The 53,496-nt window shown below is 67.8% G+C and carries 60 protein-coding genes (1 of these 60 only partly in view); 31 read left to right on the top strand and 29 right to left on the bottom strand.

What is annotated here, in order from left to right:
* From ABL840_RS09835 to ABL840_RS09795, 9 genes are all read left to right on the top strand, one after another.
* Positions 1-293 carry the 3' portion of an MFS transporter gene (locus ABL840_RS09835; RefSeq protein ID WP_176947578.1) on the top strand. 1,036 nt of this gene lie to the left of the window's left edge, so 293 of the gene's 1,329 nt are visible here — the last part of the coding sequence; the start codon falls outside the window, past its left edge; the stop codon is at positions 291-293.
* 3 nt (positions 294-296) lie between these two features.
* Positions 297-1,040: a DUF2848 domain-containing protein gene (locus tag ABL840_RS09830; protein ID WP_093305716.1), complete on the top strand. Its 744-nt coding sequence runs from the start codon at positions 297-299 to the stop codon at positions 1,038-1,040.
* Positions 1,037-2,389 (top strand): amidase, encoded by a 1,353-nt coding sequence (locus ABL840_RS09825; protein ID WP_093305718.1) that lies wholly within the window; start codon positions 1,037-1,039, stop codon positions 2,387-2,389. The genes ABL840_RS09830 and ABL840_RS09825 overlap by 4 nt, the downstream gene beginning before the upstream one ends.
* A 48-nt stretch (positions 2,390-2,437) precedes the next feature.
* A complete protein-coding gene (locus ABL840_RS09820) occupies positions 2,438-3,049 on the top strand; it encodes a GNAT family N-acetyltransferase (RefSeq protein WP_093305720.1) in 612 nt (203 codons plus the stop codon).
* A complete protein-coding gene (locus ABL840_RS09815) occupies positions 3,046-3,537 on the top strand; it encodes a GNAT family N-acetyltransferase (RefSeq protein ID WP_093305721.1) in 492 nt (163 codons plus the stop codon). Before ABL840_RS09820 ends, ABL840_RS09815 begins: the two co-directional genes overlap by 4 nt.
* Before the next feature lie 31 nt (positions 3,538-3,568).
* Positions 3,569-3,850 (top strand): DUF2277 domain-containing protein, encoded by a 282-nt coding sequence (locus ABL840_RS09810; protein ID WP_093205177.1) that lies wholly within the window; start codon positions 3,569-3,571, stop codon positions 3,848-3,850.
* A 55-nt stretch (positions 3,851-3,905) separates the two neighbouring features.
* Positions 3,906-4,595, top strand: a complete 690-nt coding sequence (locus ABL840_RS09805; RefSeq protein ID WP_093205179.1) for a class I SAM-dependent methyltransferase — start codon at positions 3,906-3,908, stop codon at positions 4,593-4,595.
* 77 nt (positions 4,596-4,672) lie between these two features.
* Positions 4,673-5,074 carry a GFA family protein gene (locus ABL840_RS09800; RefSeq protein ID WP_093305723.1) on the top strand — a complete coding sequence of 134 codons (402 nt, stop codon included), beginning with the start codon at positions 4,673-4,675 and terminating at the stop codon, positions 5,072-5,074.
* A gap of 55 nt (positions 5,075-5,129) precedes the next feature.
* Positions 5,130-5,756 carry a LysE family translocator gene (locus ABL840_RS09795; RefSeq protein WP_093205184.1) on the top strand — a complete coding sequence of 209 codons (627 nt, stop codon included), beginning with the start codon at positions 5,130-5,132 and terminating at the stop codon, positions 5,754-5,756.
* A gap of 101 nt (positions 5,757-5,857) precedes the next feature.
* Here the strand turns inward: ABL840_RS09795 and ABL840_RS09790 are convergent, their stop codons facing one another.
* Complete coding sequence (locus tag ABL840_RS09790; RefSeq protein WP_093305725.1) at positions 5,858-6,067, bottom strand: thrombospondin type 3 repeat-containing protein; 210 nt, start codon at positions 6,065-6,067, stop codon at positions 5,858-5,860.
* 279 nt (positions 6,068-6,346) lie between these two features.
* Here ABL840_RS09790 and pbpC point away from each other — a divergent pair, with 279 nt between their 5' ends.
* Positions 6,347-8,605, top strand: a complete 2,259-nt coding sequence (gene pbpC, locus ABL840_RS09785; protein ID WP_093305727.1) for a penicillin-binding protein 1C — start codon at positions 6,347-6,349, stop codon at positions 8,603-8,605.
* Between the two features lie 15 nt (positions 8,606-8,620).
* Here pbpC and ABL840_RS09780 read toward each other — a convergent pair whose 3' ends face one another.
* Complete coding sequence (locus ABL840_RS09780; protein ID WP_093305729.1) at positions 8,621-9,514, bottom strand: LysR family transcriptional regulator; 894 nt, start codon at positions 9,512-9,514, stop codon at positions 8,621-8,623.
* A 349-nt stretch (positions 9,515-9,863) separates the two neighbouring features.
* Here ABL840_RS09780 and ABL840_RS09775 point away from each other — a divergent pair, with 349 nt between their 5' ends.
* Positions 9,864-10,544, top strand: coding sequence for a FadR/GntR family transcriptional regulator (locus tag ABL840_RS09775; protein ID WP_093205194.1), 681 nt, complete (start codon positions 9,864-9,866; stop codon positions 10,542-10,544).
* Complete coding sequence (locus tag ABL840_RS09770; protein WP_093205196.1) at positions 10,544-11,836, top strand: CynX/NimT family MFS transporter; 1,293 nt, start codon at positions 10,544-10,546, stop codon at positions 11,834-11,836. The genes ABL840_RS09775 and ABL840_RS09770 overlap by 1 nt, the downstream gene beginning before the upstream one ends.
* 16 nt (positions 11,837-11,852) lie before the next feature.
* On the opposite strand, the gene ABL840_RS09765 is transcribed toward ABL840_RS09770, so the two are convergent.
* Positions 11,853-12,644, bottom strand: coding sequence for a hypothetical protein (locus ABL840_RS09765; protein WP_093305731.1), 792 nt, complete (start codon positions 12,642-12,644; stop codon positions 11,853-11,855).
* Positions 12,645-12,699: 55 nt separating this feature from the next.
* Between ABL840_RS09765 and ABL840_RS09760 the strand changes: the two genes are divergently transcribed.
* Positions 12,700-13,338, top strand: coding sequence for an ABC transporter ATP-binding protein (locus ABL840_RS09760; protein ID WP_093305733.1), 639 nt, complete (start codon positions 12,700-12,702; stop codon positions 13,336-13,338).
* A 13-nt stretch (positions 13,339-13,351) separates the two neighbouring features.
* Here the strand turns inward: ABL840_RS09760 and ABL840_RS09755 are convergent, their stop codons facing one another.
* The gene (locus tag ABL840_RS09755; RefSeq protein WP_093305735.1) at positions 13,352-14,221 is read right to left on the bottom strand and encodes an oxidoreductase; all 870 of its coding nucleotides are present in this window, start codon (positions 14,219-14,221) and stop codon (positions 13,352-13,354) included.
* A gap of 117 nt (positions 14,222-14,338) precedes the next feature.
* Here ABL840_RS09755 and ABL840_RS09750 point away from each other — a divergent pair, with 117 nt between their 5' ends.
* The 3 genes from ABL840_RS09750 (at position 14,339) to ABL840_RS09740 (ending at position 18,031) form a co-directional block, all read left to right on the top strand.
* The gene (locus ABL840_RS09750) at positions 14,339-15,268 is read left to right on the top strand and encodes a LysR family transcriptional regulator (RefSeq protein ID WP_093305737.1); all 930 of its coding nucleotides are present in this window, start codon (positions 14,339-14,341) and stop codon (positions 15,266-15,268) included.
* A 148-nt stretch (positions 15,269-15,416) separates the two neighbouring features.
* The gene (locus ABL840_RS09745; RefSeq protein WP_093205221.1) at positions 15,417-17,648 is read left to right on the top strand and encodes an NADP-dependent isocitrate dehydrogenase; all 2,232 of its coding nucleotides are present in this window, start codon (positions 15,417-15,419) and stop codon (positions 17,646-17,648) included.
* 35 nt (positions 17,649-17,683) lie between these two features.
* Positions 17,684-18,031: a DUF1161 domain-containing protein gene (locus tag ABL840_RS09740; protein ID WP_093305739.1), complete on the top strand. Its 348-nt coding sequence runs from the start codon at positions 17,684-17,686 to the stop codon at positions 18,029-18,031.
* A gap of 46 nt (positions 18,032-18,077) precedes the next feature.
* Here the strand turns inward: ABL840_RS09740 and ABL840_RS09735 are convergent, their stop codons facing one another.
* The 4 genes from ABL840_RS09735 to ABL840_RS09720 form a co-directional block, all read right to left on the bottom strand.
* Positions 18,078-18,956 carry an alpha/beta hydrolase gene (locus ABL840_RS09735; RefSeq protein WP_093305741.1) on the bottom strand — a complete coding sequence of 293 codons (879 nt, stop codon included), beginning with the start codon at positions 18,954-18,956 and terminating at the stop codon, positions 18,078-18,080.
* A gap of 181 nt (positions 18,957-19,137) precedes the next feature.
* On the bottom strand, positions 19,138-19,374 hold the full coding sequence (locus tag ABL840_RS09730; protein WP_093205230.1) for a hypothetical protein: 237 nt from the start codon (positions 19,372-19,374) through the stop codon (positions 19,138-19,140).
* Positions 19,375-19,431: 57 nt separating this feature from the next.
* Positions 19,432-20,466 carry a DUF4034 domain-containing protein gene (locus tag ABL840_RS09725; RefSeq protein WP_143042982.1) on the bottom strand — a complete coding sequence of 345 codons (1,035 nt, stop codon included), beginning with the start codon at positions 20,464-20,466 and terminating at the stop codon, positions 19,432-19,434.
* A 149-nt stretch (positions 20,467-20,615) separates the two neighbouring features.
* On the bottom strand, positions 20,616-21,164 hold the full coding sequence (locus tag ABL840_RS09720; RefSeq protein ID WP_093305745.1) for a nucleoside 2-deoxyribosyltransferase: 549 nt from the start codon (positions 21,162-21,164) through the stop codon (positions 20,616-20,618).
* Positions 21,165-21,362: 198 nt separating this feature from the next.
* Between ABL840_RS09720 and ABL840_RS09715 the strand changes: the two genes are divergently transcribed.
* Positions 21,363-21,716 (top strand): Atu4866 domain-containing protein, encoded by a 354-nt coding sequence (locus ABL840_RS09715; RefSeq protein ID WP_418116237.1) that lies wholly within the window; start codon positions 21,363-21,365, stop codon positions 21,714-21,716.
* 163 nt (positions 21,717-21,879) lie between these two features.
* Positions 21,880-22,641 carry an SDR family oxidoreductase gene (locus ABL840_RS09710; protein WP_093305747.1) on the top strand — a complete coding sequence of 254 codons (762 nt, stop codon included), beginning with the start codon at positions 21,880-21,882 and terminating at the stop codon, positions 22,639-22,641.
* Here ABL840_RS09710 and cynS read toward each other — a convergent pair.
* The 7 genes from cynS to ABL840_RS09675 all read right to left on the bottom strand — a co-directional run bounded on the left by cynS (position 22,635) and on the right by ABL840_RS09675 (position 28,823).
* Positions 22,635-23,078 carry a cyanase gene (cynS, locus tag ABL840_RS09705; protein WP_093305749.1) on the bottom strand — a complete coding sequence of 148 codons (444 nt, stop codon included), beginning with the start codon at positions 23,076-23,078 and terminating at the stop codon, positions 22,635-22,637. The two genes, ABL840_RS09710 and cynS, sit on opposite strands and share 7 nt — an antisense overlap.
* 50 nt (positions 23,079-23,128) lie before the next feature.
* Positions 23,129-23,968 carry an ABC transporter ATP-binding protein gene (locus tag ABL840_RS09700; RefSeq protein ID WP_093305751.1) on the bottom strand — a complete coding sequence of 280 codons (840 nt, stop codon included), beginning with the start codon at positions 23,966-23,968 and terminating at the stop codon, positions 23,129-23,131.
* Between the two features lie 31 nt (positions 23,969-23,999).
* Entirely contained in the window at positions 24,000-24,869 is an 870-nt protein-coding gene (ntrB, locus tag ABL840_RS09695) for a nitrate ABC transporter permease (RefSeq protein ID WP_093305753.1), read from the bottom strand.
* 3 nt (positions 24,870-24,872) lie between these two features.
* Complete coding sequence (locus ABL840_RS09690; protein ID WP_418116352.1) at positions 24,873-26,156, bottom strand: CmpA/NrtA family ABC transporter substrate-binding protein; 1,284 nt, start codon at positions 26,154-26,156, stop codon at positions 24,873-24,875.
* 227 nt (positions 26,157-26,383) lie between these two features.
* Positions 26,384-27,052 (bottom strand): response regulator transcription factor, encoded by a 669-nt coding sequence (locus ABL840_RS09685; RefSeq protein WP_093305757.1) that lies wholly within the window; start codon positions 27,050-27,052, stop codon positions 26,384-26,386.
* 1 nt (position 27,053) lies between these two features.
* The gene (locus ABL840_RS09680) at positions 27,054-28,241 is read right to left on the bottom strand and encodes a PAS domain-containing sensor histidine kinase (RefSeq protein ID WP_093305759.1); all 1,188 of its coding nucleotides are present in this window, start codon (positions 28,239-28,241) and stop codon (positions 27,054-27,056) included.
* A 159-nt stretch (positions 28,242-28,400) separates the two neighbouring features.
* A complete protein-coding gene (locus ABL840_RS09675) occupies positions 28,401-28,823 on the bottom strand; it encodes a DUF1348 family protein (protein ID WP_093305761.1) in 423 nt (140 codons plus the stop codon).
* Positions 28,824-28,909: 86 nt separating this feature from the next.
* Between ABL840_RS09675 and ABL840_RS09670 the strand changes: the two genes are divergently transcribed.
* Positions 28,910-29,536, top strand: a complete 627-nt coding sequence (locus ABL840_RS09670) for a TetR/AcrR family transcriptional regulator (protein ID WP_093305763.1) — start codon at positions 28,910-28,912, stop codon at positions 29,534-29,536.
* On the opposite strand, the gene ABL840_RS09665 is transcribed toward ABL840_RS09670, so the two are convergent.
* The gene (locus ABL840_RS09665; protein ID WP_093205258.1) at positions 29,514-31,175 is read right to left on the bottom strand and encodes an L-lactate permease; all 1,662 of its coding nucleotides are present in this window, start codon (positions 31,173-31,175) and stop codon (positions 29,514-29,516) included. The genes ABL840_RS09670 and ABL840_RS09665 overlap by 23 nt on opposite strands.
* A 118-nt stretch (positions 31,176-31,293) precedes the next feature.
* Here ABL840_RS09665 and ABL840_RS09660 point away from each other — a divergent pair, with 118 nt between their 5' ends.
* From ABL840_RS09660 to ABL840_RS09650, 3 genes are all read left to right on the top strand, one after another.
* Positions 31,294-32,178 (top strand): LysR substrate-binding domain-containing protein, encoded by an 885-nt coding sequence (locus ABL840_RS09660; RefSeq protein ID WP_093305765.1) that lies wholly within the window; start codon positions 31,294-31,296, stop codon positions 32,176-32,178.
* A 151-nt stretch (positions 32,179-32,329) separates the two neighbouring features.
* Positions 32,330-33,487 carry an alpha-hydroxy acid oxidase gene (locus tag ABL840_RS09655; protein WP_093205263.1) on the top strand — a complete coding sequence of 386 codons (1,158 nt, stop codon included), beginning with the start codon at positions 32,330-32,332 and terminating at the stop codon, positions 33,485-33,487.
* 132 nt (positions 33,488-33,619) lie between these two features.
* Positions 33,620-34,957, top strand: coding sequence for an MFS family transporter (locus ABL840_RS09650; RefSeq protein ID WP_093205266.1), 1,338 nt, complete (start codon positions 33,620-33,622; stop codon positions 34,955-34,957).
* A gap of 35 nt (positions 34,958-34,992) precedes the next feature.
* Here the strand turns inward: ABL840_RS09650 and ABL840_RS09645 are convergent, their stop codons facing one another.
* The 8 genes from ABL840_RS09645 to ABL840_RS09610 all read right to left on the bottom strand — a co-directional run bounded on the left by ABL840_RS09645 (position 34,993) and on the right by ABL840_RS09610 (position 42,446).
* Positions 34,993-35,433, bottom strand: a complete 441-nt coding sequence (locus tag ABL840_RS09645; RefSeq protein WP_093205269.1) for a helix-turn-helix domain-containing protein — start codon at positions 35,431-35,433, stop codon at positions 34,993-34,995.
* Positions 35,434-35,505: 72 nt separating this feature from the next.
* Positions 35,506-35,835, bottom strand: coding sequence for an L-rhamnose mutarotase (locus ABL840_RS09640; RefSeq protein WP_093305767.1), 330 nt, complete (start codon positions 35,833-35,835; stop codon positions 35,506-35,508).
* A gap of 29 nt (positions 35,836-35,864) precedes the next feature.
* A complete protein-coding gene (locus tag ABL840_RS09635) occupies positions 35,865-36,641 on the bottom strand; it encodes an SDR family oxidoreductase (RefSeq protein ID WP_093305769.1) in 777 nt (258 codons plus the stop codon).
* Positions 36,642-36,667: 26 nt separating this feature from the next.
* Entirely contained in the window at positions 36,668-37,945 is a 1,278-nt protein-coding gene (locus tag ABL840_RS09630) for an L-fuconate dehydratase (RefSeq protein WP_093305771.1), read from the bottom strand.
* Between the two features lie 26 nt (positions 37,946-37,971).
* On the bottom strand, positions 37,972-38,928 hold the full coding sequence (locus ABL840_RS09625; RefSeq protein WP_093205279.1) for an ABC transporter substrate-binding protein: 957 nt from the start codon (positions 38,926-38,928) through the stop codon (positions 37,972-37,974).
* A gap of 47 nt (positions 38,929-38,975) precedes the next feature.
* Positions 38,976-40,013 (bottom strand): ABC transporter permease, encoded by a 1,038-nt coding sequence (locus tag ABL840_RS09620; protein WP_093305773.1) that lies wholly within the window; start codon positions 40,011-40,013, stop codon positions 38,976-38,978.
* 19 nt (positions 40,014-40,032) lie between these two features.
* Positions 40,033-41,550: a sugar ABC transporter ATP-binding protein gene (locus tag ABL840_RS09615; RefSeq protein WP_093305775.1), complete on the bottom strand. Its 1,518-nt coding sequence runs from the start codon at positions 41,548-41,550 to the stop codon at positions 40,033-40,035.
* Complete coding sequence (locus tag ABL840_RS09610; protein WP_093305777.1) at positions 41,547-42,446, bottom strand: amidohydrolase family protein; 900 nt, start codon at positions 42,444-42,446, stop codon at positions 41,547-41,549. The genes ABL840_RS09615 and ABL840_RS09610 overlap by 4 nt, the downstream gene beginning before the upstream one ends.
* A 162-nt stretch (positions 42,447-42,608) precedes the next feature.
* Here ABL840_RS09610 and ABL840_RS09605 point away from each other — a divergent pair, with 162 nt between their 5' ends.
* Entirely contained in the window at positions 42,609-43,424 is an 816-nt protein-coding gene (locus ABL840_RS09605) for an IclR family transcriptional regulator (RefSeq protein ID WP_240652125.1), read from the top strand.
* On the opposite strand, the gene ABL840_RS09600 is transcribed toward ABL840_RS09605, so the two are convergent.
* Entirely contained in the window at positions 43,421-43,861 is a 441-nt protein-coding gene (locus ABL840_RS09600; protein WP_093205289.1) for a helix-turn-helix domain-containing protein, read from the bottom strand. The two genes, ABL840_RS09605 and ABL840_RS09600, sit on opposite strands and share 4 nt — an antisense overlap.
* 75 nt (positions 43,862-43,936) lie before the next feature.
* Between ABL840_RS09600 and ABL840_RS09595 the strand changes: the two genes are divergently transcribed.
* The gene (locus ABL840_RS09595) at positions 43,937-44,809 is read left to right on the top strand and encodes a class I SAM-dependent methyltransferase (RefSeq protein ID WP_093305779.1); all 873 of its coding nucleotides are present in this window, start codon (positions 43,937-43,939) and stop codon (positions 44,807-44,809) included.
* The gene (locus tag ABL840_RS09590) at positions 44,802-45,305 is read left to right on the top strand and encodes a DUF2938 domain-containing protein (protein ID WP_093305781.1); all 504 of its coding nucleotides are present in this window, start codon (positions 44,802-44,804) and stop codon (positions 45,303-45,305) included. Before ABL840_RS09595 ends, ABL840_RS09590 begins: the two co-directional genes overlap by 8 nt.
* Before the next feature lie 9 nt (positions 45,306-45,314).
* On the opposite strand, the gene ABL840_RS09585 is transcribed toward ABL840_RS09590, so the two are convergent.
* Positions 45,315-46,310: an SLAC1 anion channel family protein gene (locus ABL840_RS09585; RefSeq protein ID WP_093205296.1), complete on the bottom strand. Its 996-nt coding sequence runs from the start codon at positions 46,308-46,310 to the stop codon at positions 45,315-45,317.
* 109 nt (positions 46,311-46,419) lie between these two features.
* Here ABL840_RS09585 and ABL840_RS09580 point away from each other — a divergent pair, with 109 nt between their 5' ends.
* Positions 46,420-47,373 (top strand): GlxA family transcriptional regulator, encoded by a 954-nt coding sequence (locus tag ABL840_RS09580; protein ID WP_093305783.1) that lies wholly within the window; start codon positions 46,420-46,422, stop codon positions 47,371-47,373.
* 20 nt (positions 47,374-47,393) lie between these two features.
* Here the strand turns inward: ABL840_RS09580 and ABL840_RS09575 are convergent, their stop codons facing one another.
* Entirely contained in the window at positions 47,394-47,822 is a 429-nt protein-coding gene (locus ABL840_RS09575) for an SgcJ/EcaC family oxidoreductase (RefSeq protein WP_418116236.1), read from the bottom strand.
* A gap of 85 nt (positions 47,823-47,907) precedes the next feature.
* Positions 47,908-48,879, bottom strand: a complete 972-nt coding sequence (locus tag ABL840_RS09570) for a LysR substrate-binding domain-containing protein (RefSeq protein WP_093305785.1) — start codon at positions 48,877-48,879, stop codon at positions 47,908-47,910.
* Between the two features lie 182 nt (positions 48,880-49,061).
* On the opposite strand from ABL840_RS09570, the gene ABL840_RS09565 reads away from it, so the two are divergent.
* The 5 genes from ABL840_RS09565 (at position 49,062) to ABL840_RS09545 (ending at position 52,478) form a co-directional block, all read left to right on the top strand.
* The gene (locus ABL840_RS09565; RefSeq protein WP_093305787.1) at positions 49,062-50,405 is read left to right on the top strand and encodes an MFS transporter; all 1,344 of its coding nucleotides are present in this window, start codon (positions 49,062-49,064) and stop codon (positions 50,403-50,405) included.
* 35 nt (positions 50,406-50,440) lie between these two features.
* The gene (gene uraD, locus ABL840_RS09560; RefSeq protein WP_093305789.1) at positions 50,441-50,968 is read left to right on the top strand and encodes a 2-oxo-4-hydroxy-4-carboxy-5-ureidoimidazoline decarboxylase; all 528 of its coding nucleotides are present in this window, start codon (positions 50,441-50,443) and stop codon (positions 50,966-50,968) included.
* A 122-nt stretch (positions 50,969-51,090) separates the two neighbouring features.
* Complete coding sequence (locus ABL840_RS09555) at positions 51,091-51,612, top strand: hydroxyisourate hydrolase (protein WP_093305791.1); 522 nt, start codon at positions 51,091-51,093, stop codon at positions 51,610-51,612.
* A gap of 30 nt (positions 51,613-51,642) precedes the next feature.
* Complete coding sequence (gene uraH / locus ABL840_RS09550; protein ID WP_093205314.1) at positions 51,643-51,978, top strand: hydroxyisourate hydrolase; 336 nt, start codon at positions 51,643-51,645, stop codon at positions 51,976-51,978.
* Between the two features lie 56 nt (positions 51,979-52,034).
* Complete coding sequence (locus ABL840_RS09545; RefSeq protein WP_093305793.1) at positions 52,035-52,478, top strand: nucleoside deaminase; 444 nt, start codon at positions 52,035-52,037, stop codon at positions 52,476-52,478.
* Positions 52,479-52,501: 23 nt separating this feature from the next.
* Here the strand turns inward: ABL840_RS09545 and ABL840_RS09540 are convergent, their stop codons facing one another.
* On the bottom strand, positions 52,502-53,479 hold the full coding sequence (locus tag ABL840_RS09540) for a tripartite tricarboxylate transporter substrate-binding protein (RefSeq protein WP_093305795.1): 978 nt from the start codon (positions 53,477-53,479) through the stop codon (positions 52,502-52,504).
* Positions 53,480-53,496 lie beyond the last annotated feature (17 nt).

Here is a 53,496-nt window from a genome sequence, read left to right as displayed (position 1 = left end):
CGATCTGCGCTGCGGTGGTGGTCGGCCTTCTTATCCACGCGATGATGTACGGCCCGCAGGCCGCCTTCGTCACCGAGCAGTTCCCCGGCCGCGTGCGCTACGCCGGCGCCTCGCTGGCCTACACGCTGGCGGGCATCGTGGGCGGCGGCTTCGCGCCGCTGATCATCGCGAGCCTGTTCAAGTCCTGGGGCAGCACGGTGGCCGTGTCGTTCTACGTGGTGGCCGCGCTGGGCGTGACGCTGATCGCCCTCGCGGTGGCCCGCGAAACCGCCAAGCGCCCGCTGGAGAGCTGATCGATGGCAAGCACGAGCAACACGAACACCAATTCCCGCCTTCGCTTCGCCTGCGAGAGCATCGCCGACGACGGCACCCGTTCCACGGCCCTGCACCTCCTCGCACCCCGCGCGCTGGTGGTGGCGGGCTGGACCGGCCGCGACATCGCGGCCATCGAGCACCACATCGAGGAACTGGCCGCGCTCGGCGTGCCGCGTCCTTCGAGCGTGCCGCTGTACTACCGCGTGGCGGCCCAGCTGCTGACCCAATCGCCCGCCATCGAGGCGCTGGGCGACCAGAGCTCCGGCGAGGCCGAGCCAGTGCTCTTCTTCTCGCAGGGCGAGTGGTGGCTGAGCGTGGCCTCTGACCACACCGACCGCCACGTAGAGAGCTACTCGGTAGCCGTGTCGAAGCAGATGTGTGCCAAGCCCGTGGCCGAGACCGCATGGCGCTGGAGCGACGTGCAGGCGCACCAGGACACGCTCGAGCTGCGCTCGCGCATCCTGGAGGACGGCTGCTGGATCGACTACCAGCGCGGCACGCTCGCATCGATCCGCCCGCTGGCCGGACTGCGCGACGGCATGCCCGGCGCCGGCTCCGCGCCCGAAGGCCTCTTCATGACCTGCGGCACGCTGGGCGCGCTGCCCAACGCGAAGGGCGAAGGCATCCGGCCCGCCGCGCAGATGGAAATCGAACTGCACGACCCGAAGCTTCGGCGCCGCATCGTGCATCGCTATGCGGTGGAAGCACTGCCGGTGGTGGCATGACGATGAAGAACGGCAACACCATCAAGGCACTGCGCGATCGCATTGCGCGCGGCGAGCTCTCGCACGAGGCGCTGATCGACGAAGTGCTCGAAGCGGCCGAACAGCCTGCTGCGCAGCATGTCTTCACGCGCCTCTACGCCGACGCGGCCCGCGCCGCCGCGCGCCATGCCGATGCCGCGCGGAAGGCCGGCATCGAACTCGGCCCGCTCGCCGGCCTGCCCGTTTCGGTGAAGGACCTGTACGACGTGGCCGGCGAAACCACCATGGCAGGCTCCGCCGTCTGCGCGGGCGAACCGCCTGCCGCGCACGATGCGGTTGCCGTGGCGCGGCTGCGCGCGCAGGGCGCGGCCATCGTCGGCAAGACCAACATGACGGAGTTCGCGTTCTCGGGCGTGGGCATCAACCCGCACTACGGCACGCCGCGCAATCCGGCCGATGTGGAGACGGCGCGCATTCCGGGCGGCTCTTCGTCCGGCGCGGCGGTGTCGGTGGCGCTGGGCCTCGCCGTGGCGGGGCTGGGCTCGGACACGGGTGGCTCCATCCGCATTCCCGCCGCGCTGTGCGGGCTGGTCGGCTTCAAGAGCACGCAGTCGCGGGTGCCGCGCACGGGCGCCTTCGAACTCGCGCGCTCGCTCGACACGGTGTGCGCCATGGCGCGCAGCGTGGAAGACTGCCTGATCGCCGATGCGGCCATTGCCGACTCGCCGCTCACGGTGCGCCGCCGCCCGCTGCAGGGCATGCGCCTGGCCGTGCCGCGCACGCTGATGTTCGACGACATCGAACCCGCTGTCGCGAAAGCCTTCGACCGCGCGCTGCAAGCTCTGTCGGCAGCGGGCGCGCAGATCGTCGACATCACCCTGGCCGAGCTCGCCGAGATCTCGACCGTCAACGCGCCCGGCGGCTTCTCGCCGGTGGAAGCTGCGACCGTGCACCGCGAACGCTTCGCCGCGAAGCGCGACGGTTTCGACTCGCGCGTGGCCGCCCGCATCGCGCTCGGTACCGAGGTGCGCGCCGCCGACTACATCGCCATGCAGGACCGCCGGCGCGACTGGATCGGCCGCATCGAACGCGCCATCGAAGGCTTCGACGCGCTCGTGTGCCCGACCGTGCCGATCGTCGCGCCGCCCATCGCGGCGCTGGCGGAAGACGCGGCCTTCTTCAGGGCCAACGGCCTGCTGCTGCGCAACACCTTCGCGATCAACCTGCTCGACGGCTGCGCCTTCAGCCTGCCGTGCCAAGCGCCGGGCGAACTGCCGGTAGGGCTGATGCTGGCGTCGGTGCGCGGCGACGACGCGCGGCTGGCCGCGGTGGCGCTGGCCGCCGAACCCGTGCTTCAGCGCGCGGGTTGAACGACAGCCGATGACGCCGCGCTGGCGTCATCGGCTATCGTGCGGCCCATGTCGCTCGTGCAACCGCAACCATCGCTCACCGGTCCCCATCTACTGCTTCGCCCGCTGCTGGCTTCCGACGCCGCGGCACTCGTGGAGGCCGCCTCCGACGGCGAACTCTGGAAGCTGCCGTTCACCGTCGTGCCTTCCGCCGAAACCGTCGAGGCCTACATCGGGAACGCCCTCGCGGGGCGTGAAGCCGGCACGGTGATGCCCTTTGCCACGGTGCTGCGCGAGACCGACAAGGTCATCGGCTCCACGCGCTTCTGGAAGATCGACCGCGTCAACCGCAAGCTGGAAATCGGCAGCACCTGGATCTCGGCCTCGTGGCAGAAGACCTTCGTGAACACCGAGGCCAAGCTGCTGATGCTGCGCTACGCCTTCGAGGAGCTGCAATGCGTGCGCGTGCAGCTCACCACCGACGAGATCAATGCCAGGTCGCGTGCCGCCATATTGCGGCTGGGCGCGAAGCAGGAAGGCGTCGTGCGAAACGAACGCATCATGCCGGACGGCCGCAAGCGCAATTCGGTGCGCTTCAGCATCATCGACGACGAGTGGCCCGAGGTGAGGCGGAACCTCGAGGCACGGCTGGCCACGACAGCGCAGGGATCCACGGAATGAACTGCACCGTAGAGCCCACGGCCGAGCCCCACTTCGAAAGCCTGCACCGGGCTCTCGACGTCGTCGCGCGCGAGCAGAAGTACCTCGCGCTGACGCAGGCGCCGCCCCTGGCGCAGTCGATCGACTTCTACCGCGGCCTGATCGCCGGCGGCTTTCCGCACTTCGTGGCGCTCGACGGCGACCGGGTGGTCGGATGGTGCGACGTGTCGCCGGTGTTCGGCCACTCGCGCGCCCATGTCGGCGTCCTGGGCATCGCGCTGCTGCCCGAGGCGCGCGGCCGGGGCCTGGGCAGGCGGCTGCTGCAGGCGGCCATCGACAAGTCGTGGGAACGCGGGCTGACGCGCATCGAGCTTTCGGTGCGCACCGACAACGCCAATGCCAGGGCGCTCTACGAGCGGCTCGGCTTCGAGCACGAGGGCCTGCTGCGCCGCACCACGCTCATCGACGGCAACTACCACGACTCCTACGCGATGGCCCTGCTTCGCTAGACTGGGCGGCGTCGTCGACTGGAGAGCGCCCATGTGCCGCAGCATCAAGACCCTCTACAACTTCGAGCCGCCCGCCACCGAACAGGAAATCCGCGCCGCCGCGCTGCAGTTCGTGCGCAAGCTCAGCGGTTTCAGCGTGCCGTCGAAGGCCAATGAAGAAGCCTTCGGCCTAGCGGTCGACGAAGTGGCCGCCACCGCCGCGCGGCTGATCGACTCGCTGGTCACCACGGCCGAGCCGCGCGACCGCGCCGTGGAAGCGGAGCGCGCAAAAGCCCGCGCCGCCATACGCTTCGGCAGCGACAGGGCCGCATGACACGGGCTTGACCCCTGGTGCCGACGGCACCCGACTCGCGTGCCATCATCTTCGGATGAGCAACAACACTCCACATAGCGCATTCAGCACCTCGGACGCAGTCGCCAAATACGCCGAAGGCCCCAAGCGCAACGTGCCCGGATACAGCGGCCTGTTGCCGATGACGCGCATCCTGCTAGCCGAACACGTGCCCCGCGAAGGCCGGGTGCTGGTGGTCGGCGCCGGCGGCGGCCTGGAAGTCGAGGACCTCGCGCAGGCCAACCCAGCATGGACGATCGACGGTGTCGATCCGAGCGGGCCGATGCTGGAACTCGCGGCGCAGAGGCTGGGCCCGCTGATGTCGCGCGTGGCATTGCACGAAGGCTATGTGCAGGACGCTCCAGCGGGCCCTTTCGATGGCGCCACCTGCCTGCTGACCTTCCATTTCGTGCCGCGCGACCAGCGGCTGCCGACGGCGAAGGAAATCCACCGCCGCCTGAAGCCGGGAGCGCCCTTCGTCATGGCGCATCTCAGCGTGGAAGACGGTCCGGGCGAGCGCGAAACATGGATGTCGCGGTACGCGGCCTTTCTCGTCGCATCGGGTTCCGATCCGCGCCAGGCGGCGGCAACCCGCGAGAAGGTCGAGAAGGAGCTGACGATCCTGTCGCCGGCGCAGGACGAGGCCATGCTGCGCGACGCGGGCTTCAGCGACATCCGCCTCTTCTTCACGGGATTCACGTTCAGGGGCTGGGTCGCCCGCGCATGACGCATGACCACAGCGCAGCGCTGCCGCGCGGCCTTTGATATGGTGCTTTCCAGCACCACCATGCGAATTCCGAGCGTATGAAAAAGACCTATACAGGAGGCTGCCACTGCGGCGCCGTGAGATTCGAGGCCGACATCGACCTGAGCCTGGGCACCCTGCGCTGCAACTGCTCGATCTGCACCCGGACCCGCTTCTGGCCCGCCATCGTCGCGACCGATGCCTTCCGGCTGATCGAAGGAGAATCCGAACTCAGCGAGCAGATGCTCGACACCCGCAACAGCCACTACATCGTCTGCAGGCATTGCAGCGTGCGCTCCTTCGGCGTGGGTCACTCGCCCGAGACCGGCGCGAGCGCCTATGGCGTGAACGTGACCTGCCTGGACGACGTGGACCTCGACGACCTTGCCCGCTCGCCGATCAGCTACGTGGACGGACACCGCGGCACCTGGCACATCGCGCGCACGGCCATCGGCATCTGACGACGAGAATCGCTTTCCGCAACAACCACCATCCGACCATCTGGAGACAAAGCACATGCCCATCGAACTCTGGCTCGCCTTCGTCGCGGCCTCCGCCGTCATGCTGATCATTCCGGGGCCGACCATCCTCACGGTGATCAGCTACTCGATGTCGCACGGGCGCCGCGCCAACCTGCCGCTGGTGGCCGCGGTCGCGCTGGGCGACTCGACGGCGCTGGTGGTGTCGCTGCTGGGGCTGGGCGCGCTGCTCGCCACCTCGGCCTTCTGGTTCACGGTGGTGAAGTGGGTGGGCGGGCTGTACCTGCTGTACCTCGGCATCAAGCTGCTGCGCGCGGGCATCTCGTCGGCCGAGATCGCCACGCCGGCCGCGCCCGCCTCGCGGCTGCGCCTGTTCGCCAACACCTACCTGGTGACTGCGCTGAACCCCAAGGGCATCGTGTTCTTCGTGGCCTTCCTGCCGCAGTTCATCAGCCCGGCCGCCGACGTGACGCGCCAGCTCTGGGTGCTGGCCGTGACCTTCGTGGTGCTGGCCGCGACCAACGCCACGCTGTACGCGGTGTTCGCGGGATCGGCGCGCAGGCTGCTGTCGTCGCCGCGCGCGCAGCGGCGCTTCAACTTCGCGGGCGGCTCGCTGCTGAGCGCGGCCGGCGTCTGGGCGCTGATGGCGCGCCGGCCGGGCTGAAGAACACCCGAACACCCGCGCCGCCTCGTCAAGAAGGAAAAAGGGCCGCGAAGCGCAATGCTTCGCGGCCCTTTTTCTGTTGTGCCACTGATCAAGCGCGATCAGTAGCGGTACGGGTTGTTGGGGCTGCGGTCGTAGCGGTTGGGAACGCCGTCGTTGTCGCGGTCCCTGTCGTAACGGTTCGGCACGCCGTCGCGGTCGCGATCGCCGTAGCCATAGTGCGGGCGCGGCGGCGGGCGGTCGTAGGGTGCGACCACGCAGCCGGCCAGGATGGCCGATGCGGCCAGCAGGATCGCCAGTGTCTTCGTCATGCGAGTTCTCCTTGGAGTGTTTGTGAAACCGGGGTTCGCCTCCTGCGAGCCGGTAGTGCATTGAAGTCCACGCCGGTACGCGTCGGGTTTCCACATTGAAGCCCTCGCGTGAAGTTCGTTACCGGATGTGGTTCCAGCCTGAACTCTGACCCGTGGCCGCGCCGCGGCAAGGCGGCCGGCGGCGCATTGCGCGGTAGGCGAGGTTCCCGTGGTGCGTCGCCGAGGGAGAATGCCGACACCCGAGCTTTTGCTTTTGGATACCGGTTTTATTTTCTTCCGATGCAGTCCGCGCCCTTCTTTTTCTCCCGCAAGACCCTCGCAGCCCTGCTGATCGTCGCGGCATGGGCGCACCCGGCCCGGGCCGTGGTGAGCTTCGAGGAAGTGAAGCGCGACTTCCGCTCCTCCGACACCGCCGTGCTCGACCGCAACGGCGAGCTGCTGCAGCGCGTGCGCACCGACCCCACCGTGCGGCGCGGCCAGTGGACCGCGCTGGCCGACGTGTCACCCGCGCTGCGCACGGCCATGGTGCTGAGCGAGGACAAGCGCTTCTACGAGCACAGCGGCATCGACTGGCGCGCGGTCTCGGCCGCCGCATGGGGCAACCTCTGGAACACGCGCACGCGAGGCGCATCGACCATCACGATGCAGCTGTCGGGCCTGCTCGACGAGGACCTGCGCCGCAACTCGGGCGGGCGCAGCTTCACGCAGAAGATCGGGCAGACGGTGGCGGCCGCGCAGCTGGAGCGCAACTGGCGCAAGGACCAGATCCTGGAGGCGTACCTCAACACCGTGCCGTTCCGCGGCGAGATCGTCGGCATCGACGCGCTCTCGCGCACGCTCTTCGGCAAGGCCCCCAGCGGCCTCGATGCGCGCGAGGCCAGCGTGGCGGCGGCGCTGGTGCGCGCGCCGAACGCCAAGCCCGCGGTGGTGGCCCAGCGCGCCTGCGAGGTGCTGCGCACGATGGAGCCGCAGCAGAAGACAGACTGCGACGCGCTCGACATGTTCACCAGCGCGGCCGTGCAGCGCCGGGCCTTCGAGCCGAACGAGGGCATCGCGCCGCATGCTGCGCGCCGGGTGCTGCGCGAGATCCGGGACGCGAACGCGGCTGCTCCCGTTGCAACCGTCGCCGGCCCCCCGTCGAAAGGCAAGGAGAAGGAATCCGGCGTGCGCACCACGCTGCGCGCGTCGCTGCAGCGCTTTTCGCTCGACACCCTGCAGCGCCACCTGCGCGAGCTGCGCGACCGCCATGTGGAAGACGGCGCACTCGTCGTGCTCGACAACGCGACGGGCGAGGTGCTCGCCTGGGTCGGCTCCTCCGGCCCGCTGAGCCAGGCGGCCGAGGTCGACGGCGTCACCGCGCTGCGCCAGCCCGGCTCCACGCTCAAGCCGCTGCTCTACGCGCAGGCGATCGCCGAGCGGCGCATCACTGCGGCTTCGCTCATCGAGGACTCGTCGGCGCAGATCAGCACCGCCAGCGGCCTCTACATTCCGCAGAACTACGACCGGCGCTTCAAGGGCCCGGTATCGGCGCGCACGGCGCTGGCCGCATCGCTCAACGTGCCCGCTGTGCGCACGCTGGTGATGGTGTCGCCCGAGGCCTTCGCGCGCGAGCTGCGCGCCGCTGGCCTGCCGCTGCGCGAAAGCGGCGACTACTACGGCTACAGCCTCGCGCTCGGCAGCGCGGAGGTGTCGCTGCTGTCGCTCACCAACGCCTACCGCATGCTGGCCAACGGCGGGCGCTACGGCCCGACGACGCTGACGGCGCTGCCACTCGCCAAGCCGGCGGACAGGAACAAGACGCCCGCCCCGCCGCTGCTCGATCCGCGCGCCGCCTTCATCGTCGGCGACATCCTCTCCGACCCCAACGCGCGCACGCGCACATTCGGGCTCGACAGCATTCTTTCCACCCGCTTCTGGACGGCCGTGAAGACCGGCACCAGCAAGGACATGCGCGACAACTGGGCCGTGGGCTGGTCGCAGCGCTACACGGTGGGCGTGTGGGTGGGCAACGCCAGCGGCGAATCGATGTGGGACGTGAGCGGCACCAGCGGCGCCGCGCCGGTGTGGGCCGAGGTGATGCGCTTCCTGCACTCGCGCGAGCCGAGCCGCGCGCCCGCGCCGCCGCCGGGCCTTGTCGAGACGCGCGTGAGCTTCGGGCCGGGCGCAGACGGCAACCCGCTCGAAGCGGCGCGCAGCGAATGGTTCCTGCAGGGCACCGAGCAGCCGCTCTTCGCGCTCGACACCGGCATGGCGACCGACGCCGCCCCGGCGCGCATCACCGCGCCGGCCGACGGCACCATCATCGCGCTCGACCCCGACATCCCGCCGCAGCGCCAGCGCGTGCGCTTCGACTCGGAAGGCCGCGGCGTGCAGTGGCGCGTCGACGGCAAGCCGCTGGCGCGCGGCAACACCGTGCAATGGTTTCCCTGGCCGGGGCGGCATGTGATCGAACTGGTGGACGCGAGTGGCAAGGTGGTCGACCAGCGCAGGCTGGAGGTGCGCGGCGCGGGCGTGGTGGCGAAGAACACCCGGCGCTGAGGCCGTCGGCGGGTTTCAGGCCGACCTGAAGACGGCCAGGAAGTAGTCGACGAAGGTCTTGATCTTCGGCGTGTTGCGACGCGCGGGCAGGTAGCTCAGGTCGATGTCGTGCGGCTTCAGCGCCAGCGACGGCAGCACCGGCACCAGCGTCGCGCCGTCGATCTGCGGCCGCGCCAGCGACACCGGCAGCAGCGCGATGCCACGAGCCGACAGCGCCAGCCGCAGGACCATCTCGGGGTCGTCGGAGCGGAACACGCTTTCCACGCGCATCTGGTGCGTCTTCTCGACGGTCGCGAGGCTGATCTCGCGCTTGCGCCCACCGGCATCGGTGGTCAGGAAGCGATGCGCGGCCAGGTCGGGCAGGCCCTGCACAGGGGCGTGCCGCGCGAGGTACGCCGGCGCGGCGCACAGCATGAGCGGCTCCTGCTTCAGGTGGCGCACCACCAGCTCGTCGCTGCCCTCGCGCCCGCAGCGGATGGCCACGTCGGCTCCGTCGTGGAACAGGTCCGCGCGGTCCCTGCCGGTCTCGACCGTCACTTCGAGCCGCGGGTAGGCGGTCATGAAGGCCGGGAGATGGTTCATCAGCAGCTCCCTGCCGTAGTAGTGCGGCACGGCGATGCGCAGCCGCCCGGTGACGGCATCCCCTTCCGACGACAGGTCGAGCATGACGTCGTCGAGGATGGTCAGCGCGTGCTGGGCCGCCGCGAGGAACTCGCGGCCCTCCTCGGTCAGCGCGAAGCGGGTGGCGCCGCGATGCAGCAGCAGGTGCCCGACGGTGGCTTCGAGTCTCTGGAGCTGGCGCGACGCGGAAGCCTTGGGGACGTTCAGCACCTCGGCTGCCGGAGTCAAGCCTCCGAGCTGCGCGGCCTTGGTGAAGAGCCGCACGTCCGACAAAGAAAAGTCCTTCATTTCGCTTCGACGGGGGTCCGTTTTTTCTTGCTCTCCCTGAACGCTCCGTCCAGCGGTCGGGGAAGGGAGTGCCGAACCACGGAGCAGGACAACTTGCGGATTCACAAGCTACCTTTAGTTTCATTCTCTGACAGGACGCCTCGGGCAGGCAACACTTTGGGTAACACCTGCCGAATGCAGGGAAAAATTCACCTTATCGGCAGAAATCCGCGATATCGCCTTGCAAACCGCCTCGTAGAGGGGTTGCGGTTTTTTGTAAGAGCACTGCCCGAATCGGCCGCCGGATGTACAGTCCGGGCTCTGTTTGGCGACAAAATTCGTCCAATCATTGAATGACCAGGCTCACCCGATGCTCGCCCAAGCTCCCCGCACTTCCCTCGCAGACACCGCCGCCGACAGCATCCGCGCCGAAATCTCCGCCGGCCGCTGGGCCGTCGGCTCCCGCATTCCGATCGAGCCGCAACTCGCGCAGCTGCTGGGCGTGAGCCGGGGCACGGTGCGCGAGGCGGTCAAGACGCTGGTGTCGCGCGGCCTGCTCGAAGTGCGCCAGGGCTCGGGCACCTATGTCCGCTCCGGCTTCGATCCTTCGTCCAGCCTGCAGAAGATGCGGCTGGCCAGCCTGCGCGACCAGTTCGAGGTGCGCCAGGCGCTCGAAGTGGAAGCCGCCCGCCTCGCGGCGGTGCGCCACACGGCGCGCGACCTGCGCCGCCTGCACACCCTGCTCGACAGGCGCGGCGTGCCCGACGAGGCCGACAATGGCGCGGCCTTCATCGAACGCGACCTCGCGTTCCATCTGGCCATCGTCGACGTATCGGGCAATCTCGCGCTGGCCGAGACCTGCCGCTTCGTCACCGGCTACATCAAGGAAACCATCGCCAGCTCGATGACGGGCAACACCCTGCCCGAGCCCGACGAGGCCGCGCACCGCGCCATCGTCGAAGGCATTGCCAGCCGCAACCCCGAGACGGCCGCCGCCGCCGTGCGCGCCTTCATGGCACCGATGATCAGCGCGCTGGCGCTGGGCACGTGATGAGCACGGCCACCGCCGCCACGGCGCGTCATTCCGGCGACGAACTGCTGATCGACGCCGAAGCCGACACCCTGCCCGTTCCGCGCCCCACGCCTGCCCCCACGCTCGCGCGCCGCATCCTGCTCGGCGCCAGCGTGGTGCTGATCGCCTTCAACCTGCGCCCGGTGTTCGCCAGCCTCTCGGTGGTGCTGCCGGAAATCATCAAGGCCACGGGCCTTTCCGCCACCGCGGCGAGCCTGCTGACCACGCTGCCGATCGTCTGCCTCGGCGTTTTCGCGCCGCTCGCGCCGGGCCTTGGCCGCCGCTTCGGCACCGAGCGCACGCTGCTCGGCTGCATGGTGCTGATCCTGGTCGGCACGGTGCTGCGCGGCACCGGCAACATTCCGCTGCTGTTTCTGGCCTCGGCCATCGCGGGCAGCGGCATCGCGGTGTCGAACGTGCTGCTGTCGGGCCTGGTGAAGCGCGACTTCGCCTCGCAGGCGGCGCTGATGATGGGCCTGTACACCATGGCCGTGTGCGGCGGCGCGGCCAGTGCGGCGGGCCTCACGGTGCCGATCGAGCACGCGCTGGGCGGCGGCTGGACCATGGCGCTCGCGATGTGGGCGCTGCCGGCCGCGCTGGTCACGCTGATCTGGGCACCGCAGGCGCTGCCGCTGAAGCCGGTGCCGAGCGAGTCGGGCTTCACCGTGCGCGGCCTGTGGCGCGACCGGCTGGCCTGGCAGGTCACCTTCTTCATGGGCCTGCAGTCCGCCCTCGCCTACATCGTGATGGGATGGCTCGCGCCGATCCTGCGCGAGCGCGGTCTGGGCAGCGAAACCGCGGGCTACGTGGTGTCGCTGTCGGTCATGACACAGGTGGTCACCTGCCTCGTGGTGCCGGCGCTGGCGGTGAAGCTGCGCAACCAGCGCGGCCTCGCCGTCGCGCTGGCGATGCTCACGGTGGGCGCGATGCTGGCGATGCTGTTCGCGCCGCTGGATGGCGTGTTCGGCGTGTGGGCCTGGGCCGTGCTGCTGGGTATCGCGCAGGGCGGCACCTTCGCGCTGGCGCTCACGATGATCGTGCTGCGCTCGCCCGATTCGCACGTGGCCGCGCATCTCTCGGGCATGGCGCAGGGCGTGGGCTACATGGTGGCGGCCTTCGGCCCGCTGGTGGCCGGCCTGCTGCACGGCTGGACGGGGAGCTTCCGCGCCTCGTCGTGGCTCTTCATCGGGCTGGGCGTGGCGCTCGTGATCGCGGGGCTGGGCGCGGGCCGCACGATGCACGTTGGCACGACGACGGTGCCGCGGCACTGAAGCGCAGGACGTCTGCCTACTGCGGCCCGCCGCAGAAACCCGCGCGCTCGGTGGTCTTCGCGGTGAACAGCACGCGCGTGGTGGTCGCGGCGCTGCGCGGCTCGTTCTGCGGCCACTCGGTCTGCACCCAGGTGTATTGCCAGTCGTAGGGCGCGCCGGACTTGAATGTCTCGCCGTAGGCGATGCGCAGGCTGCCGAAGCTCTCGTCGTGGCAGTGCTTCGAGGTCTTGTATTCCTTCTCGCTGAAACAGGCGCGGATCATCTTGGAGCACGAGAACGGGATGTCCTCCTGTACCGCCTTGCCGCCTTCGAGCGGCACGAAGTCCGCGGTGTCGAACGAGGCGCCGCCGCCGGAGTAGCCCTCCGACACGGTATGCAGCACCGCAGCCGCCCACTTGCCTTCGGCCAGCGGATAGAGCGCCGGCGCGAGCGAGAGGCGCGCCTCGGACCGGCTGGCGTCGTTGTCTTTCTTCAGGGCCTGCGCATAGTCGGAGAAATCATGGAGACGATCGAGCTGCCAGCCCTTCGCGTCGCCGGCATCCCGCCTGACGCGCGCCATGGCCAGCGGCTCGGTGGAGAGCACCACGTAGTTGCCGGGCGCGGCGTTGCGCGGACGGTAAAGGCCCAGCTGCTGCGCGTTGCAGGGCTGCGGCAACAACGCGCACAGGCGCGTGCGCCATTGCGCGTCGAGCGAATCGGGCTTCTTCACCGCATCGAACACCTGCGCCGACGGCGCGGAAAGATCGGGAGCGGCAAGCACCGGGGCGGCGAACGACAGCAGGGCGAGCAGGCACGGCAGTTTTCTCATGGAGCCGGATGGTAGCCACCGGCGGGGCGCCTGGTTGATAAAGTCGCACGCGACCATGAATCCTTCTTCTCCCGCCCTTCTCCGGATCGACGCGCTGAGCTTCGCCTACCCCGACCAACCGCCGCTGGTGTCTGGCTGGAATGCATCCATCGGCCCGGGCGTCACGCTGCTCTACGGAGATACCGGCACCGGCAAGTCGGCGCTGCTCCAGGTGATCGCCGGCATGCTGCCCGCTTCTTCCGGCCGGTTGACGGTGGCGGGAGCGACCCTCGACACCGCGCCCGAGGCATACCGCCGCCAGGTGTTCTTCGTCGACCCCGTGACCGACCGCTTCGACCAGCTCACGGCCCGCGAATGCACCGCCTCGCTCGCCGAGGGTGACGGGGGTTTCGACGAAGCGAAGTGGCAGGCCATTGCCGAGGGCTTCTCACTGGCGCCGCACCTCGACAAGAAGATGTTCATGCTCTCGACCGGCTCGAAGCGCAAGGTGTGGATGGCGGCCGGGCTCGCGTCGGGCCGGCCGCTGGTCCTGCTCGACGAGCCCACCGCCGGGCTCGACATGCCGTCGACGCGCTGCCTGTGGAGCACGCTTTCCGGCTTCGACGGGCGGCAGGGTCGCGCCGTCCTCGTGGCCAGCGCGGCCCGCATCGACACCGTGCCGCTCGCGGCCACCATCGAGCTGCCGCTGCGCTGAGACCGGCCTGTCTTCAGGCCGCGTCGAAGTTGGTGCTGCGGCTCACCGACTCCCAGGCTTCCATGTCCTTGAGCATCGCCTGCGCATGGGCGCGCACCGCGTCGACCGAATCGTCGCCGAGCTGCAGGCGAAGCGGCGTGTGCTCGGCGTCCAGTGCCTTCTCGATGGCCACCGCGGCCTTGCGCGGATCGCCGGCCTGCGTGTTGTGCATGCTGTGCGCGAACTCGCGGGTGGCGCCGACCACCGGCTGGTAGGCCTCGATCACCGGCATGTGGCGCATGCCGCTGCCCGCCAGCTGGGTGCGGAACTGGCCCGGCTCGACGATCAGCACCTTGATGCCGAAGGGCGCCACTTCCTGCGCCAGCGCTTCCGAGGCGCCTTCCAGCGCGAACTTGGAGGCAGAGTAGGCGCTGAAGCCCGAGAACGACAGCTGCCCGCCCAGGCTGGAGATGTTGACGATGGCGCCCGACTTCTGCGCGCGCAGCACCGGCAGCGCGGCGCGGGTAACGGCCATGGCGCCGAAGAAATTGGTGTTCATCAGCGCGCGCAGTTCGGCGTCGGGCGTCTCCTCGAGCGCGCCGACCACGCCGTAGCCTGCGTTGTTGACCAGCACGTCGATGCGGCCGAAGCGCTCGACCGCGGCCTGCACGGCGGCTTCGGCCGCGCCGGCCGCGTCCACGTCGAGCGGCGTGGCCAGCACACGGTCGGGCGCCAGCGCCACGAGGTCGGCGAGCCGGGCGGCGTCGCGGGCGGTGGCGACGACGTTGTGGCCCTGCGCCAGCGCATGTTCGGCGAAGGCGTGGCCGAAGCCGGAGGCGGCGCCGGTGATGAACCAGGTCTTGCGGGCCCGGGCTTGCGAAGCGTTGTTGGCGGTGGTGGTCATGAGGCTTGCTCCTTGAGGGTTGATGGGTTGCCGTGAAGGCATGGCGTGACTGTTCCATCAACCGCATTCATCGACTAGACGGTTCAAATCGAATGCACCTTGCGATACGATGCATGAATGGACCGCACCCTGCTCCCGCACCTGGCCATCGTGCTGGCGGTGCACCGGCGCGGCGGCTTCGCGGCCGCCGCGGCCGAACTGGGCATGAGCGCCTCGGCCGTGAGCCACGCGGTGCGCGCCGTCGAGGACCACCTGGGCCTGCCGCTTTTCGCGCGCACCACCCGCAGCGTGCGGCTTACCGAGGCCGGCGCCGGCTTCATTGCCATGCTGGCGCCCGCCATGGGCGAGATCGCCGACGCAGTCGACCGTTTCGGCGAATCGTCGGGACGCGTGGGCGGCGTGCTGCGCATCAACGCGCCGCACGTGGCGCTGCCGCTGGTCATGACGCCGCTGGTGGCCGAGATGTCGCGCCGCCACCCCGAATTGGTAATAGAGATCACCTGCGACGACGGCCTGGCCGACATCGTGGCCAGCGGCCATGACGCCGGCGTGCGGCTGGGCCACACCGTGGCCCAGGACATGGTCGCGGTGCGGCTCACCCCGCCCTTCCAGGCCATCATGGTGGCCACGCCGCGCTACCTGGAGCTGGCCGGCGAGCCACGCGACATCGAGGCGCTGCAGCAGCACAACTGCATCGGCTTCCGCTTCGTCACCTCTGGCGGCGTCTACGCCTGGGACCTGCGCGACGAGGGCGGCGCCCATGTCTCGGTCGAGGTGCCGGGCACCGTGCGCGTCACCGATGCGCTCTACGCCCGGGAGCTGGCGCTGGCCGACGTGGGCATCGCCTACATCTTCGAGCCGCTGGTGCGCGCCGAGCTGCGCGAGGGCCGCCTTCGCCGGCTGCTGCCGCGCTCGGCCTTCGAGGAGCCGGGGCTGTTCCTGTACTTTCCGCGCCGCGCCGCCCAGGCGCCCAAGCTGCGCGCCTTCGTCGACCTGGCCCGGGAAATGCTCGAAAAAGAGGCATCCGGCCAGCCGGAACCCCGTTAAGACGCGCTTCGCGCCGGGGGCTTCGCAACCCGCATGGCGAAACCCGGTCCCGGCCGGCGACAATCGGGGATTCCGGAAAAAAGCGGGCTACCGCCCGACAGCCGGAAGTTCCAGCCACCCCGACAACCAGGATCTACGGAAGAAGCGCATGAGCTCGAAGCAACCAACCATCGTCTACACCCTCACCGACGAGGCGCCCCTGCTGGCGACCTACGCGTTTCTGCCCATCATCCGCGCCTTCACGAACCCGGCCGGCATCAACGTCGCAACCAGCGACATCTCGGTGGCGGCGCGCATCCTGGGCGAGTTCCCCGAGCTGCTGAGCGACGACCAGAAAGTGCCGGACAACCTGGCCGAACTGGGCAAGCTGACGCTCAAGCCCGAAGCCAACATCATCAAGCTGCCCAACATCAGCGCCTCGGTCGCCCAGCTCAAGGCCGCCATCAAGGAACTGCAAGGCAAGGGCTACAAGATCCCCGACTACCCCGAGAACCCGACCACGGACGAGGACAAGGACATCCGCGCGCGCTACAACAAGTGCACCGGCAGCGCCGTGAACCCCGTGCTGCGCGAAGGCAACTCCGACCGCCGCGCACCCAAGGCCGTCAAGGAATACGCCCGCAAGAACCCGCACAGCATGGCCGACTGGAGCCAGGCATCGCGCTCGCACGTCTCGCACATGCACGGCGGCGACTTCTATCACGGCGAGAAGTCCATGACGCTGGACCGCGCGCGCAACGTCAAGATGGAGCTGCTGACCAAGAGCGGCAAGACCATCGTTCTCAAGCCCAAGGTCGCCCTGCTCGACCGCGAGGTCATCGACTCCATGTTCATGAGCAAGAAGGCGCTGCTGGCCTTCTATGAAAAGGAAATCGAGGACGCGCGCAAGACCGGCGTGATGTTCTCGCTGCACGTCAAGGCCACCATGATGAAGGTCTCGCACCCGATCGTGTTCGGCCACTGCGTGAAGATCTTCTACAAGGAAGCCTTCGAGAAACACGGCAAGCTGTTCGACGAACTGGGCATCAACGTCAACAACGGCATGGTCGACCTCTACAACAAGATCGCCACGCTGCCGCAGAGCACGCAGGACGAGATCAAGCGCGACCTGCACGCCTGCCACGAGAACCGCCCCGAGCTCGCCATGGTCGACTCGGCCAAGGGCATCACCAACTTCCACTCGCCCAACGACGTGATCGTGGACGCCTCCATGCCCGCGATGATCCGCAACGGCGGCAAGATGTGGGGCGCCGACGGCCGCCTGAAGGACGTGAAGGCCGTGATGCCCGAATCGACCTTCGCCCGCATCTACCAGGAGATGATCAACTTCTGCAAGTGGCACGGCGCCTTCGACCCCAAGACCATGGGCACCGTGCCCAACGTCGGCCTGATGGCGCAGAAGGCCGAGGAATACGGTTCGCACGACAAGACCTTCGAGATCCCCGAAGACGGCGTTGCCAACATCACCGACCTGGACACCGGCGAAGTGCTGATGAGCGAAGACGTGGAGAAGGGCGACATCTGGCGCATGTGCCAGGTCAAGGACGCCGCGATCCGCGACTGGGTGAAGCTGGCCGTCAACCGCGCGCGCAACTCCGGCATGCCGGTGGTCTTCTGGCTCGACGCGTACCGTCCGCACGAGGCACAGCTGATCACCAAGGTCAAGATGTACCTGCACGAGCACAACACCACGGGCCTGGACATCCAGATCATGAGCCAGGTGCGCGCCATGCGCTACACGCTGGAGCGCGTGGTCCGCGGCCTGGACACCATCAGCGCCACCGGCAACATCCTGCGCGACTACCTGACCGACCTGTTCCCCATCATGGAACTGGGCACCTCGGCCAAGATGCTGTCGATCGTTCCGCTGATGGCCGGCGGCGGCATGTACGAGACCGGCGCGGGCGGCTCGGCCCCCAAGCACGTGCAGCAGCTGGTGGAAGAAAACCACCTGCGCTGGGACTCGCTGGGCGAATTCCTCGCGCTGGCCGTGAGCCTGGAAGACCTGGGCCTGAAGACGAACAACAAGAAGGCCGCCATCCTGGCGAAGACGCTGGACACCGCCACCGGCAAGCTGCTCGACAACAACAAGAACCCCTCGCCCAAGACCGGCCAGCTCGACAACCGCGGCAGCCAGTTCTACCTGGCGATGTACTGGGCGCAGGAACTGGCCGCGCAGACCGACGACAAGGAACTGCAGGCAGCCTTCGTGAAGCTGGCCGAGACGCTCACCGCCAACGAGCAGAAGATCGTCGACGAACTCGCCGCCGTGCAGGGCAAGGCCGTGGACATCGGCGGCTACTACCTGGCCGACCCCGCCAAGTTCGAAGCCGTGATGCGTCCGAGCGCAACGCTCAACGCGGCGCTGGCTTCGGCATAAGAAGGCCGGTCGACATCGTGCGGGTGGCAGCCGTCATGAAGCCCTCCTGGCTCGCGATGCTTCCCGCCGTGCTGGCCCTGGCCGGCGCGGCGGGTACCGCGCATGCGGCCGCCGAGGACTGCGAGGCCCTGCGCACCCGCATCGAATCGAAGATCGCCGCGAGCGGCGTGGCGCGCTTCACCGTCACTGTCATCGATGCCAACGCATCGGCGAACGGCCAGGTGGTGGGCAGCTGCGAGCTCGGCACGAAGAAGGTCGTTTACCTGAAGGACGCGGGGGCCGCACCGGCTCCCGCTGCCGCTCCTCCTGCCCCGGGCGAGCCCATGCTCACCGAGTGCAAGGACGGCACCGTGTCCATGGGCGGCGACTGCAGGAAGCAGTAAGCAGCAGCCGGGCGCCCGCCGCGCCGCTTCGGGCTTTTCGGCCCTTTCAGCCCCTCCCCACCACCCGTGCGATCCACGCGAGCAGTACCGCCTCGACCTCGTCGCGGTTGGTTTCGTTCAGCGTCTCGTGACGCGCGCCGCCGAACACGTGGCACGACACGTCGCGCAGCCCCGCCTCGCGATAGCGCTGCACCAGCGGATAGAACCACTCTGCCTTGTTGCTCACCGGGTCCTCGTCGCCGATGAACAGATAAAGAGGCAGTTCGGGCCGGATGCTCTTGCGCATCGCATCGGGCGTGAGATCGGCCAGCTTGGCGAACATCGAGCCTAGCCCCTCGGCCGAGACCGTGAACCCGCACAGCGGATCGGCGATGTACGCATCGACCTGCGTCGGATCGCGGCTGAGCCAGTCGAAGGGCGTACGAACATCGGGCAGCGCGGCGTTCATGTCTTCCAGCTTGAAGCCGGACTGCAATGCGGCCCCCAGCAGATCGAGCGCCGAGGTGCCCGAGAGCACCGCCCCCGCAAGCAGCGCGCTGTGCTCGACGAGGTAGTACTGCGTTGCGAAGGAGCCCATGCTGTGACCCAGGAGGATCAGCGGCAGACCCGGGTGCACGCCGCGCACGTGATGGCTCAGCAGCGCCATGTCGTCCACCAGCCCGGCGAACGCGCGCGGGCCGAACTCGCCCAGTTCGCCGCGCGCGGCCGCGCCCTTGCCATGGCCGCGATGCTCGTTCGCATAGACCGCATAGCCCGCCTGCACCAACGATTCGGCCAGGTGCCGGTAGCGCAGCGAGTGCTCGCCCATGCCGTGCGCCAGCTGGACGATGGCGCGCGGCTTCGTCACCGTGCCCAGCCAGCGATGGACCTCCACCGTAACGCCGTCGTTGGCGGTCAGTTCGAAGTGGGTCTCTGTAGTGGGCATGCGCCGCTCCATCGGTAATGTTCAACACTGCAAGGCAGAATTCGGCCTATGCAGCTGTGGGTTTCATTGGATTCCGGGGGTGGTGATCGCAGTGGGAAGCACGAGGCGGCCACTGTCCGGAAAGCTCTCCTGTTTGTTCGCGGAACGCACGTAAATACGACTCCGGCACCTTGATTGCCTTCTACTGTTCTGCAGCTATCCGGGCTTGCGCTTCAGCTAGAGACGCCCGCGCACCGAAAACCTGGCTGTCGGCATTTGTCAGGAGATCGTTCAGGCGCTCCCATTCCGCCGATGCTTTCGAGTGCTTGTCGCGCTCTTTTATCGCCATCTCACGAATCATGATCGCAGACTTCAGCAATTCCTCGCATGCAACGAGAACATCGTTGTTGGCTTGATGTAGTTGTTCGGCAGTGGGCATTTCCTGCACCGTTCACAGCACTTTTCTTGCCGACGCTTGATTCTCAAGATTCGACGTCTATTGGCGCTCGCCTTTTCGCGGCGCAGACGCTGGTGCGAACGCCCAGTCAGTACAGGCCTTGAGCATTCCCTTCGGCCATGCCTTCGGCTCACCAGACACACCCACTCGCTTCAGCAACTGTGCTGTTGTTGCCCTGTCCTGGGCAAGGCAAGCAAACTTCGCGTAGCTGCTCATGTTCCAACTATCGGGATACTTGGCAATCACATCATCAAATCCAGCCTTCATTTGCGGCCATCTCGCAAGAGAGTTGGTGAACAGGTCGTTGCCGAACTGAGCCTCCGAAGCAAACCAATATATGCGCGCATACATCCCCTGCCCCTCGGTCTTCGATGTGCGTTTGACAGCATCGCGCGCGAATACTTCAATCTCTCTCAAGTCGCCGTGCCACTTGGGAAGCAAATACTCAAGGGCCGCAAAGTACGTTTGATAGAAAAGTGGCTCCCTGGTGAGGGCTTCGTTCAGGAGCCCATTGAATCGCTCATGCTCCCAGCCCTGGGCTTTTGCTACGAGGAGCATCATTTCATACCAATGAGGGTCAACTGACGCGGTCGCTTTGCCTTGCTCCAAAACAATGCGAGCCCGCTCGACAGACTGCGCAAAGGGCTTCCAGGCTTCAGGTTTGACATCCGACGCGTACCCGCTCCCTCTGATGCCCCAGGCACGGGAGATGTGAATGGCACTCATGGCGGTAATTGGTACTGGCGACTTGGGGTACAGGGCTGCCCACGCTTTGATCTCTGATTCAAGCTTGGTGGACGCCGCGCCTCCTTCTCTCGTCTTGTCGGCAATCGCGCCTCTGATGCCGGCATGGAACATCGTCAATTTCCATAAGCCGCTTGCCGTGCGCTGCCTCTCGATCCGGAATTTTTGAGACATGCGCTCCAGCACTTCGAAATCACGTGCTTCCAGTGCACTTCGCACAGCCGCAACAATCGAATCACGCTCTTCTTGGTCGGTTTGCTGTGCTGCCACAGCGCACGTAGCGCAGAGCAAGCCCGACATCAGCCATGACAACTGCCTTGAAAGATTCATATAGGCCTTTCGAAGGAGTGGGCCGCGGTTGTCTGCAGCACAGGCGTCTCCCCTGGTGGATCGTAACTACTTCGTTGCGCCGCAATCAAGCACTCAAGCAAGAAGTACTCTTTGACTCGGCCTGATGGATAGGAGGCCCGCGCAGCGCTCTATCGTCCGCCAGCGGTGACAAGCAGAGCAGCCATTCTTTGCAGGGCCGCTTCCGGCGTAGGCTCGATGCAGATCGAGCAGGCCAGCATCAGGTTCAGCTGCTGGCCGAAGTCCTCGACGGCGATGCCGGTGCCGCGCTCGCGCAGCACGCCGCTCGCATCGACCTCGCACGGCAGCGCGGCACGCACGCGTCCGGCGTAGCTGCCCTCGGGCACTCCATAAGCCACGACCGGAATGCCCAGCGCAATCGCGGCACCGACCTCGAACACCGTGCCGGAGTCGGGCTCCATGCCCCTGAAGCTGGCGAGATTGGCGACGACGCCGTCTGCGCCGCGAAGGCGCCGCATGTTGGCTTCGTAGATCTGCTTCTCCGGTGCGTCGGAGGTCTGCTCTTCGTTGCCGTCGGCCGGCAGCAGTGCCGCGAGGCCGGCGGCATCGCAGGCAGCCGTCAGCCTGACGAAGTGCTCCCTTGCGTCGGGGCGAAAGACGTCCGGGCCCGCGAGGTAGATGCGCGGGCGGGCCGTGTTCCCGGGAGGCTTGTTGTCCATCGACGGAGCATCGGCGATTTCCGGCTCCTGCTCAATCCTTGCGACATGGTGCAAAGCGACTTACCGATGGATGCATCGGCCCATGGCCCCAACGGCCGGGTCTTCGGGGAATCAGGCAAGAAACTCGCACGAAGCGACTAACGCTCCGGTCGCGCCTTTTTCAAGAATGGACGCTCCATTCACGAACCAAGGCGCACCATGAACACCGCACGTCGCACCGGCGCACTCACCGCGCTCTCGCTGTCCCTCGCCATGGCATCGGGCCCTTCGCAGGCCCAGCCGCAGCGCCCCAGGCTGCTCGAAGACCCGAATCGCTTCGTGGGCATGTGGGTGACACAAGACGGTCACATCCGCCACGAACTGCTGCCTGATGGCCGCTACGACGAAGCGCGCGGAACGCGCCTCAGCGCCTATCAGGGGCGCTACATGCTCAGCGGCAACCACATCGACTACGTCGACGACACCGGCTTCACGGCCGACGGCGAATTCCGCGACGGCGTGCTGTATCACGCGGGCATGGTGCTCTACCGCGAAAGCACTACGCAACGCTGAGCGCCGGATGCGGTCGGCCACGTGTTTTGCAGGATCAGGCAAAAACCGCGTTCGATTCGTCTACCGCTTGGGGCTTGCGAAAAAGCACACTTCTCTGCATGCCCGGCCCACGCTCATTTCAGTGTGCGCCCCACGGCAGCAAGACCAGCACGAGGAGTTCTCCATGACCACAATCCAGGAAAAAGTCGTACTCATCACCGGCGCGAGCAGCGGCATCGGCGAAGCGACCGCCAGGCTTCTTGCGCGGCGCGGCGCCAAGGTGGTGCTCGGGGCGCGCCGTACCGACAGGCTCGCGGCGCTCGTGGCCGAGATCACGGCCACGGGCGGCACGGCGAGCTTCCAGCGGCTCGACGTGACGCACCGGCCCGACGTGGAAGCCTTTGCCGAATTCGCGCTGGAGACGCACGAGCAGATCGACGTGCTCGTCAACGCCGCGGGCGTGATGCCGATGTCGCCGCTGTGGAACCGCAAGATCGAGGAGTGGGAACTCACGATCGACGTGAACCTGCGCGGCGTGCTGCTCGGCATCGCGGCGGTGCTGCCGACGATGCAGGAGCAGGGCTGGGGCCACATCGTGAACGTGGCGCCGGTAGCCATGCATGGCTTGTCGCCGGGCTCGGCGGTGTATCACGGCACGCAGTACGCGGTGAACGCGATCTCCGAAGGCCTGCGGCAGGAACATGCCGGCCGGCTGCACGTGACGGTGGTGAGCCCCGACGTGCACGGCCCCATCGATCCGCTGGCCGAGCGCATCGCGGCCAGCTACGCGCGTGAACGCATGCGCACCAACCGGCGCATCGCGGTGCCGGCGGATGCGGTGGCGCGCTCGATCGCGGGGGCCATCGAGGGCTACGGCATCACGACCGGTGCGATGCGCCCGCCTGCCAGGCAGCAGAGGCCGCGACCGGCCGAATACGCTCAGTAGGTCTTGTAGGGCAGGAACTTGCCCGACAGCACCACGTTGACGCGGTCGCCCTTCGGGTCGGCCTCGCGCTGGATGTCCATGCTGAAGTCGATGGCGCTCATGATGCCGTCGCCGAACTCCTCGTGGATCAGCTCCTTGATGGTGGTGCCGTACACGCTCACCACCTCGTACCAGCGGTAGATGAGCGGATCGGTGGGCACCGGCGTAGGCAGCGAGCCCTTGTAGGGCACCACCTTCAGCCACTTCTGCTCCTCGGCGGTGAGGCCGAAGATCTTGCCGACGATCTTCGCCTGCCTGTCGTCGAGCGTCATCTGGCCGAGGCAGGCGGCGGTGGTCCATTCCTTCGAAAGGCCGACCTTCTTCGCCACGTCGGCCCACTGGATGCCCTTGCTCACCTTGACGGTGATGATCTTCTCGGTGACGTCGTTGCGGTTCATGCGGGTTTGCTCCTGATTGAAATGAAGGATGAAGAGGGGTGAAGGCGAGGTCACGCAGCCTTCGCGCGCGTGACGAGGAAATCGACGATGTGGTTGCGCAGCGCGTAGTAGCCGTCGAGGTGGTGCAGCGACGCGCGCGTGCGCTCGCGCGGCAGCGGGTTGATCACCGTCTCGACGATGTTCCCCGCGCGCCAGCCGCCCTGCGGCAGGTCGGCACCGTTGCTCATCAGCAGGATGCGGTCGGCCAGCAGGATGGCCTCGTCCACGTCGTGCGTGATCATGAAGACGGTCTGCTGCGTCTGCCGCACGATGGCCATCAGCTCGTCCTGGATGGTGCCGCGCGTGAGCGCGTCGAGCGCCCCGAAGGGCTCGTCGAGCAGCAGCATCTTGGGGCTGATGGCGAAGGCGCGCGCAATGCCCACGCGCTGCTTCATGCCGCCCGAGAGCTGCGAAGGCTTCTTGTCGATGGCCGCCTGCAGCCCGACCATGGCGACGAAGCGCTCCACCTGCGCATCGACCTGCGCGGCCGACCACTCGGGCCAGCGCGAGACCACGGCGAAGGCGATGTTCCTTCGCACGGTGAGCCACGGCATGAGCGCGTGGCTCTGGAACACCACGCCGCGCTCCAGGCTGGGGCCGGCCACCTCGCGCCCGTCCATGAAGACGTGGCCCGCGCTGGCCTGGTCGAGGCCCGCCAGCACGTTGAGGATGGTGGTCTTGCCGCAGCCCGAGTGGCCGATGATGCAGACGAACTCGCCGCGATCGAGCGTGAACGACACGTCGGCGAACACGGGCCGCGCGGGCACGAAGGCCTTGGCCAGCCCCTCGACGCGCAGGAAGCCACGGGCGCCCGGCGCCTCCACGGCGGCGGAAACGACAGGCTGGGTCATGGCTTCACCTCGGGCCGGAAGACCGGCGCGCTCACTCCACATAGGTCACCTTTCGCTGCAGCCCCGCGAAGGCCTGGTCGAGCAGCATGCCCACGACGCCGATCAGCAGGATCGCGAAGATCACGTTGGTGAGCGACAGGTTGTTCCACTCGTTCCACACGAAGTAGCCGATGCCCGTGCCGCCCACCAGCATCTCGGCCGCCACGATGACCAGCCACGCGATGCTCATGCTGATGCGCATGCCGGTGAGGATGGTGGGCGCCGCCGCCGGCAGGATGACGCGGAACGCGCGGCGCAGCGGCCTTACCTCGAGCGTGCTGGCCACGTTGAGCCACTCGCGCTTGACCGAGGCCACGCCGAAGGCGGTGTTCAGCAGCATCGGCCACACCGAGCAGATGAAGATCACGAAGATGCCGCTGACCGACGAGTCCTTGATGGTGTAGAGCGCCAGCGGCATCCACGCCAGCGGCGAGATCGGTTTGAGCACCTGGATGAACGGATCGAAAGCCCTGTGCAGCAGCGGCGACATGCCGATGACGAAGCCCAGCGGCACCGCCACCGCGCACGCCAGCACGAAGCCCAGGCCCACGCGCGCCAGCGAATAGGCCAGCTGGATGGCGATGCCCTTGTCGTTCGGCCCGTTGTCGTAGAACGGATTCGACAGGTGCTTCCACGCGGTGGCGGCCATCTCGGCGGGCGTGGGAAAGCCGGAACTCTTCACCTGGCCCTGCGTCGGGTCCTTGCCGAGCATCTTCTGGTATTCGATCTGCTCGGCGGTCATGCCTGCCGCGGCGGAAGCGCCGCCGGCCGGTGCGGTCGCGATCTGCCACACGCCCACCAGCAGCAGGAACATCAGCAGCGACACCAGCGCCGCCTTGAACGAAAGAGCCTTCTTCGGCATGGCTCAGGCCATCTTCGCGATGGCGAAGCTCTTGACGTAGTCGTCGGGCTTCGCGGGGTCGAACACCTTGCCCATGATGGTGAACTTGGGGTACGCCCCATCGGGCACGGCCTGGCCCAGGTCCTTCATGCGCTTCTTGGCGTCGGTGAGCAGGAAGACCTTCTCGGCGATCTGCCTGTAGTTGATGTCGCCTTTCACGTAGCCCCAGCGCTTCATCTGCGTGAGCATCCACACGGCCATCGACTGCCACGGAATCGGGTCGAAGTCGGCGCGGTCGGGCACGGTGCGGATGTTGCCCAGCCCGTCGGCGAACTTGCCGGTGAGCACCTGCGTGAGCACGGTCTCGGGCTGGTTCAGGTACTGCGCGGGCGCGATCACCTTGGCGATGAGCTCGCGGTTCTTCGGATCGCGCGCCATGGCCGACGCGGTGAGCACCGAGCGCACGAGCGCGGCGAAGGTGTTGGGGTTCTTCTCGATGAACTCGGTCGAGGTGCCGAAGGCGCAGCAGGGGTGGCCGTTCCACAGCTCCCGGGTGAGCAGGTGGATGAAGCCGATCTCCTCGAACACCGCGCGCTGGTTGAACGGGTCGGGGCCGAGGTAGCCGTCGATGTTGCCGGCGCGCAGGTTGGCCACCATCTCGGGCGGCGGCACCACGCGGATCTGGATGTCGGTGTCGGGGTTCAGGCCCGCTTCCGCCACGTAGTAGCGCAGCAGGAAGTTGTGCATGCTGTACTCGAACGGCACGGCGAACTTCAGGCCCTTCCAGGTCTTGGGGTCGCGCCTGTCCTTGTGCTTGTTGGCCAGCGTGATGGCCTGCCCGTTGGTGTTCTGGATGGTCGCGACGTTCATGGGCACCGCGTTGGAACCCGCGCCCATCGAGATGGCCAGCGGCATCGGCGACAGGAAGTGCGTGGCGTCGTACTCCTTGTTGAGCATCTTGTCGCGAATGAGCGCCCAGCCCGCCGTCTTCACCACCTCCACATCGAGGCCCTGCTTCTGATAGAAGCCCAGCGGATGCGCCATGATGAGCGGCGTGGCGCAGGTGATGGGAATGAAGCCGATCTTCAGCTTCGTCTTCTCCAGCGGCGCCTTCTCCTGTGCCATGGCCTGCAGCGCGCCGAGCGGAAACACCGAGGCGATGGCGGCGCGTGCGGTATTGGCACCCACGGCGCGCAGGAAGCCGCGCCGCACGCTGTCGACGGGGAACAGCGCCTTCATGAGGCTGGCTTCGAGCTTGTCTTCTGGCAACACACCGGCGCCGTGCACGCGCCCGCAGGCGCAGCGCATGTTCAATGGCCGGTCGGCATCGTAGGGATCGCAGGCGGTCGGTTCGTGCGGGCTGGACATGGTGTGCACCTCGTTGGAAAGATGCAGCCGCCGTTGCAAGCGCCGGGCCGGAAAGGCCCTGCGCAGGCCATTCCGGAGCTTGCGGCTTCAGATCGTGCCGCCGATGTCGAGGTCTTGTAGGGCTGGCACTACAAGCCGGTGCACGCCGGCGGTGTCTTCGGCCTTTTTCAGCCGTTCGCGCCCTGCTTGCCGTGGCGTTCGGCGTACAGGGCCAGCTCCACGTCGTTCTTGGTGCCGGTCTTCTCGAGGATGCGCGCGCGGTATGTGCTCACGGTATTGGGCGCCAGGCCCAGCTGCGCACCGATTTCGCTCACGCTGTGCCCCGCGCTGAGCAGCCGGTACACCTGATGCTCGCGATGCGAGAGCATCTCGGCGCCCTGCCCGGCGCCCCGGCCCACGGCGGTGGCCAGCGCCTCGGCCGTGGCCGCCGACACGTAGAGCCCGCCGGCCGCGACTTTGCGCACCGCGCCGACCATGTCGTCGGCATCGGCGCTCTTGTTGAGATAGCCCGAGGCGCCCAGCTTGATGCAGCGCACCGCGTACTGCTTCTCCGGATAAGTGCTGAGCATCAGCACCGGGAGCGTGGGCCACTGCTTGCGCAGCGCCTGCAGCACGTCGAGGCCGTCGCGGCCGGGCAAGGCTATGTCGAGCAGCACCACGTCGAGGCCCTCCGGACCGCCGAGCGCCTGCACGGCTTCCAGCACCTCGGGGCCGGTCTGTGCCTCGGCACGCACGACCATGGCGGGCAGGCCGTTGGAGAGGTCGCCCAGCATCTGCTTCAGGCCCTCGCGCACGATGCGGTGATCGTCGCCTATGAGTACGCGGATGTCGCTCATCTCAAGCCTCCACGGCCAGCGGCAGGTGCAGGCGGAAGGTGCTCCCCTCGCCCACGCGGCTCTCGATGTCGATGCGCCCGCCGAAGTGCCGCGCTCGTTCGCGCATGCCGAGCACGCCGTAGGAGGTGGCGGCCTCGAAGGCCTGCGCCGGCGCGCCGACGCCGTCGTCCCGCACGCTGATGCTCAGCCGCCCCTGCTCGGCACCGATGCGGATGCCGAGGCGGCTCGCCTTCGCATGGCGCCCGACATTGCTCAGCATCTCCTGGAAGATGCGGAACACCGCGATGGCCGCGGGCTCGGGCAGCTCCACGCCGGGCGGCACGTCGAAGCGCCAGTCCAGCTCCAGCTCGGCCGCCTGCACGAACTCGTGTGCCTGCCATTCGAGCGCGGCCCACAGGCCCTGGTGGTCGAGGATGCTGGGGCGCAGGTCGGTGATGATGCGACCCACGTTGTCCACCGCGCGTTCGATGAGCTGGCTCATGTTCGTGCACTTGCAGCGCATCTGCTCGCGCATGGCCTGCGCCGCGTCGGGCGTGCGTTCCTGCTGCTCGCCCAGGCGCTTGCCGATCCAGTTGACGTCCATCTTCAGCGCCACCAGCAGGCTGCCGAGCTCGTCGTGCACTTCGCGCGCGATGCGGGTGCGCTCGTCCTCGCGCACCTTGTCGAGCCATGCGGAAAGCTCGCGCAACTGCGCCAGCGCGTCGCTGAGCTCGCGGGTGCGCTCCTGCACACGCTGGCCGAGCTCGTCCTTGGCCTGCTGCAGCGCCTCGGCCTGGCGGCGACGCTCCGTGATGTCGACGAAGGTGATGACGGCGCCGCGCACCTGCGTGCCGTCCATGATGGGGTGGCTCGAATACTCGACCGCGAAGGCGCTGCCGTCGCGGCGCCAGAACACTTCGGTGTCGATGCGGCAGGGCAGCCCGCGCCGGAAGGCGTTGAAGATGGGACAGTCGGTGTCGGCGTAGTGCGAGCCGTCGGGGTGCGAATGGTGCGTGAGCTCGTGCATGTTGGAGCCGAGCACGTCGCGCACCTCATGGCCGAGCATCTGCGCGCCAGCCCGGTTGATGAACATGCAATGACCGTCTAGGTCGATGCCGAAGATGCCCTCGCCCGTCGATTCCAGCAGCAGGCCGAGCTGGTGCTGCCAGAGCGGGTGGCTGGCGGCGGGGTTCAGTACGGGCGTCTCCATGCACCAAAAGCAAGCAACAGCCGTGCCCGGGGGCTTGCTCCCTCTCCCCCGGGGAGAGGGTTGGGGTGAGGGTGCGTCGGCGGCGGATAGAGCGCGACGATATCGAGGCTGCTCCCTCACCCTAGCCCTCTCCCCAGGGGGAGAGGGAACAACGCGGGGTCAACGAGCCCAGTGGAACTTTCGGTCCGATTCCTTGATGGGCTGGTCGTTGATGCTCGCGAAGCGCCGTTGCATCAGGCCGTTCTCCGCGAACTCCCAGTTCTCGTTGCCATGGCTGCGATACCACTGGCCGGCATCGTCGTGCCATTCGTACTCGAAGCGCACCGCGATGCGGTTGTCCATGAAGGCCCAGAGCTGCTTCTTCAACCGGTAGTCGAGCTCGCGCACCCACTTGCGCGACAGGAACTCGACCACCTGCTCGCGGCCGTTGACGAACTCGGCGCGATTGCGCCACTCGGTGTCGGGCGTGTAGGCCAGGCTCACGCGCACGGGGTCGCGCGAGTTCCAGGCGTCTTCGGCGGCCTGGACTTTCTTGGTGGCGGATTCGAGGGTGAAGGGCGGCAGCGGCGGGCGTGATTCCATGACGATTCTTTCGATTGAAGTTGAAGAGGAATGCGTGGCAATGTGCCACATGTAGACAGACCTGTCTACATGCCTACAATCGCGCCATGGACATCTCCTCCATCTCCGAACTGCCTGCGCGCGAACGCATCCTCCGCACCGCGCACGACCTCTTCTACGCCGACGGCATCCGCGCGACCGGCATCGACCGCGTCATCGCAACATCGGGCGTCACCAAGGTCACCTTCTACCGGCACTTCCCGTCGAAGGACGACCTGGTGCGCGCTTTCCTCAACCACCGCCACGGCCTGTGGATGGCGTGGTTCGTCGATGCCCTCGGCCGGCTCGGCGCGCAGCAGCGCATCGGCGTCGGCCAGGCGCTCGAGGTGCTGGCCGATGCCATGGCCGAGTGGTTCGCCGACTCGGCCTTCCGCGGCTGCGCCTTCATCAACTCGGTGGTCGAGGTAGGCGGCAGCGTGGGCGGTGCGAGCGACATCTCGCGCGAACACAAGCGCGAGATGGTCGAAGTGATTGCCGGGCTGCTGCCCGAATCGCTGGAGGGCCCGCGCCGCATGGCCGTTGCGCAGGCCGCCGCGCTGGGCGTCGACGGCGCCATCGTCAAGGCGCAGATGGGCGGCGCCGCGCTGGCGCGCGAAGCGGTCGACGACCTGCGCCGGCTGCTTCAGGCGCTGGCGGCCACGCTGCCCGACATCACTTCACGACCATCAGCGTGAACGGCCACACATAGGCCTGCAGCGTCACGTACAGGCCCACGAGGCAGGCCAGCGCGATGGAGTGGAAGAACACGTAGCGCAGGATCTCGCCCTCGTGGTTGAACCAGCGCGTGGCGGTAGAGGCGACCACGATCGACTGTGCGTCGATCATCTTGCCCATCACGCCGCCCGAGCTGTTGGCCGCGCCCATCAGGTTCGGACTCAGGCCGAGCTGGTCGGCCGCCACTTTCTGCATGCCGCCGAAGAGCACGTTCGATGCGGTGTCGGAGCCGGTGAGCGCCACGCCCAGCCAGCCCATCAGCGTGCCGAAGAAGGGATAGAGCACGCCGGTGTTGGCGAAGGCCAGGCCCAGCGTGGTGTCCAGCCCCGAATAGCGCGTGAGCGTGCCCAGTGCGAGCATCAGCACGATGGTGAGCAGCGAGAACTTCACCAGCCACAGCGTGCGGCCGTAGGCGGCCACGAGCTGGATCGGGTTGTACTTCATCACCAGCCCGCCCACGATGGCCGACGCCAGGATGCCCGTGCCCGTGGCGGAAAGCAGCAGCAGCTGGTAGACCGCGCCCTCCTTCGTGGGCTTGGGCACCACGGGCGCCACCTTCTCGACCATGTTGTGCAGCCCGTCGATGGGGAAGCTCGGCGCGAAGATGCCGTTGAGCCAGGTCTTCACCGCGGGCAGGCCCCAGATGAACACGAACACGGTGAGGATGAGCCACGGGGTCCATGCGCGGATCACGGCGGCGGTCGAGTGCTTCGTGGGCGCGACGGCCGCCGCGGCCTCTCCGCCATCGGCCTCGTGCCCCTTGAGCGACACCGAGGTCCAGACCTTCTTCGGCTTCCACACGCGCAGGAACGCGATCAGGCACGCCATCGACACGATGGCCGCGATGATGTCCACCAGCTCTGGCCCGATGTAGTTCGACACCAGGAACTGCGGGATCGCGAAGGACACGCCCGTCACCAGGATGGCCGGCCACACCTCCATCATTCCCTTGCGCCCCGCGAAGGCCCAGATGAGCCAGAACGGCACCAGCAGAGAGAAGAACGGCAGCTGCCGCCCGATCATCGCGGTGACCGCCATCAGGTCGTAGCCGTGCACCTTGGCCAGCGTGATGACCGGCGTGCCCAGCGCGCCGAAGGCCACCGGCGCGGTGTTGGCGATGAGCGATAGCCCCGAGGCCGCGAGCGGCGAGAAGCCCAGCCCGATGAGGATGGCCGCAGTGACCGCAACCGGCGTGCCGAAGCCCGCCGCGCCCTCGAAAAAGGCGCCGAAGGCGAACGCGATGAGCAGCAGCTGCAGGCGCCTGTCTTCCGTGATGCCGGCGATGGAGTCCTGCAGTATCTGGAAGCTGCCGTTCTGCTGCGTGAGCTGCTGCAGGAAGATGATGTTCAGCACGATCCAGCCGATGGGCAGCAGGCCGGTGATGCCGCCCAGGAACGCCGCCTTGCCCGCCATGTCGGCCGGCATGCCGAACGCGAACACCGCGATGACCACCGCGCTCAGCAGGCCCAGCCCCGCCGCGTAGTGCGCCTTGACGTGCAGCAGCCCCAGACACACCAGCATCACCACCACCGGTATCGCGGCCAGCGCCGTCGATACGATCATGTTGCCGAACGGGTTGTAAACCTGTTGCCAGACCATGCGCTTGCTCCTCTTTGTTGGAATCTTTTTGAGTCGGCAGCAAGAGGCGGAAAGGTTCCGCCGCGAGCGACCGAAAGCGTTCGCTACCATCCTACCCCGCTACCTCCCCCGACAAAAGATGGTTTCTCCGCGTCTCCCCTCGACACAGGGCCTGCAGGCCTTCGAGGCCGTCGCGCGGCTGCGCAGCGTGAACCTCGCCGCCGAAGAGCTCAGCGTGACGCCCAGCGCGGTGAGCCACCGCATCCGCCAGCTCGAGCTGCTGCTGGGGCTCAAGTTCTTCGTGGGCAACGACTTCAGCCTCAGCGCCGACGGCACGGCCTACCTTGCGCGCGTGCGCGAGGCCATCGCCGCGCTGCAGCGGGTGCCCGGCCGCGAGCCCGAATCGCAGCTGCGGCGGCTGCGCGTGGCCGTCACGCCGACCTTCTCGCGGCAGATGCTGCTGCCGAGGCTGGCCCGCTTTCGCGACGCGTACCCGAACATCGAGCTGGTGCTGCAGGTGACCACGCCGATGCGCAACACCACGGTGGAAGAAACCGACCTCGAACTGCGCTTCGGCACCGGCCCCTTCCACGACCGCGAGTTCTTCCAGCTGCTGGCCGACGAGGTCTCGCCGGTGTGCAGCCCCGCCTACCTCGAGCGCCACGGCCCCTTCGACGGCTTCGCCACCGACGCCGAGGTGTCGCGCGCACAGCTGCTGCGCACGCCGCTGGAATCGTGGCGCACTTGGTTCAAGGCCTGCGGCGTGGGCCTGCCCGAGCCGGCCACGGGGCACCAGTTCAACGACCTCGGGCTGGCGCTCGATGCCGCGGCCGAGGACTTCGGCGTGGTGCTGATGCACCTGCGCCTGGGCAGCGCCTGGCTGGACAACGGGCGGCTGGTGCGGCTGTCGGCCCGCAGCGTGCCCTCGCCCAACGCCTATTTCCTGTGCTGGCGGCCCGGCACCATGGAGCGCTGGGAATGCGCGACCTTCGCCGAGTGGCTGCGCGACACGCTGCGGGACTGAAGCCCGACGCCCGGTGCCTGACGCTTGAAAAGGCCCATCTGAATTCTTTTCAATCGCGGGCCCGTCATTTTTCAGATGGCGCGCCGCGGCGCCTGCAGATAATGGCCAGTTAGCTTCCGCCGATCCACAAGAACCTGCCAGGAGACAGCCCGTGTCCGACCTTTCCAAGATCACCAACATCGAAGACCTGCGGGTGATCGCCAAGCGGCGCGTGCCGAAGATGTTCTACGACTACGCCGACTCCGGCGCGTGGACCGAGGGCACCTACCGTGCCAACGAGAGCGACTTCCAGAAGATCAAGCTGCGCCAGCGCGTGGCCGTGAACATGGAAGGCCGCTCGCTGCGCACCACCATGGTCGGCCAGGAAACCGCGATGCCCGTGGCCATCGCGCCCACCGGGCTCACCGGCATGCAGCACGCCGACGGCGAGATCCTCGGCGCGCGCGCGGCCAAGGCCTTCGGCATTCCGTTCACGCTGTCGACCATGAGCATCTGCTCGCTGGAAGACATCGCCGAGAACACCGACCGCCATCCGTTCTGGTTCCAGCTCTACGTGATGAAGGACCGCGACTTCATCGAGCGCCTGATCGAGCGCGCCAAGGCCGCCAACGTGACCGCGCTGCAGCTCACGCTCGACCTGCAGATCCTCGGCCAGCGCCACAAGGACATCAAGAACGGCCTGACGGCGCCGCCCAAGCCCACGCTGAAGAACCTCATCAACCTCGCCACCAAGCCGCGCTGGTGCATGGGCATGCTGGGCACGAAGCGCCGCACCTTCGGCAACATCGCGGGCCACGCCAAGGGCGTGAAAGACCTGTCGTCGCTGTCGTCGTGGACCTCCGAGCAGTTCGACCCCGCCCTGAGCTGGGCCGACGTGGAATGGATCAAGAAGCTCTGGGGCGGCAAGCTCATCCTCAAGGGCGTGATGGACGTGGAAGATGCGCGCCTCGCGGCTTCGAGCGGCGCCGACGCGCTCATCGTGTCGAACCACGGCGGCCGCCAGCTCGACGGCGCGCCTTCGTCCATCGCGGCACTGCCGGCCATCGTCGACGCAGTGGGCAACGAGATCGAGGTGTGGATGGACGGCGGCATCCGCAGCGGGCAGGACGTGCTCAAGGCACGCGCGCTGGGCGCCCGCGGCACGCTCATCGGCCGCAGCTTCCTCTACGGCCTGGGCGCCTTCGGGCAGGAGGGCGTGACGCGCGCGCTGCAGATCATCCAGAAGGAACTCGACATCACGATGGCCTTCTGCGGCCGCACGCGCATCGACGACGTCGATTCGAGCATCCTGCTGCCCGGTACTTTCTGATCGTGCCCGAGCGCCCCCGGAAGGCCATTCCGGGGGTAGGCCGATGCGGCATCGGCCGACACGCCACAGCCTCTTGGCGGCGCAGAATGTTTTGGAAACAACAACATTGCCCGCGCGGCACAAGAAGGCACCATGAGCGCAGTCACGCCTACCTCGGGAGGCCCAGCAGCGGCCTCTACCTCATCACCCCCGCACTACACAGCCGAAGAAAAGCGCCACCGCGTCTTCGCCATCATGGCGGCCTCTTCAGGCAACCTGGTCGAGTGGTTCGACTTCTACGTGTATGCCTTCTCGGCGCTGTACTTCGCGCCGGCCTTCTTCCCCAAGTCCGATCCCACCGCGCAGCTGCTGAACACCGCGGGCGTGTTCGCGGCGGGCTTCCTCATGCGGCCGATCGGCGGCTGGCTCTTCGGCCGGCTGGCCGACCGGCTCGGGCGCAAGACCTCGATGCTGATCTCGGTGACGATGATGTGCGGCGGCTCGCTGGTCATCGCCTGCCTGCCGACCTACGCGCAGATCGGCGCATGGGCGCCCTTCCTGCTGCTGGTCTGCCGGCTGTTCCAGGGGCTCTCTGTCGGCGGCGAGTACGGCACCACGGCCACCTACATGAGCGAGGTGGCGCTGCGCGGCCAGCGCGGCTTCTTCTCGTCGTTCCAGTACGTCACGCTGATCGGCGGCCAGCTGCTCGCCGTGCTCGTCATCGTGGTGCTCGAACAGCTGCTGGACGAGGCCGAGCTCAAGTCGTGGGGCTGGCGCATTCCCTTCGTGATCGGTGCCATCGCGGCGGTGGTCGCGCTGCTGCTGCGCCGCACGCTGCACGAGACGCAGACCGACGAGGCGAAGAAGAACAAGGAAGCCGGCAGCATCGCCGGCCTCTTCAGGCACCACACCCCGGCCTTCCTCACGGTGCTGGGCTACACGGCAGGCGGCTCGCTGATCTTCTACACATTCACCACCTACATGCAGAAGTACCTGGTGAACACGGTGCACCTGCCGATCAAGACGGCGAGCTACGTGATGACGGGGGCACTGTTCGTCTACATGTGCATGCAGCCGGTGTTCGGTGCTCTGTCGGACCGCATCGGGCGGCGCAACAACATGCTGCTGTTCGGCGGGCTCGGCGCGCTGACGACGGTGCCCGTCCTCACGGCCCTGCAGCACACGACGAGCCCCGTGCTGGCCTTCGTGCTCATCATCGCGGCGCTGGCCGTGGTGAGCTTCTACACCTCGATCAGCGGCATCGTGAAGGCGGAGATGTTCCCGCCCGAAGTGCGTGCGCTCGGCGTGGGCCTGGCCTATGCGGTGGCGAACGCGATCTTCGGCGGCTCGGCGGAATACGTGGCGCTGGGACTCAAGTCACTGGGACACGAGTCGGCCTTCTTCTGGTACGTGAGCGCGATGATGGTCGTCGCCTTCCTGGTGAGCCTGCGGCTGCCGAGGCAGGCGAGCTACCTGCATCACGACCACTGACCCGGAAGAGGAAGGAACGACCAAGCCAAGGATGGCTACTCGGCCCCCAGCCGCTCGGCCACCTGCTGCTTGCCCAGTCCGCGCACGGCAGCGAGGCTTTCGAGCTGCGCGGCCCTGGGGCGTGCCTTGCCCTGTTCCCAGTGATAGATCGTCTGGCCCGATACGCCCACCAGCTTTCCGTAGGAAGCGGCGGAAATACCCAGCTTCTCGCGATGGGCAGCCAACCGGCCCGCGCTGAAACGGCGCTTGGGGCTGTCGTCTCCGTCCTCTTCCGACGCGCTCGCGCGCGAACTGCGGGCCGTGCCCTTGGCGACGTTGCGCAGCTCCTTCTCCAGCGAACTCACCTGGCGGCGCAGCGCCGCGATGGCCGCGCGATGGTGAACGGATGCCTTCTTGAGGGTTTCCATTTCCGCGCGCACTTCCTTGCGGGCTACGCGCGAAATCTCGGATTTAAGAATGGATGCAATATTTGGCATCCCGGCATTTTGCCCAGCAAATGTAAATACAAGGCAAGAATCTCAAATCTGGATCAAAGATGAATCTTTTGATTACAACTGGAAGATCCGCGTCATTTCGACCCACTTTTCCCCTTCGGGCGTCCATGGCGTGGGCGCCTGGAATTTCCACATCAGCTCTTCCCATTGCCTGATCTTCGGATCGTCGCGCGCGGCAAGGGCCATCGCCCCGGCGTCGTAGCGCGCGTCGTCCGTTTCCATCAGCATCACCATCCGCGTACCGAGGCGATGGATTTCCATGCCGGTCACGCCATGCGCTTTCAGATGCGCGCGCACCTCGGGCCAGATATCGCGGTGATAAGCCTCGTATTCGGCGATGAGGGCCGGGTCGTCCTTCAAATCCAGAGCCAGGAAATGGCGCATGGGCAATTCCGATCGGAAAGTGGAAAGGGTCAGGTCAGCGCCCGGTCGAGATGCGTATAGCCGCCGTCGACGAACACCCATTGCCCGGTCGTGTGCGAGGCGCGCTCCGACAGGAGGAACACGACGCTGTCGGCGATCTCCTCTGGCGTCGTCATGCGGCGCCCGAGCGGGATCTTGTCGGTGATGTCGGCCAGCTTGCGGTCGGGCTCGTCGAATGCGGAAATCCAGCGCTGGTAGAGCGGCGTCATCACTTCGGCCGGGATCACCGCGTTCACGCGAACGCCGTCTTCCAGCAGCGAAGCGGCCCACTCGCGCGTGAGCGACAACTGCGCGCCCTTGGCCGCCGTGTAGCCGCTGGTGTTGCCCTGCCCCGTTACCGCCGTCTTCGACGAGATGTTCACGATGGCGCCGCGGCTCGCCTTCAGGTGCGGCAGGCAGTGATGCGCCATCACGTAGCAGTGGATCAGGTTGCGTTCGAGCGAGGAGACGAAGGCATCGCGCCCCGCCTCCAGCCCCACGCTGTCGTTCACGCCCGCGTTGTTGACCAGCCCGTCGATGCGCCCGAGCTCGGCGACTGTGTCGGCGATGGCCTTGACGCAGGCGGCCTCCTCCATCAGCTCGAGCTGGAAGAAGCGCGTGCACGGCTGCAGCGTGCACAACGCTTCCTCGAAAGGCGCCTCGAGCGGGTTCTTGCCGAAGATCACCGGCACCGCGCCTTCTTGCGCCAGCGCCATCGAGATGGCCGCGCCGATGCCGCTGCCGCCGCCGGTGACGATCACCACCTTGTCTTTCAGATGCAGGTCCATGGTGTGCGATGCCTTTCCTTGTCCACTTATCCGCGAAAGCGGTACTGCTCCAGCGACTGCGGCTTCATCGTGATCGAGAAGCCCGGCCCCTTCGGCGGCATGTAGGCCGCGTTGCGGACCTCGCAGGGTTCGACGAAGTGTTCGTGCAGGTGGTCGACATATTCGGCCACGCGGCCCTCGCGCGTGCCCGAGATGCAAAGGTAGTCGATCATCGACAGGTGCTGCACGTACTCGCACAGCCCCACGCCGCCGGCGTGAGGGCACACGGGCAGCCTGTACTTCGCGGCCATCAGCATCACCGCCAGGATCTCGTTCACGCCGCCGAGCCGGCAGGCATCGATCTGCACCACGTCGATGCCGCCGCGCATGATGAACTGCTTGAACATGATGCGGTTCTGGCACATCTCGCCAGTGGCCACCTTGACCGGCGAAATGCCCTCGCGGATCTTGCGATGGCCTTCCACGTCGTCCGGGCTGGTGGGCTCCTCGATGAACCAGGGCTTGGCAAAGGCAAGCTGCCGCACCCAGTCGATGGCCTGCCCCACCTCCCAGACCTGGTTGGCGTCGATCATCAGGTGCCGGTCGGGCCCGAGCACCTCGCGCGCCACGGTCAGGCGGCGGATGTCGTCCTGCAGGTCGCGTCCCACCTTGAGCTTGATGTGACTGAAGCCCGCGTCGATCGCCTCCTGCGCGAGGCGCCGCAACTTGCCGTCGGAGTAGCCGAGCCAGCCGGCCGAGGTGGTGTAGCAGGGGTAGCCCTCGGCCTTCAGCGTGGCGATGCGCTCTTCCTTGCCGCGCGATGCTTCGCGCAGCAGAGCCAGCGCCTCGTCGGGCGCGATGCAGTCGGTGATGTAGCGGAAGTCGATGCAGCGCACCAGCTCCTCGGGCGTCATGTCGGCCACGAGCTGCCACACGGGCTTGCCTTCGGACTTGGCCCACAGGTCCCACATCGCGTTGACCACCGCGCCGGTCGCGAGATGGATCGCCCCCTTGTCTGGGCCGATCCAGCGCAGCTGGCTGTCGGAAGTCACGTGCCGCCAGAAGCGCCCCATGTCCTCGGCCACCCATGCCAGGTCGAGCCCCACGACCAGGTGTCGCATCGCCTCGATGGCCGCGCAGCAGATCTCGTTGCCGCGGCCGATCGTGAACGTGAGGCCATGACCTTCCAGCCCCGGCCGGTCGGTCTCGAGAACGACGTACGCCGCCGAATAGTCCGGATCGGGGTTCATCGCATCGGAGCCGTCCAGATGCTTCGAGGTGGGAAAGCGCACGTCGAGCACGCGCATGGAGCGGACGATGGTCATGGGGTCTCTCTTCGTTCGCCTGCGGATCAGTCGTACAGCACCGCGGCGATCTTCGGGTCGGCGATGTTGGTCTTGTCGTACCAGAAGAAGCCGGTGTCGACGATCTTCGGCAGCTTCTCGCCCTTGACGGCCTTCACCGCCATCTCGACGGTCTTGTAGCCCATGCCCACCGGGTTCTGCGTGATGGCGCCGGCCATGCTGCCGTCCATGATCGCGTTCTTCTGCTGCTTGCCCGAGTCGTAGCCGATGATCACGACCTTGCCGGTGCGCTTCATCTCCTTCACGCCGTTGACCACGCCGATGGCCGAACCCTCGTTGGCGCCGAAGATGCCCTTGAGGTTGGGCGAGGCCTGCAGTATCGACTTGGTGATCTCGGTCGACTTCAGCTGGTCGCCGCCGCCGTACTGCACGCTCACGATCTTGATGTTCGGGTAGGCCGACTTCATGCGGTTGACGAAGCCGTCGCGCCGGTCGACGCCGGTGCGGCTGGTCTGGTCGTGCACCACCAGCGCGACCTCGCCGCTCTTGCCGATCAGCTCGGCCATCTTGTCCGCGGCCAGCGCGGCGGCGGCCTTGTTGTCGGTGGTGGTCGTGGTCACCGGGATGTCGCTGTCCACGCCCGAGTCGAAGGCCACCACGGGAATCTTCGCGGCCTGCGCCTTCTTCAGCAGCGGAATCGCGGCCTGGCTGTCGAGCGCTGCGAAGCCGATGGCCTGCGGCTTCTTGGCGAGCGCGGCCGAGAGCATGTCGATCTGCTTGTCGACCATGGCCTCGGTCTCGGGGCCCTCGAAGCTCACCTTCACCTTCAGGTCCTTGCCGGCCTGCTCTGCGCCCGACTTCACGGCCTGCCAGAACTGGTGCTGGAAGCCCTTGGACACGAGCGGGATGTAGATCTCCTGTGCCTGCTGCGCCTGCGCGAGGCCCGACAAGCTGACGAGGGCCGCGCCCAGCGTGCACGCGACGACTGCTCTTCTCTGGATCATGCGAAGTCTCCTGTGGTTGTATGGAACGGATCGGGAACGCGGGGAATTCAGTGCGTCTTGCTGCCGCTGCGACGGCGCAGGATGTCGGCGTACACGGCCAGGATGATGATCACGCCAGTGACCACCGTCTGCCATTCCTGCGCGACCGAGAGAATGCGCAGGCCGTTGGTGAGCACGCTCATGATGAAGGCGCCGATGATGGTGCCCACGATGGTGCCGGTGCCGCCGCTGAGCGAGGTGCCGCCGATGACCACCGCCGCGATGGCGTCGAGCTCGTAGCCCTGCCCCAGCGCGGGCTGGGCCGAGTTCAGGCGCGAGGCGATCAGCAGCCCCGCGATGCCGCAGATGCCGCCGCTCACCGTGTAGACCACGATCTTCCAGAAGTCGGTGTTCACGCCCGACAGGCGTACCGCCTCCTCGTTGCTGCCGAGCGCGAAGGTGTAGCGCCCGAGGATGGTCCGGTTGAGCACGATGCTCGCGGCCACCGCCACCAGGAACAGGATCAGCACCGCGTTGGGAATGGGCAGCGAGGGCACGATGTCGCCGATCAGCGAATCCTGCGAGATGGCGGTGAAGCCCGGCGTGTCGTTGAAGTAGATCGGCTTGGTGCCCGAGATCACCAGCGACAGCCCCTTGAGCAGCATCATCATGCCCAGCGTCGCGATGAAAGGCGGGATCTTGAGCTTGGCGATCAGCAGGCCCGAGACAAAGCCGCTCAACGCCCCGAAGAAGATCGCCGCGCAGATGCCCAGCCACAGCGGCATGCCCATGTAGGTGAGCACCACGCCCGTCATGACGGCGCAGAAGGTCATCAGCGTGCCCACCGAGAGGTCGATGCCCGAGGTGATGATGACGAAGGTGCAGGCGATGGCGAGCACGCCGTTCACCGCCGTCGACTGCAGGATGCCCACGAGGTTGTCGGCCTGCAGGAACTGCGGCGAGGCGAAGCTGAAGAACACCATCAGCGCGACGAGGCTGGCGAAGGCCAGCAGCTTCTGCCGCGTGGCGGGCCGGAAGAGCCTGTCCTTCAGCGTCTTCGGCGAGAAGCTCTGTGCGGTGGCGGTGGTCACGGTCGGGGTCGTCAAGGGGAGTCTCCAGTCGTGGTCAGGGGGCGGCGGTCGCAGCTTCACGCCGGGTGGCGAGCTGCATGATCTTTTCCTGCGAGGCTTCGCGCGCCGCGAGCTCGCCAGTGATGCGGCCTTCGCACATCACGAGCACGCGGTGGCTCAGGCGCAGGATCTCGGGCAGTTCCGAGGAAATGATGACGATGGCCTTGCCCTGCGCGGCCAGTTCGTTGAGCAGGCGGTAGATCTCGGCCTTGGCGCCCACGTCGATGCCGCGCGTGGGCTCGTCGAAGAAGAGCACGCTGCAATCGCGCAGCAGCCACTTGGCGATGACGATCTTCTGCTGGTTGCCGCCCGACAGCAGCCGTACCTGCTGGCGCACCGAAGGCGTCTTGATGCCCAGCTGCCGCACGTAGCGCTCGCCGGCCGACTCGACGGCAGCCTGGTCGATGAAGAAGCCCGTCGACAGGAAGCGCTTCATGCTCGCGAGCGCGATATTGGTTTCCACGTCCATGCCGGTGGCCAGGCCGAAGTGCTTGCGGTCTTCCGACAGGTAGCCGATGCCGTGGGCCACCGCGTCCTCAGGGGAGCAGATCGACACCTTCTTGCCATGCACGAAGACTTCGCCCGCGTCGATGCGGTCGGCGCCGAACACGGCGCGCGCCAGCTCGGTGCGGCCCGCGCCCATCAGCCCCGCGAAGCCGAGGATCTCGCCGCGGCGCAGCACGAAGCTCGCGTCGCGCACCATCGAGCCGCGGCGGATGCCCCTGGCCTCGAGCACGACCTCGTTGCCCGAGGTGTCGGGCATCTCGTGCTCGGCCTCGGCGAGCTGGCGGCCCACCATCATGGCGATGAGCGTGTCCATCGGCGTGGTCGCCATCGGCACGGTGGCGATGTACTGGCCGTCGCGCATCACGGTCACGCGGTCGGCGATGCGCTTGAGCTCGTCCATCTTGTGCGAGATGTAGACGATGGCCACGCCGCGCGACTTCAGCCGCGCGATGATGCGGAACAGGTCGGCCACCTCCTCGTTGTTCAGCGCGGCGGTGGGCTCGTCCATGATGAGCACGCGCGAGTCGAACGAGAGCGCCTTGGCGATCTCCACCATCTGCTGCCTGGCCACCGTGAGCTCGCCCACCGGCGTGCGCGGGTCGAGCTTCAGGTTCATGCGCTCGAAGATGCGCTGCGCCTCCTGGCACATGGCCTCCTCGTCGATGAAGACGCCGAAGCGCCCGCGCGGCTCGCGGCCGATGAAGATGTTCTGCGCGGCGCTCAGGTGGTTCATCAGGTTGAGCTCCTGATGGATGATTCCGATGCCCAGCGCCTGCGCGGCGCGCGGGCTCTCGATGTCCACGGGCCGCCCGTCGAGCAGCACCTCGCCCGAGTCCTTGCGGTAGACGCCCGCCAGCACCTTCATCAGCGTGGACTTGCCCGCGCCGTTCTCGCCCATGAGCGCATGCACCTCGCCGGGCAGCAGCTCGAACTGCGCCCTGTCGAGCGCGCGCACGCCGGCGAAGGCCTTGCTCAGGTCGCGGATGGCTACGACGGGTTGCGTCATGGGCTTTCCTGGTGGCTTTCCTGGTGGGATGGCAGGTCGTAGAAGCGCCGGGCGGTGCCGCTCCAGACGCTGGCCTGCTCCTGCGGCGAAAGGCCGCCGATGCAGCCTTCGCTCACGACGATCCAGCCCGCGTAGTCGCCGGCCAGCGTGAGCACGGGCCAGTCGCTGCCCCACATCAGGCGCGCGGGGCCGAACACCTCGAGCAGGTGCTCCCACACGGGACGCACCGCGTGGGTGACGACATCCGCATCGCGCTGCATCGCGGACGGCGCCTCGGTCCACAGCCCCGAGAACTTGCAGCACACCTGCGGCAGTGCCGCCACGGCGGCGATGTCCTCGCGCCACCGGGCAAAGTCGTCGCTGCCGTGCGCACCCACCGGCGGCTTGGCCGCGTGGTCGATCACCACCGGCAGCTGCGGCCACTGCTTCAGGAACTGGAGCAGCGGCGAAAGATGCCTCGGCTTCACCAGCGCGTCAAAGCGCAGGCCCAGGCGCAGCATGGCGCGCAGTGCGTCGGGACGTGGGCGACGCACGATCCAGTCGTCGTCGGGCAGGTCCTGCAGCATCGGCCGCACGCCCTTGAACTTGCGATTGCGCGCCAGGCGCTCCAGCGAGGCGGTCGCGCTTGGCCGGCTCAGGTCGACCCAGCCGACCACGCCGCCGATCTCTTCATGGGTGTCGGCGATGTCGAGCAGGAATTCGGTCTCGGCCCCGGACTCGGCGGCCTGCACCAGCACGGTCCGGCTCACGCCGTGGGCACGCAGCAGCGGCGCCAGGTCTTCGGGCATGAAGTTGCGCAGCAGCGGCGCCAGCGCGGGCTCGTCGGCGCGCAACCACGTGTAGTCGCCGCGCGAGGGCCGCCAGAAGTGCTGATGCGAGTCGATGCGCTGGATCATTTCGGGTCGCGGGCAGCGGTGAAGCTGCCGAACGCCTTGCCTCTCTAGTCCATTCGTGAACAGAGTATTTACATACGAACTTTCAACGTCAAGCTCGCTTCATGGGTGCTTTCCCGTAAAACGAAACTTGCAAACAGCAGTTCTTGCTGTTGAAATTCATTGGTGAACAAATCGATTCAACCCGACATCCTCGGCAAGCCGGCCGAAGACCAGGAGCCTCAGGATCGCTACCGCGCGCCCGCGCTGGACAAGGGCCTGGACATCCTCGAACTGCTCGCCGACCAGCCCGAGGGCCTGACGCGCGGCGAGATCGTGAAGGCGCTCGACCGTGGCCCGAGCGAGATCTACCGCATGCTCGAACGGCTGGTGGCGCGCCAGTACGTGCTGCGCTCGCTCGCAGGCGACCGCTACAGCCTGAGCCTGAAGATGTTCGACCTGGCGCACCGCTATCCGCCGAACCACCGGCTGGTGACGCAGGCCCTGCCCGTGATGGACCGCTACGTGAAGGAAGCCGAGCAGTCGTGCCACCTGGGCGTGTACGACCGGGGCAACGTGCAGATCGTGGCGCAGGTCAGCAGCCCCGCCACCTGCGGCATGACGGTGCGGCCCGGCACGCGCGTGAACCTGCTCGACACCGGCTCGGGCCAGGTGCTGCTGGCCTGCGAATCGGACGAGCGGCGCCGGCAGATGGTGGCCGAGCACGTCGCGCTCGACGGCGAGGTGCAGATTCCGCCCGACGAGCTGGAGCACATGCTCGAAGCCGTGCGCGCCACCGGCTACCGGCAGCGCGAGAGCCTGCAGTACTTCGGCGTGATCGACATCTCCTGCCCCATCCTCGGCCCGCACGGGCATGCGCTGGCGGTGCTCACCACGCCGTACATCCGGCGCATCGACCGCCATGCGATCCCGTCGCTGGACCGCGCGCGCGAGCTCATGCTGCAGGCGGCGCGCGATCTCTCGCTGCTGGCGAACGCCTAGGGCGGCGTCGGGACCTTCTTCTTTTTCTCCTTCCGCCCGCCGATGGCGCCCGATGCAGCGGCGCCGAGGATGCGCCGGAAGGTCGGGCACTCCATGTGGCTGGGCGCACGGCAGACGGCCGCATGCCGCAGGCCGTCGCGCATCGCGCTCAGGTTGCGGATCGTGCGGTCGAGCTCGTCCGCCTTGGCGGTGAGCATCAGCCGGTCGATGCGCGGCTGCCCGTTGGGCCCGAACATGCGCGCGATCTCGTCCAGCGAAAAACCGGCCGCGCGACCCAGCGCGATGAGCGCCAGGCGCTCCAGCACGTTGGCGTCGAACACGCGGCGCAGGCCCTGCCGCCCGATGGGGGCGATCAGCCCCTTCTCGTCGTAATAGCGCAGCGTCGAGGCAGGCACGCCGGAGCGCTGCGCCACCTCGGCAATATCCAGTTGCTTCATCCTCTTGACCTCAAGCCGGCTTGAGTTTGCATAGTGCGGTTTCCGCCTCCCGAAGGCAAGCAAGAGGAAACCATCATGGAAAGAACCGCACAGCAGCCCGGCGGCGAACAGGCCAGGCTCTGGAACGGCCCGGCCGGGAACGCCTGGGTCGACGCGCAGACGACGCTCGACCATCTGTTCCGTCCCCTGGAAAAGCTGCTCGTGGAAGCCGCATGCGCCAGCAGCCCGCCGACGGGCCGCGTGCTCGACGTGGGCTGCGGCACCGGCGGCACCACGCTGGCCATCGCACGAGCGCTCGGCCCCGGCGCGGATTGCACCGGCATCGACATCTCGGAGCCGATGATCGCCGCCGCCCAAGGTCGCGCCGTGCGCGAAGGCGCGGCGGCACGCTTCGTCTGCGCCGATGCCCAGACGCATGCATTCGAGCCCGCGAGCTTCGACAGCATCGTCTCGCGCCTCGGAGTGATGTTCTTCGACGACCCGGTTCGCGCCTTCTCCAACCTGCGGCGTGCCGCGAAGGACGGTGCCGCACTGCACTTCATCGCCTGGCGCGGCGCGGCCGAGAACCCCTTCATGACCACCGCCGAGCGCGCTGCCGCTCCGCTGCTGCCGGACCTTCCGCCTCGACAGCCGAACGCGCCGGGCCAGTTCGGCTTTGCGGACAGGCATCGTGTGGAAGCCATCCTCGAGGAAAGCGGCTGGCGCGGCATCGACATCCGGCCCGTCGACCTGCCTTGCACCCTGCCGGAGAAAGATCTCGTCGGCTACCTGAGCCGGCTCGGCCCGGTCGGCCTGGCGCTGCGGCAGGTGGACGAGCGCACGCGCGAACGGGTCATCGGCACGGTCCGCGCCGCCTTCGAGCCTTTCGTGCACGGAGACGAAGTCCGCCTGGTCGCGGCCTGCTGGATGGTCGCCGCGCACGCGCCGGGGAGAAACCGGAATGACTGAAGGCACGAAGCTGCTCGCGAGCATGCTGCTGACCGGCGTGGGCGCGACGGCGGCGATGGACCTCTGGGCCATCGCCCGCAGGCGGCTGCTCGGCGTTCCCTTGCTCGACTACGCACTGGTGGGCCGCTGGCTCGCCTATCTGCCGCATGGCCGCTTTCGCCACCCCCCCATCGCCGCAACCCCACCCGCGCGCGGCGAGCGGGCGCTCGGGTGGGCGGCGCACTACGCCATCGGCATCGCCTTCGCGGCCTTGCTGTTCGCCGGCTGGGGGCCGGCGTGGGCCGGCAACCCCACGCTCGGCCCGGCCATGATCGTCGGCATCGGCAGCGTGGCGGCGCCCTTCCTGGTGATGCAGCCGGCCATGGGCGCCGGCATCGCGGCAAGCCGCACGCCACGGCCCATGGCGGCACGGCTGCACAGCCTGGTCACGCACGCGGTCTTCGGGCTGGGGCTCTATGCGGCCGGCTGGGTGGCCGCGCTTGCCCTCGCAGCCTGACCCGCAGGCTTACGCGAACAGCTTCCCGTTGAGCGCGATCCGAACGGTCTTCACCGTGAGAACAGCCAGCGCGACGTTCAGCGCGGCCAGCAGCACCAGAGCGACGACCCAGAGCGCGACGCTCGCGCGCAGCTCCGCGTACTTCAGCGCCGCGTTGGCGAGAGCGGCCATCGGGAAGCCTATCGCCCACCAGTTCGGCGAGAACGTCGCGCCCTTGCGGAACACCTTCGGCGCGACCACCGCGAAGATGAAGAGGCCGAAGTAGAAGAGCATCGCGGCGAAGCGGTCGATCTCGCCGACGACGTTGGTGTACGCGAGGAAGCCCACCGCGAAGGGCGCCACCAGGATCATCAGTGAAGGCTCCATGGCGGGAGCGAGCGGGTCGCGATGCACGAGCCGGCCGATGATCATCGTGAAGAGCACGAGCGCCAGCACGGCACCGATCGCGCTCGCGGCCAGGTTGACTTCGCCGGCCCACGCCATCGGCATGTGGGCGCCGGTGACGGGAATGTCGAGCGTGGCCACGCCGGGGATGATCCAGGCCGGCACGGCGAGCGACGCATCCACCTGCCCCTTCAGCAGCCGGGACAGCACGACGAAGCTCAGCGCGATGGTCGCGATCAGGCCCACGGTCCAGGCGAAGTGCGCGACGGGCGCGCTGTAGGGTGCGATCACCACCGACAGCAGCAGCACCGAGATCGCGATGGTGCCGAAGAAGTTGCCCGCCACCGGGTGCCTGAACTCCGCCTGCACCGCCTGCGGGTGCCTCGCGAGCTTCGTCAGGTAGCCAGCCGAGATGAGCACGAAGACGACCAACGCGAACGCCCCCACGGCCTCGCCGACGAATGCCGGCACACCCAGGCTTTCGTGCACGAGCCGCCACGCGAGGGCCAGGCCCGACAGGCCCATCACGGAGGCGAAGAGGTTGACTGGAAGGTTGCGCACGGAGACTTCGGCGCGCGGCGCAACGACGGATGAGGAAGGGTTCAGTGACTGGCTTTGCATGGCTGGCACCTTTGGCTGAATTTGCATTAGTTGATATTTTCCGCCAGACTCCAGTCGTCGCCGTCCCCGGTTCACGGCGTTTTCAGCCAATCCCCGGACCTTGTCAGCCATGCGCATCGCCATCCTCGCCTTTCCCCGTTTCCAGTTGCTCGACATCGCCGGGCCCGCCGACGTCTTTGCCGAGGCCTCGCACCAGCTCGGCAATCCGCGCGCCTACCAGGTGCAGGTGATCGGCACCAAGGCAGGCGTGCTCAAGAGCAGCGGCGGCCTCAAGCTGGCCGTCGACGCCACCGTGGAAACGCACCGCGGCGCCATCGACACCCTGCTGGTCGCGGGCAGCCCCCGCATCGAGGACATGGAAAGCGACACGCAGTTGCAGGACTGGCTCCGGCGCCAGGCGGGCAGCGTGCGGCGCTACGGCTCGGTGTGCTCCGGCGCCTTCGTGCTGGCGGCCTCGGGGCTGCTCGACGGCAAGCGCGTCGCGACCCACTGGAACGTCGCCTCCGGCCTCGCGGCCGCATACCCGCGTGCGCGCGTCGAGGCGGACGCCATCTACGTGAAGGACGGCAACCTCTTCACCTCGGCCGGGGTCACCGCCGGCATGGACCTCGCGCTCGCGATGGTGGAAGAGGACCACGGCCGCGAACTGGCGCTGCGCGTGGCGCGCCAGCTGGTGATGTTCCTCAAGCGCCCCGGCGGCCAGAGCCAGTTCAGCGCGCACCTGGCGGCGCAGACCTCCGGGCGCTCCGGCGTGCGCGCGGTGCAGGACCACGTGCTCGCGAACCTGAAGGACGACCTGTCCGTACCCGCCCTCGCCGCGCGCGCGGGCATGAGCGAAAGAAGCTTCGCGCGCATCTTCCGCAGCGAGACGGGAACGACGCCCGCCGAGTTCGTGGAGAACGCGCGAATCGACGCCGCCCGCCGCCTGGCCGAGGAGTCGGACGCGCCTGCCAAGCGCCTGGCCGACGCGGTGGGCTATGCGAACGTGGACGGCTTCCGGCGCGCGTTCTCACGTCGCCTGGGGGTCAGCCTCGTGGAGTACCGCCGGCGCTTCGCGACCTGACGCGGCGGGCGGCCGCTCGTTCAGGCCGTCTTCTTGCCGTCCCTGAGCACGATTTCCCCGGTGCGGGGATTCGTCAGCGTGACGTTCTCCAGCGCCTTGATCCGCCACTCGCCGGCCTCCCGCGTCAGCACGGCAAGGATCAGCGTGTCGACGGCATGCGGTCCCGCCGGGTGCGCCGGGCCGCTCGAGAGGCGGCTCCAGAAGTGCACGACCGCGGCGTCGTCGCCGATCGGGGTGGCGTCGATCAGCTCGTCGTCGAGCGTGGAGTCGCTGTAGATGGTCGCGTGGATGGGAGCATGCAGGCCGACGATTTCCTCGACGCCGCGCACATAGTGTCCGAACCGGTTCACGAAGCTCGCGTTGGCGTGGAACAGCGCCGCGAGCGCCTTCATGTCGTGGCTGTTCCAGGCGGCCTGGAACGCTTCGGGTGCATCTTCAGGATGGTTCATCTGGTTCATCTGGTTCATCTGGCTCGCTTCACCTGGGTTCCTGCCGGCGTCCGCGCATCGTGGATCCGTTGCACGGACGGGCCTTCTACACGTCCTCGTCGGCGGGCGGCCCGCTCGCCGATCCCGGCGCCGCCTGCGCCAGGTGGCCACCCACCGTCGAGAGCAGGCCTCGCAGCCAGCGATGGGCGCCCTGGTGCTGCGAGCGCTCGTGCCACAGCTGGTAGAAGCGCATGCGCGGAAAGCCCTCCGGGGCCGCCACGCACACCACCGGCAGGCTGCGCGTGAACTGCTCGGCGAAGTGGCGCGCGGTGGTGAACACGAGGTCGCTCTCGGCCACGAGGTAGGGCGCCATCGCGTAGTAAGGCACGAAGACGCGCGCGTCGCGGGTCTGCCGCAGCCCGGCCAGGTGGCTGTCGACCACCGCGCGGTGCGACTTGGCGAACGGCGTGGGCACCACGTGCACGGCCGCGAGGTAGCGCGGCAGCGTCATGGCATCGGGCGCGGCCAGCGGGTTGCGCGGGCTCATCATGCACACCAGCTCGTCCTCGATCAGCAGCGACAGGTGCATGCGCTCGGGCGGCAGCGGCCAGTTGCCGATCACGATGTCGAGCTCGCCCTGCGCCAGCGCGCGCTCGTAGTCGTAGCCGGGCGTCAGCGGGTGGACCAGCAGGCGCGCCTGCGGCGCCTCGGCGCGGAAGCGCGCCACCACCTCGGCCATGAAGCTGGCCGCCAGGTAGTCCGGCGTGGCGATGGTGAACGTCATGGTGCTGGAGGCGGGCTCGAAGCGCTCGGGACCGGCCAGCATGCGGTCGATCTCGCCGAGCACTTCGCGTGCGCTGTCGCGCAGCTGCAGCGCCCGTGCGGTGGGCACCATGCCGCCGCGCTCGCGCACCAGGATCGGATCGCCGAAGGCGTCGCGCAGGCGCCGCAGCGCCGCGCTGACGGCCGGCTGCGTCTGGTTCATGCGCACCGCCGCGCGCGAGACGCTGCGCTCGGCCACCAGCACCGCCAGCACGCGCAGCAGGTGGATGTCGACAAGGTCCTGGCTTCTGGTCATGTGTCTAGGGGTTCGACCGGATGGCGCGCCGTTGCGGGGCGCGACCTATCGCTCTGGTTTATGCCGCACATTCCGCGCGCCGTGCGCGCGGCCGGACCATTGTGCCTACAGTGCCCACGCAGGCGGCGCTCCTTTTGCCGGTCCGGATCGCAGCGCCCCACATCAAGGACCTGGAGACAAGCATGACATCAACCACAGCGGCCGCATCGGTCCGGCCTTCCTCCACCCCGTCCGAGCTGGACGGGGTCTACCGCAAGATCATCTGGCGGCTCATTCCCTTCCTGATGCTGCTGTGGGTGCTGGCCTGGATCGACCGGGTCAACATCGGCTTCATCAAGCTCACCATGCTCGACGAGCTCAAGTGGAGCGAGGCGATGTACGGCCTGGGCGCGGGCATCTTCTTCCTGGGCTACTTCTTCTTCGAGGTGCCGAGCAACCTGCTGCTGCAGCGCATCGGGGCCAAGAAGACCATCATGCGCATCACCATCGGCTGGGGGCTGACCTCCATCGCCACGATGTTCGTGAAGACGCCGGAGATGTTCTATTTCCTGCGCTTCCTGCTGGGCGTGTTCGAGGCCGGCTTCTACCCCGGCATCATCCTGTACCTGACCTACTGGTTCCCCAACGACCGGCGCGCCAAGGCCTTCGGCATGTTCATGTCGGCCTCGGCCTTCGCGGGCGTGATCGGCGGGCCGCTGGCCGGCACCATCATGACCGGCATGCACGGCGTGAACGGCTGGTCGGGCTGGCAGTGGGTGCTGCTGCTGGAGGGCATTCCCTCGGTCATCGCCGGCTTCGTCACGTACTTCTACCTGACCGACAGGCCCGAGCAGGCCGACTGGCTCACGGCACGCGAGCGCCAGCTGGTGCACGAGGACCTCGAGCGCGACGGCCGCTCGCTGGGCCAGCGCGAGCACAGCATGCTGGCCTCGCTCAGGAGCGGGCGCATCTGGCTGCTGATCCTGATCTTCTTCTGCATCATCGCGGCCAATTCCTCGCTGACCTTCTACGGCCCGACGCTGGTCAAGGAAGTGGGCTTCGCCAGCCCGGTGGCGGTGGGCTGGATCATGGCCGTGGCCTACCTGTGCGGCGCCGTCGGCATGATCTGGAACGGCTTCCACTCCGACAAGCACCAGGAATCGCGCTGGCACTGCGGCCTGGCCGCGGCGCTGGGGGCGGTGTCGCTGCTGGCCGTCGCGCTCTTCCTGGGGCACAGCGCGCTGGCGGTGCTGGTGGGCCTGACCCTGGCCATCGTCGGCACCATGAGCGCCATCCCGGTGTTCTGGCAGATGCCCAACCGCTTCCTGGCCGGCACCGCGGCCGCCGGCGGCGTGGCGCTGATCAACTCCATCGCCAACCTGGCCGGCTTCGGCGCGCCCTGGATGCTGGGCCTGATCAAGACGTCCACCGGCAGCCTCTCGCCCGGCCTGTACGTGGTGGCGGCAGTCGAGATCTGCGCAACCTTGCTGATCCTGGCCTGCGTGCCCTCGCATCGCAAGCAATCCGTTGCCTCCGCCGCGCGCTGAGCGGCCGGCATCGCCACCGAAGAAAAGAACGACCGATGACCCTCACCACCACCCGCCTGAACCTGGCCGCGCTCAACGAGATGGACCGCGACGCCTTCGTCGCCGCCGTCGGGCCGACCTTCGAGAACTCCCCCTGGGTCGCGCAGGCCGCGTGGGCGCGCCGCCCCTTCGCCGACGTCGACGCGCTGCATGCCGCGATGCTCGACGTGGTGCGGCAGGCGCCGCAGGAGCGCCGCATCGCCTTCCTCTGCGGCCACCCGGAGCTGGCGGGCCGCGAAGCCCAGGCCGGCACGATGACGGCCGAGTCCGTCGGCGAGCAGCGCAGCGCCGGGCTCGACGCGCTGAGCCGCGACGAGCTGGGCGAGATGCAGTACCTGAACCGCGCCTACCGCGAGCGCCACGGCTTCCCCTTCATCATCGCCGTGCGCCGCAACACCAAGCAGCAGATCTTCGAGGCGATGCGCACGCGCGCAGCGGCAAGCACCGAGGTCGAGCAGCGCGCCGCGCTCGACCAGATCGGCTTCATCACCAGAGGGCGCATCGACGCCCTGCTGGACGGCTGAAGCCTCCGGCGCACTCCCCTTCCCCACGACACGTTCCCGTTCACGCCAGCCGGTGCTCCCTCGCACCGGCCAGGCGTTCCATCGCCCGGAAAAGGGCAGACAACGACAGGAGACAAGCAAAGATGGCGAATCAAGTCGTATCCCACCATCCCGCGCGCAGGCGGTTCGCGCTCTCGGGACTGGCGCTCGGCGCAGCGGCGCTCACCGCGCGCGGGGCACTGGCACAGCAGCCGGGCACCGCGCCGGCCGGCCCCGCCCGGGCCAGCGGCCCCATCGTGCTGCACGGCGTGAGCCCGCGGTTGACGGTGCACGCGCTGGACACCTTTCACGGCGCGGCCGCCGCCGGCCTGCGCATCGACTTCTCCCGGCTGGAAGGCGGCAGCTACAGGCAGCTGCGCAGCGTCGTCATGAACGGCAATGGCCGCTCCGAGGATCCGCTGCTGATCGGCGACAGCTACCAGCCCGGCGACTATGAACTGCTGCTGCACGTCGACGACTACTTCGCCGGCAAGAAGGCCGTGCTGCCCATGCCGCCCTTCCTGACGAAGCTGCCGGTGCGCATCCGCGTCGCCAACGTCGCCGAGCGCATCCACCTGCCGATCCAGTTCGGCCCGTGGAGCTACACCTACTCGCGCGGCAGCTGAGCCCATCGCACTCACCAACGAGGAAACGACATGACCGGCATCTCGACGCACGTGCTCGACATCACCAACGGGCGGCCCCTGGCGGGCCTGCAGGTGGAGCTCTACGACGTGGCGACCAACCCGCCCACGCGCATCAACGGCACCCGCACCAACGCCGACGGCCGCACCGATGCGCCCATGCTCGCGGCCAAGGACGCGCGCACCGGCCACTTCGAGCTGCGCTTCCACGTCGGCGACCACTTCAAGGCGGCCGACGGGCTCTCGGACGTGGTGCCCGTGCGCTTCTCCATCTTCGACGCGGCGCAGCACTACCACGTGCCAATGCTGTGCGCACCCTGGTTCTTTTCAACCTATCGCGGCAGCTGATCCGCCGCAGGAGTTTCTACAGATGCCCCATCCCGATCAAGACTTCGGAGAAGTACATGGTCGACGCCATCCGGCTGGCCATGCGGAACGTGCGCGAACGCAAGACCTGGCCTTTCGGCGCCGTGCTGGTGCGCGACGGCAAGGTGCTGGCCCGGGCGGTCAACGAGGTCGACGCGCTGTGCGACCCCACGGCCCACGCCGAGATGCAGGCGGTGCGCATCGCCGCCAAGGCCCAGGGCGGCACCGACCTGTCGGGCAGCGTCGTGTACGCCAGCGGCTACCCGTGCCCCATGTGCCTCACGGCCATGTACCTGGCCGGCGTGAAGGAGGTGTACTACGCCTACTCCAACGAGGACGGCGAGCCGCACGACCTCTCGGCCGAACGCGGCTACCTGGAGATCGCGCGGCCGCTGGAGCAGCGCGAGATGCCCGTGCGATCGCTGCCGGTGCGCGACGAGGGCGAGGACCTGTACGAGGCCTGGTCGCACTCGATGCGCTGACCGCAGGCCTCGGGGGCGCGGCCTCAGTCCGCGTAGACCCCGGCCGCCTTGATCACCGGCGTCCACTTCGCGATCTCGTCGATCACGAACTTCTTGTGGCCCGCGGGCTCGATGCGCCCGTCGGTCGCCACCACGGCGCCCAGCAGCTCCTCGCGATGGATGAAGTCCGGGTCCTTCAGCGCGACCTTCACCGCGTCGTTGAGCTTCTTCAGCACCGGCGCGGGCGTGCCCTTGGGCGCATAGAGGCCGTGCCAGATCGTGACCTGGAAGTTCTTCAGCCCCGCCTCGTCGAGCGTGGGCAGGTCCTTCAGCGTCGGCAGCGCCAGCCTCTTGGAAGTGGTGACGGCGAAGGCCTTCACCTTGCCCGCCTGGATGTGCGGCGTGGTGTTGGTGGTCTGGTCGCACAGCAGGTCGATCTGGCCGCCGATCAGGTCGGTGATGGCGGGGGCCGTGCCCTTGTAGGGCACGGGCGTCATCTCCGTCTTCGTCGCGCTCTGGTACAGCAGGCCGCACAGGTGCGACGCCGAGCCCACGCCCGCGTTGCCGATGTTGATCTTGCCCTTGTTGGCGGCGATCCAGCCGCTCAGCTCCTTGTAGTTGCTGGCGGGAATGCCGGGCTTGGAGATGAGCGTCATCGGCACGTCGTTGACGATGCCCAGGTACTCGAAGTCGGTCTCGACCTTGAACGGCACGTTGCGCACCAGGCTCGGCACGGTCGCCATCGCGATGTGGTTGAGCAGCAGCGTGTAGCCATCGGGCGTGGCGCGCGCCACCTTGGCTGCGCCGATGGAGCTGCCGGCGCCGGGCACGTTGTCGATGATCACGCTGGCGCCGCCGAGCGGCTTGCGCAGCGCCTCGGCCAGGTCGCGCGCGACGCGGTCGGTGGGGCCGCCGGCCGCGAAGGGCACGACGATGGTGACGGGCTTGCCGCCCGGGAAGTCCTGCGCGTGGGCAGCGACGGCGGCGGCGGCGATCGCCGCGAGGGCGAACAGTTTCTTCATGGAGTCTCCGTGACGTT

Origin of the sequence: Variovorax sp. NFACC27 (genome assembly GCF_048301545.1) — a bacterium.
Lineage (GTDB): Bacteria > Pseudomonadota > Gammaproteobacteria > Burkholderiales > Burkholderiaceae_C > Variovorax > Variovorax gossypii.
The sequence above is the reverse complement of the archived record's forward strand: the minus strand, read 5'-3'. Positions and strand labels throughout refer to the sequence as shown.

Bases quoted from the DNA above. Each gene is read 5' to 3' on its own strand.
- ABL840_RS09685 (WP_093305757.1), bottom strand. From the start codon at position 27,052: ATGAGCGACATCCGCGTACTCATAGGCGACGATCACCGCATCGTGCGC.
- ABL840_RS09610 (WP_093305777.1), bottom strand. From the start codon at position 42,446: ATGATCCAGCGCATCGACTCGCATCAGCACTTCTGGCGGCCCTCGCGC.
- ABL840_RS09675 (WP_093305761.1), bottom strand. From the start codon at position 28,823: ATGGAATCACGCCCGCCGCTGCCGCCCTTCACCCTCGAATCCGCCACC.
- ABL840_RS09750 (WP_093305737.1), top strand. From the start codon at position 14,339: ATGGACCGCACCCTGCTCCCGCACCTGGCCATCGTGCTGGCGGTGCAC.
- ABL840_RS09645 (WP_093205269.1), bottom strand. From the start codon at position 35,433: ATGCCAAATATTGCATCCATTCTTAAATCCGAGATTTCGCGCGTAGCC.
- ABL840_RS09660 (WP_093305765.1), top strand. From the start codon at position 31,294: ATGGTTTCTCCGCGTCTCCCCTCGACACAGGGCCTGCAGGCCTTCGAG.
- ABL840_RS09600 (WP_093205289.1), bottom strand. From the start codon at position 43,861: ATGAAGCAACTGGATATTGCCGAGGTGGCGCAGCGCTCCGGCGTGCCT.
- ntrB (WP_093305753.1), bottom strand. From the start codon at position 24,869: ATGCCGAAGAAGGCTCTTTCGTTCAAGGCGGCGCTGGTGTCGCTGCTG.
- ABL840_RS09765 (WP_093305731.1), bottom strand. From the start codon at position 12,644: ATGAGAAAACTGCCGTGCCTGCTCGCCCTGCTGTCGTTCGCCGCCCCG.
- ABL840_RS09740 (WP_093305739.1), top strand. From the start codon at position 17,684: ATGAAGCCCTCCTGGCTCGCGATGCTTCCCGCCGTGCTGGCCCTGGCC.
- ABL840_RS09575 (WP_418116236.1), bottom strand. From the start codon at position 47,822: ATGAACCATCCTGAAGATGCACCCGAAGCGTTCCAGGCCGCCTGGAAC.
- ABL840_RS09710 (WP_093305747.1), top strand. From the start codon at position 21,880: ATGACCACAATCCAGGAAAAAGTCGTACTCATCACCGGCGCGAGCAGC.
- ABL840_RS09820 (WP_093305720.1), top strand. From the start codon at position 2,438: ATGTCGCTCGTGCAACCGCAACCATCGCTCACCGGTCCCCATCTACTG.
- ABL840_RS09670 (WP_093305763.1), top strand. From the start codon at position 28,910: ATGGACATCTCCTCCATCTCCGAACTGCCTGCGCGCGAACGCATCCTC.
- ABL840_RS09585 (WP_093205296.1), bottom strand. From the start codon at position 46,310: ATGCAAAGCCAGTCACTGAACCCTTCCTCATCCGTCGTTGCGCCGCGC.
- uraH (WP_093205314.1), top strand. From the start codon at position 51,643: ATGACCGGCATCTCGACGCACGTGCTCGACATCACCAACGGGCGGCCC.
- ABL840_RS09715 (WP_418116237.1), top strand. From the start codon at position 21,363: ATGAACACCGCACGTCGCACCGGCGCACTCACCGCGCTCTCGCTGTCC.
- ABL840_RS09625 (WP_093205279.1), bottom strand. From the start codon at position 38,928: ATGATCCAGAGAAGAGCAGTCGTCGCGTGCACGCTGGGCGCGGCCCTC.
- ABL840_RS09565 (WP_093305787.1), top strand. From the start codon at position 49,062: ATGACATCAACCACAGCGGCCGCATCGGTCCGGCCTTCCTCCACCCCG.
- ABL840_RS09795 (WP_093205184.1), top strand. From the start codon at position 5,130: ATGCCCATCGAACTCTGGCTCGCCTTCGTCGCGGCCTCCGCCGTCATG.
- ABL840_RS09760 (WP_093305733.1), top strand. From the start codon at position 12,700: ATGAATCCTTCTTCTCCCGCCCTTCTCCGGATCGACGCGCTGAGCTTC.
- ABL840_RS09540 (WP_093305795.1), bottom strand. From the start codon at position 53,479: ATGAAGAAACTGTTCGCCCTCGCGGCGATCGCCGCCGCCGCCGTCGCT.
- ABL840_RS09640 (WP_093305767.1), bottom strand. From the start codon at position 35,835: ATGCGCCATTTCCTGGCTCTGGATTTGAAGGACGACCCGGCCCTCATC.
- ABL840_RS09805 (WP_093205179.1), top strand. From the start codon at position 3,906: ATGAGCAACAACACTCCACATAGCGCATTCAGCACCTCGGACGCAGTC.
- ABL840_RS09680 (WP_093305759.1), bottom strand. From the start codon at position 28,241: ATGGAGACGCCCGTACTGAACCCCGCCGCCAGCCACCCGCTCTGGCAG.
- ABL840_RS09595 (WP_093305779.1), top strand. From the start codon at position 43,937: ATGGAAAGAACCGCACAGCAGCCCGGCGGCGAACAGGCCAGGCTCTGG.
- ABL840_RS09570 (WP_093305785.1), bottom strand. From the start codon at position 48,879: ATGACCAGAAGCCAGGACCTTGTCGACATCCACCTGCTGCGCGTGCTG.
- ABL840_RS09815 (WP_093305721.1), top strand. From the start codon at position 3,046: ATGAACTGCACCGTAGAGCCCACGGCCGAGCCCCACTTCGAAAGCCTG.
- ABL840_RS09630 (WP_093305771.1), bottom strand. From the start codon at position 37,945: ATGACCATCGTCCGCTCCATGCGCGTGCTCGACGTGCGCTTTCCCACC.
- ABL840_RS09580 (WP_093305783.1), top strand. From the start codon at position 46,420: ATGCGCATCGCCATCCTCGCCTTTCCCCGTTTCCAGTTGCTCGACATC.
- cynS (WP_093305749.1), bottom strand. From the start codon at position 23,078: ATGAACCGCAACGACGTCACCGAGAAGATCATCACCGTCAAGGTGAGC.
- ABL840_RS09770 (WP_093205196.1), top strand. From the start codon at position 10,544: ATGAGCACGGCCACCGCCGCCACGGCGCGTCATTCCGGCGACGAACTG.
- ABL840_RS09665 (WP_093205258.1), bottom strand. From the start codon at position 31,175: ATGGTCTGGCAACAGGTTTACAACCCGTTCGGCAACATGATCGTATCG.
- ABL840_RS09830 (WP_093305716.1), top strand. From the start codon at position 297: ATGGCAAGCACGAGCAACACGAACACCAATTCCCGCCTTCGCTTCGCC.
- ABL840_RS09755 (WP_093305735.1), bottom strand. From the start codon at position 14,221: ATGACCACCACCGCCAACAACGCTTCGCAAGCCCGGGCCCGCAAGACC.
- ABL840_RS09635 (WP_093305769.1), bottom strand. From the start codon at position 36,641: ATGGACCTGCATCTGAAAGACAAGGTGGTGATCGTCACCGGCGGCGGC.
- ABL840_RS09545 (WP_093305793.1), top strand. From the start codon at position 52,035: ATGGTCGACGCCATCCGGCTGGCCATGCGGAACGTGCGCGAACGCAAG.
- ABL840_RS09730 (WP_093205230.1), bottom strand. From the start codon at position 19,374: ATGCCCACTGCCGAACAACTACATCAAGCCAACAACGATGTTCTCGTT.
- ABL840_RS09775 (WP_093205194.1), top strand. From the start codon at position 9,864: ATGCTCGCCCAAGCTCCCCGCACTTCCCTCGCAGACACCGCCGCCGAC.
- ABL840_RS09650 (WP_093205266.1), top strand. From the start codon at position 33,620: ATGAGCGCAGTCACGCCTACCTCGGGAGGCCCAGCAGCGGCCTCTACC.
- ABL840_RS09825 (WP_093305718.1), top strand. From the start codon at position 1,037: ATGACGATGAAGAACGGCAACACCATCAAGGCACTGCGCGATCGCATT.
- ABL840_RS09745 (WP_093205221.1), top strand. From the start codon at position 15,417: ATGAGCTCGAAGCAACCAACCATCGTCTACACCCTCACCGACGAGGCG.
- ABL840_RS09690 (WP_418116352.1), bottom strand. From the start codon at position 26,156: ATGCGCTGCGCCTGCGGGCGCGTGCACGGCGCCGGTGTGTTGCCAGAA.
- pbpC (WP_093305727.1), top strand. From the start codon at position 6,347: ATGCAGTCCGCGCCCTTCTTTTTCTCCCGCAAGACCCTCGCAGCCCTG.
- ABL840_RS09555 (WP_093305791.1), top strand. From the start codon at position 51,091: ATGGCGAATCAAGTCGTATCCCACCATCCCGCGCGCAGGCGGTTCGCG.
- ABL840_RS09800 (WP_093305723.1), top strand. From the start codon at position 4,673: ATGAAAAAGACCTATACAGGAGGCTGCCACTGCGGCGCCGTGAGATTC.
- ABL840_RS09725 (WP_143042982.1), bottom strand. From the start codon at position 20,466: ATGAATCTTTCAAGGCAGTTGTCATGGCTGATGTCGGGCTTGCTCTGC.
- ABL840_RS09720 (WP_093305745.1), bottom strand. From the start codon at position 21,164: ATGGACAACAAGCCTCCCGGGAACACGGCCCGCCCGCGCATCTACCTC.
- ABL840_RS09590 (WP_093305781.1), top strand. From the start codon at position 44,802: ATGACTGAAGGCACGAAGCTGCTCGCGAGCATGCTGCTGACCGGCGTG.
- ABL840_RS09735 (WP_093305741.1), bottom strand. From the start codon at position 18,956: ATGCCCACTACAGAGACCCACTTCGAACTGACCGCCAACGACGGCGTT.
- ABL840_RS09790 (WP_093305725.1), bottom strand. From the start codon at position 6,067: ATGACGAAGACACTGGCGATCCTGCTGGCCGCATCGGCCATCCTGGCC.
- ABL840_RS09700 (WP_093305751.1), bottom strand. From the start codon at position 23,968: ATGACCCAGCCTGTCGTTTCCGCCGCCGTGGAGGCGCCGGGCGCCCGT.
- ABL840_RS09810 (WP_093205177.1), top strand. From the start codon at position 3,569: ATGTGCCGCAGCATCAAGACCCTCTACAACTTCGAGCCGCCCGCCACC.
- ABL840_RS09780 (WP_093305729.1), bottom strand. From the start codon at position 9,514: ATGAAGGACTTTTCTTTGTCGGACGTGCGGCTCTTCACCAAGGCCGCG.
- uraD (WP_093305789.1), top strand. From the start codon at position 50,441: ATGACCCTCACCACCACCCGCCTGAACCTGGCCGCGCTCAACGAGATG.
- ABL840_RS09615 (WP_093305775.1), bottom strand. From the start codon at position 41,550: ATGACGCAACCCGTCGTAGCCATCCGCGACCTGAGCAAGGCCTTCGCC.